At 71.3% G+C, this 57,141-nt stretch carries 47 protein-coding genes and 3 pseudogenes (2 of these 50 only partly in view); 16 read left to right on the top strand and 34 right to left on the bottom strand.

Annotated elements, in window-relative coordinates; translation table 11 throughout:
- From OV079_RS23235 to hflX, 12 genes and pseudogenes are all read right to left on the bottom strand, one after another.
- Positions 1-361, bottom strand: the start of a protein-coding gene (locus OV079_RS23235; protein ID WP_267771050.1) for an NAD-dependent epimerase/dehydratase family protein. The gene continues 551 nt to the left of window position 1, outside the view; 361 of the gene's 912 nt are visible here — the first part of the coding sequence; the start codon lies at positions 359-361; the stop codon falls past the left edge of the window.
- A 340-nt stretch (positions 362-701) separates the two neighbouring features.
- Positions 702-2,171 carry a hypothetical protein gene (locus OV079_RS23230; protein WP_267771049.1) on the bottom strand — a complete coding sequence of 490 codons (1,470 nt, stop codon included), beginning with the start codon at positions 2,169-2,171 and terminating at the stop codon, positions 702-704.
- Between the two features lie 265 nt (positions 2,172-2,436).
- Positions 2,437-2,613 carry a hypothetical protein gene (locus OV079_RS23225; protein ID WP_267771048.1) on the bottom strand — a complete coding sequence of 59 codons (177 nt, stop codon included), beginning with the start codon at positions 2,611-2,613 and terminating at the stop codon, positions 2,437-2,439.
- Between the two features lie 95 nt (positions 2,614-2,708).
- Positions 2,709-3,599: a hypothetical protein gene (locus tag OV079_RS23220; protein WP_267771047.1), complete on the bottom strand. Its 891-nt coding sequence runs from the start codon at positions 3,597-3,599 to the stop codon at positions 2,709-2,711.
- 1,389 nt (positions 3,600-4,988) lie between these two features.
- On the bottom strand, positions 4,989-7,295 hold the full coding sequence (locus OV079_RS23215) for a PAS domain-containing hybrid sensor histidine kinase/response regulator (RefSeq protein ID WP_267771046.1): 2,307 nt from the start codon (positions 7,293-7,295) through the stop codon (positions 4,989-4,991).
- 484 nt (positions 7,296-7,779) lie between these two features.
- Positions 7,780-8,073: a hypothetical protein gene (locus tag OV079_RS23210; protein WP_267771045.1), complete on the bottom strand. Its 294-nt coding sequence runs from the start codon at positions 8,071-8,073 to the stop codon at positions 7,780-7,782.
- Positions 8,070-9,218: a serine hydrolase domain-containing protein gene (locus tag OV079_RS23205; RefSeq protein ID WP_267771044.1), complete on the bottom strand. Its 1,149-nt coding sequence runs from the start codon at positions 9,216-9,218 to the stop codon at positions 8,070-8,072. Before OV079_RS23205 ends, OV079_RS23210 begins: the two co-directional genes overlap by 4 nt.
- On the bottom strand, positions 9,218-9,859 hold the full coding sequence (locus tag OV079_RS23200; RefSeq protein ID WP_267771043.1) for a hypothetical protein: 642 nt from the start codon (positions 9,857-9,859) through the stop codon (positions 9,218-9,220). Before OV079_RS23200 ends, OV079_RS23205 begins: the two co-directional genes overlap by 1 nt.
- Positions 9,860-10,009: 150 nt before the next feature.
- Positions 10,010-10,297, bottom strand: coding sequence for a KTSC domain-containing protein (locus OV079_RS23195; protein WP_267771042.1), 288 nt, complete (start codon positions 10,295-10,297; stop codon positions 10,010-10,012).
- Positions 10,298-10,576: 279 nt separating this feature from the next.
- Entirely contained in the window at positions 10,577-10,831 is a 255-nt protein-coding gene (locus OV079_RS23190; RefSeq protein ID WP_267771041.1) for an RNA polymerase sigma factor, read from the bottom strand.
- Between the two features lie 107 nt (positions 10,832-10,938).
- Positions 10,939-11,202: pseudogene (locus OV079_RS58410) on the bottom strand (sigma factor); the annotation flags it as partial.
- Between the two features lie 449 nt (positions 11,203-11,651).
- Positions 11,652-13,823, bottom strand: coding sequence for a GTPase HflX (hflX, locus tag OV079_RS23185; protein ID WP_267778620.1), 2,172 nt, complete (start codon positions 13,821-13,823; stop codon positions 11,652-11,654).
- Positions 13,824-14,986: 1,163 nt separating this feature from the next.
- On the opposite strand from hflX, the gene OV079_RS23180 reads away from it, so the two are divergent.
- The 4 genes and pseudogenes from OV079_RS23180 to OV079_RS23170 all read left to right on the top strand — a co-directional run bounded on the left by OV079_RS23180 (position 14,987) and on the right by OV079_RS23170 (position 19,135).
- Positions 14,987-16,504, top strand: a complete 1,518-nt coding sequence (locus tag OV079_RS23180) for a hypothetical protein (protein ID WP_267771040.1) — start codon at positions 14,987-14,989, stop codon at positions 16,502-16,504.
- Positions 16,505-16,905: 401 nt separating this feature from the next.
- A complete protein-coding gene (locus tag OV079_RS23175) occupies positions 16,906-17,793 on the top strand; it encodes a CHAT domain-containing protein (RefSeq protein ID WP_267771039.1) in 888 nt (295 codons plus the stop codon).
- A pseudogene (locus tag OV079_RS58405) lies at positions 17,793-18,092 on the top strand (protein kinase domain-containing protein); the annotation flags it as partial. The gene OV079_RS23175 and the pseudogene OV079_RS58405, both read left to right, overlap by 1 nt.
- 821 nt (positions 18,093-18,913) lie before the next feature.
- The gene (locus OV079_RS23170) at positions 18,914-19,135 is read left to right on the top strand and encodes an SPOR domain-containing protein (RefSeq protein ID WP_267771038.1); all 222 of its coding nucleotides are present in this window, start codon (positions 18,914-18,916) and stop codon (positions 19,133-19,135) included.
- Between the two features lie 17 nt (positions 19,136-19,152).
- On the opposite strand, the gene OV079_RS23165 is transcribed toward OV079_RS23170, so the two are convergent.
- The 4 genes from OV079_RS23165 to OV079_RS23150 all read right to left on the bottom strand — a co-directional run bounded on the left by OV079_RS23165 (position 19,153) and on the right by OV079_RS23150 (position 23,707).
- Positions 19,153-19,512: a hypothetical protein gene (locus tag OV079_RS23165; protein WP_267771037.1), complete on the bottom strand. Its 360-nt coding sequence runs from the start codon at positions 19,510-19,512 to the stop codon at positions 19,153-19,155.
- A 281-nt stretch (positions 19,513-19,793) separates the two neighbouring features.
- Positions 19,794-21,386, bottom strand: coding sequence for a tetratricopeptide repeat protein (locus OV079_RS23160; RefSeq protein WP_267771036.1), 1,593 nt, complete (start codon positions 21,384-21,386; stop codon positions 19,794-19,796).
- Positions 21,346-22,080, bottom strand: a complete 735-nt coding sequence (locus tag OV079_RS23155; protein WP_267771035.1) for a hypothetical protein — start codon at positions 22,078-22,080, stop codon at positions 21,346-21,348. The genes OV079_RS23160 and OV079_RS23155 overlap by 41 nt, the downstream gene beginning before the upstream one ends.
- 346 nt (positions 22,081-22,426) lie before the next feature.
- Positions 22,427-23,707 carry a PRA1 family protein gene (locus tag OV079_RS23150; protein WP_267771034.1) on the bottom strand — a complete coding sequence of 427 codons (1,281 nt, stop codon included), beginning with the start codon at positions 23,705-23,707 and terminating at the stop codon, positions 22,427-22,429.
- A gap of 487 nt (positions 23,708-24,194) precedes the next feature.
- Between OV079_RS23150 and OV079_RS58400 the strand changes: the two are divergent.
- Positions 24,195-24,383 (top strand): annotated as a pseudogene (locus tag OV079_RS58400) (helix-turn-helix domain-containing protein); the annotation flags it as partial.
- A gap of 333 nt (positions 24,384-24,716) precedes the next feature.
- Here OV079_RS58400 and OV079_RS23140 read toward each other — a convergent pair.
- On the bottom strand, positions 24,717-25,082 hold the full coding sequence (locus OV079_RS23140; RefSeq protein ID WP_267771032.1) for a hypothetical protein: 366 nt from the start codon (positions 25,080-25,082) through the stop codon (positions 24,717-24,719).
- A gap of 662 nt (positions 25,083-25,744) precedes the next feature.
- On the opposite strand from OV079_RS23140, the gene OV079_RS56165 reads away from it, so the two are divergent.
- The gene (locus tag OV079_RS56165; RefSeq protein ID WP_338088926.1) at positions 25,745-27,046 is read left to right on the top strand and encodes an erythromycin esterase family protein; all 1,302 of its coding nucleotides are present in this window, start codon (positions 25,745-25,747) and stop codon (positions 27,044-27,046) included.
- Positions 27,047-27,053: 7 nt separating this feature from the next.
- Here the strand turns inward: OV079_RS56165 and OV079_RS23130 are convergent, their stop codons facing one another.
- The 6 genes from OV079_RS23130 to OV079_RS23105 form a co-directional block, all read right to left on the bottom strand.
- On the bottom strand, positions 27,054-28,736 hold the full coding sequence (locus tag OV079_RS23130) for an MFS transporter (protein WP_267771030.1): 1,683 nt from the start codon (positions 28,734-28,736) through the stop codon (positions 27,054-27,056).
- A gap of 150 nt (positions 28,737-28,886) precedes the next feature.
- Positions 28,887-31,028: a hypothetical protein gene (locus tag OV079_RS23125; RefSeq protein ID WP_267771029.1), complete on the bottom strand. Its 2,142-nt coding sequence runs from the start codon at positions 31,026-31,028 to the stop codon at positions 28,887-28,889.
- Positions 31,029-31,361: 333 nt separating this feature from the next.
- Positions 31,362-32,288 carry a DUF808 domain-containing protein gene (locus OV079_RS23120; RefSeq protein WP_267771027.1) on the bottom strand — a complete coding sequence of 309 codons (927 nt, stop codon included), beginning with the start codon at positions 32,286-32,288 and terminating at the stop codon, positions 31,362-31,364.
- A gap of 153 nt (positions 32,289-32,441) precedes the next feature.
- Positions 32,442-33,101, bottom strand: coding sequence for a glutathione S-transferase family protein (locus tag OV079_RS23115; protein ID WP_267771026.1), 660 nt, complete (start codon positions 33,099-33,101; stop codon positions 32,442-32,444).
- A 97-nt stretch (positions 33,102-33,198) separates the two neighbouring features.
- A complete protein-coding gene (locus OV079_RS23110) occupies positions 33,199-34,635 on the bottom strand; it encodes a hypothetical protein (RefSeq protein WP_267771025.1) in 1,437 nt (478 codons plus the stop codon).
- Between the two features lie 346 nt (positions 34,636-34,981).
- Positions 34,982-35,215, bottom strand: a complete 234-nt coding sequence (locus OV079_RS23105) for a hypothetical protein (protein ID WP_267771024.1) — start codon at positions 35,213-35,215, stop codon at positions 34,982-34,984.
- Between the two features lie 440 nt (positions 35,216-35,655).
- Between OV079_RS23105 and OV079_RS23100 the strand changes: the two genes are divergently transcribed.
- The 4 genes from OV079_RS23100 to OV079_RS23085 all read left to right on the top strand — a co-directional run bounded on the left by OV079_RS23100 (position 35,656) and on the right by OV079_RS23085 (position 39,261).
- Positions 35,656-36,348 carry an outer membrane protein assembly factor BamB family protein gene (locus tag OV079_RS23100; RefSeq protein ID WP_267771023.1) on the top strand — a complete coding sequence of 231 codons (693 nt, stop codon included), beginning with the start codon at positions 35,656-35,658 and terminating at the stop codon, positions 36,346-36,348.
- A 122-nt stretch (positions 36,349-36,470) separates the two neighbouring features.
- Positions 36,471-36,875 (top strand): VOC family protein, encoded by a 405-nt coding sequence (locus OV079_RS23095; protein ID WP_267771022.1) that lies wholly within the window; start codon positions 36,471-36,473, stop codon positions 36,873-36,875.
- A 719-nt stretch (positions 36,876-37,594) separates the two neighbouring features.
- Complete coding sequence (locus OV079_RS56160; protein WP_267771021.1) at positions 37,595-39,046, top strand: cupredoxin domain-containing protein; 1,452 nt, start codon at positions 37,595-37,597, stop codon at positions 39,044-39,046.
- Entirely contained in the window at positions 38,932-39,261 is a 330-nt protein-coding gene (locus tag OV079_RS23085; protein ID WP_267771020.1) for a multicopper oxidase domain-containing protein, read from the top strand. Before OV079_RS56160 ends, OV079_RS23085 begins: the two co-directional genes overlap by 115 nt.
- Positions 39,262-39,323: 62 nt before the next feature.
- Here OV079_RS23085 and OV079_RS23080 read toward each other — a convergent pair whose 3' ends face one another.
- A complete protein-coding gene (locus OV079_RS23080) occupies positions 39,324-40,292 on the bottom strand; it encodes an STAS domain-containing protein (protein WP_267771019.1) in 969 nt (322 codons plus the stop codon).
- A gap of 196 nt (positions 40,293-40,488) precedes the next feature.
- Here OV079_RS23080 and OV079_RS23075 point away from each other — a divergent pair, with 196 nt between their 5' ends.
- Positions 40,489-41,085, top strand: coding sequence for an MYXO-CTERM sorting domain-containing protein (locus tag OV079_RS23075; RefSeq protein WP_267771018.1), 597 nt, complete (start codon positions 40,489-40,491; stop codon positions 41,083-41,085).
- Between the two features lie 94 nt (positions 41,086-41,179).
- Here OV079_RS23075 and OV079_RS23070 read toward each other — a convergent pair whose 3' ends face one another.
- The 8 genes from OV079_RS23070 to OV079_RS23035 form a co-directional block, all read right to left on the bottom strand.
- Positions 41,180-42,376, bottom strand: a complete 1,197-nt coding sequence (locus OV079_RS23070) for an acyl-CoA dehydrogenase family protein (protein ID WP_267771017.1) — start codon at positions 42,374-42,376, stop codon at positions 41,180-41,182.
- 799 nt (positions 42,377-43,175) lie between these two features.
- Positions 43,176-43,856 carry a hypothetical protein gene (locus OV079_RS23065; RefSeq protein WP_267771016.1) on the bottom strand — a complete coding sequence of 227 codons (681 nt, stop codon included), beginning with the start codon at positions 43,854-43,856 and terminating at the stop codon, positions 43,176-43,178.
- Positions 43,829-44,302, bottom strand: a complete 474-nt coding sequence (locus OV079_RS23060) for a hypothetical protein (protein WP_267771015.1) — start codon at positions 44,300-44,302, stop codon at positions 43,829-43,831. The genes OV079_RS23065 and OV079_RS23060 overlap by 28 nt, the downstream gene beginning before the upstream one ends.
- 106 nt (positions 44,303-44,408) lie before the next feature.
- The gene (locus tag OV079_RS23055) at positions 44,409-46,208 is read right to left on the bottom strand and encodes a collagen-like domain-containing protein (RefSeq protein WP_267771014.1); all 1,800 of its coding nucleotides are present in this window, start codon (positions 46,206-46,208) and stop codon (positions 44,409-44,411) included.
- Positions 46,205-46,759 (bottom strand): hypothetical protein, encoded by a 555-nt coding sequence (locus tag OV079_RS23050; RefSeq protein WP_267771013.1) that lies wholly within the window; start codon positions 46,757-46,759, stop codon positions 46,205-46,207. The genes OV079_RS23055 and OV079_RS23050 overlap by 4 nt, the downstream gene beginning before the upstream one ends.
- Positions 46,760-47,270: 511 nt before the next feature.
- Positions 47,271-48,218 (bottom strand): collagen-like protein, encoded by a 948-nt coding sequence (locus OV079_RS23045; protein ID WP_267771012.1) that lies wholly within the window; start codon positions 48,216-48,218, stop codon positions 47,271-47,273.
- Positions 48,143-48,469 (bottom strand): hypothetical protein, encoded by a 327-nt coding sequence (locus OV079_RS23040; RefSeq protein ID WP_267771011.1) that lies wholly within the window; start codon positions 48,467-48,469, stop codon positions 48,143-48,145. The genes OV079_RS23045 and OV079_RS23040 overlap by 76 nt, the downstream gene beginning before the upstream one ends.
- Before the next feature lie 2 nt (positions 48,470-48,471).
- Complete coding sequence (locus OV079_RS23035; protein ID WP_267771010.1) at positions 48,472-49,011, bottom strand: hypothetical protein; 540 nt, start codon at positions 49,009-49,011, stop codon at positions 48,472-48,474.
- A gap of 452 nt (positions 49,012-49,463) precedes the next feature.
- Here OV079_RS23035 and OV079_RS23030 point away from each other — a divergent pair, with 452 nt between their 5' ends.
- Positions 49,464-50,420: a tetratricopeptide repeat protein gene (locus tag OV079_RS23030; protein WP_267771009.1), complete on the top strand. Its 957-nt coding sequence runs from the start codon at positions 49,464-49,466 to the stop codon at positions 50,418-50,420.
- 683 nt (positions 50,421-51,103) lie between these two features.
- Entirely contained in the window at positions 51,104-53,233 is a 2,130-nt protein-coding gene (locus OV079_RS23025) for a sulfatase (protein WP_267771008.1), read from the top strand.
- 118 nt (positions 53,234-53,351) lie between these two features.
- Here OV079_RS23025 and OV079_RS23020 read toward each other — a convergent pair whose 3' ends face one another.
- Positions 53,352-53,957 carry a DUF7677 family protein gene (locus tag OV079_RS23020; protein ID WP_267771007.1) on the bottom strand — a complete coding sequence of 202 codons (606 nt, stop codon included), beginning with the start codon at positions 53,955-53,957 and terminating at the stop codon, positions 53,352-53,354.
- An 855-nt stretch (positions 53,958-54,812) separates the two neighbouring features.
- Between OV079_RS23020 and OV079_RS23015 the strand changes: the two genes are divergently transcribed.
- Positions 54,813-55,202, top strand: coding sequence for a hypothetical protein (locus tag OV079_RS23015; RefSeq protein WP_267771006.1), 390 nt, complete (start codon positions 54,813-54,815; stop codon positions 55,200-55,202).
- Positions 55,203-55,300: 98 nt separating this feature from the next.
- Here OV079_RS23015 and OV079_RS23010 read toward each other — a convergent pair whose 3' ends face one another.
- Positions 55,301-55,921, bottom strand: a complete 621-nt coding sequence (locus OV079_RS23010; RefSeq protein WP_267771005.1) for a glutathione S-transferase N-terminal domain-containing protein — start codon at positions 55,919-55,921, stop codon at positions 55,301-55,303.
- Positions 55,922-55,988: 67 nt separating this feature from the next.
- On the opposite strand from OV079_RS23010, the gene OV079_RS23005 reads away from it, so the two are divergent.
- Both OV079_RS23005 and OV079_RS23000 read left to right on the top strand, forming a co-directional pair.
- Positions 55,989-56,924, top strand: coding sequence for a LysR family transcriptional regulator (locus OV079_RS23005; protein WP_267771004.1), 936 nt, complete (start codon positions 55,989-55,991; stop codon positions 56,922-56,924).
- A 115-nt stretch (positions 56,925-57,039) separates the two neighbouring features.
- On the top strand, positions 57,040-57,141 hold the start of the coding sequence (locus tag OV079_RS23000; protein WP_267771003.1) for a DNA methyltransferase family protein. It continues 1,431 nt past the right edge of the window; only the first 102 of its 1,533 coding nucleotides appear in the window; its start codon is at positions 57,040-57,042; the stop codon falls past the right edge of the window.

Genomic DNA, 57,141 nt, shown 5'->3' with positions numbered 1-57,141 from the left:
CGGGCAAGCTCGCGGGCTGGCCGTAGACCTCGCGGCTGCTGGCGAAGATCAGCCACGGGCGCGCGGGCGCAGCGAGGGCGGCCTCGAGGAGACGACGCGTGCCGCCGAGGTTGGTCGCGCGGCAGAGCTCCGGATCTCGCTCGCCCCAGACGACGCGCGAGACGGCGGCGAGGTGTACGATTCCGCTGCAACCCGAGACGGCGCGGCGCACGGCCTCGAGGTCGCGGACGTCGCCGCGGCCTGCCGGACGAGGGTCGCGTAGGTCGAAGGTGCGGACGCCGAAATCGCGGCTGCGAAGCCGAGCCGCCAGCGCGGTGCCGACGAGGCCCGCGGAGCCGGTGATCAAGATGGTGGATTCCAATGGGCCCATTTCGAAAGTGAAGGAGGCGAGCAGCCCCGGACGAATCGATCACGACAGGCGATGCCGCTCGAAGGTCGATCGATTCAACGCGGCGAAAGCGGGTGGCGAGCAATGCGAGGTCTTGCGCCGCGATGCGGTCGCGATCGTGCATTCAGGGAATGGGTGGTGTCGGGACGCCGGCGGCTCGTCGGTAGTGTCACCGCCGGCCGGATCCGGTCACTGAAAGTGACGCACAAAATCGCGCACGGCGCAAGGCAGCGCCGTACGCTGTTCCGACCGGTTCTGCGGGCTTACGGGCCAGACGCAGGGCCGCCCCGGGGGCGACTGCACCCCCGCTTCATCAGCGCGGCGGCGGGGGCGGCTCGAATGCTTCCTGGCAGACCCCGATCTCGAGGATCAGATACAGGAGCACCAGCTCCTGCGGCGTCAGACCGATGTACGAATCCGACGCCTCGGCCATGTGGTAGGTCGTGAACATGATCTTTCCGCAGCCGTAGTGGCCGGTGATCGTCAGCGGGTTGGGGGTGCTGGGCGCGTTGTAGCCGTCGCCGGGGCCCTCGATCCACGTCTTGTGGCCGACGTCGATCTGTCCGCCCATGCCGTCGTCGACGAGCACCGGCGGGGTCGCGGCCACGCCGGACCAATTGTCCACGGTCTCGATCTGCGGGAGCGCGGAGATCACGGGGTGGCCGAAGCCGCCGTTCAGCGGGTTGATGTCCTTCAGGGCCGGCGGCAGCGCCTCCAGCCAGGCCAGCAGGTCGGGGTCGAGGACGGTGCCGAGCGAGTCGTACGGCGAGTACAGGTCGGGCCCGCCGAAGTCCATGTCTTGATAGAAGGTCTGGTACTGGTCGAAGGCGGCCGACAGGTATTCGTTGGACCAATCGGAGACGTAGAACTTGCCGCCCGCGGCGACCCACTTGCGCAGGTTGTCCTTGCCGAGGTCCGACGAGAACTCGGACAGGTACGGATCGGAGGAGCAGGGCATGAACAGGACGTGGTACTTCGACAGCTTGTCGTAGTCGAGCACGAGCTCGCCGACCGAGCCGACCGTGGTGTACAGCCCGTCGCCGCCGTTGTCCCACATGTCGAATTGCTGGGTCCCCTCGACGAGGGTCTCGGAGTAGGAGCCCGGGTCGACGAGGGTGTCGGCGAGGCCGAGCTTGCCGAGCGCGTCCTCCAGGCGATCGTAGGAGCCGAGCCCGAGCGCGATGTTGGGGATGTAGAGCCCGTTCGCCGCGTCGCGGTGATCGGGCAGCGAGGTCACCTCGACGGGCAGCGGGTTGACGCCGGCGGCGAGCTGGACCTCCGTCACGCGCATGAACTGGCCCTTCTGCACCACGACGTACTTCGACCCCGCGGGCACGGCCAGGTCGAAGCTGCCGTCCGGCTTCGTCAGGGCGAACTGCGTCTCGCACGCGAGCTGCACGCACTCGGTGCAGTACACCGCGTCGGGGATGCCCTCGGGCTGGGTGTCGGTCGCGTACACCAGCGCGCCGCTCACGGGGATGACCTGGTTGGGCGCGTAGACGGTGCCCGTGATGCTGGCGTCGTTCGGAGCGACAGGGCAGCCGCCCTCGGTCTCGCCCTGGGTCTCGCCGGCGCCGAGGTCGAATTGGTGGCCTCGGTGTCCGCGGTGGTAGGACCGACGCCCGTGCTCTCGCTGGTGGTCGTGGTCGTGCTCGTGCTCGTCGTCGGGGCCGTGTCCCCGGGACCCGTGGTCGTGGTCGTGCTCGTGCCGGTCGAGGGATCGCCGGTCGACGGATCGAGCGAAGCTTGGCCGGTGGTGGCGCCCGGATCGACGCCGCCGCATCCGCTCGCCAGCACCAGAGGGCCAAGGAAGGTCGAGAATAATCTGAACACGCGCATTTTCGCCCGGAGCATACCGAGGGGCCATAAGTCGTGCAAGCGGCTTTGCCCCGCCCCGGGCATTGAGCAGGGACCGGTGCGCGACCGAAGTCACGCGTATCGAACGATGATTGGGGCCATCCTCGCGGGCGAGACCCAAGTGAGTTTGCTGGGGTCGCCCAGGCAGCGCAGCGCTCGGCGTGCGCGAGCCGGGTCGCGTGCGGCTCGAATCATGGGCACAGCTTCATCAGCAACGTGTCGTGATCCGCGATTGCGGTGAGCATGGGTCCGTCGATCGTCGTCGCGTCGAGGAAGAGAAGCGCTCGAAGGTCGGAAGCCTGGGCGGCGTCCGGCGACCGTCGTCGTGCGAGCGGCCGGCGCACGACGACGGCGACGAACACCGCCATGTCGAGCGTGAGCCGGAATGTCGACTCGGGGTCTACAGGCGCCATGCAGCGAGCCGCGATGCGCCGAGGCGGCTGTTTGCGCCGGCGCGCGAGCCTCAGCGGCGACGACGTCGCCGCAGGTGCAGGCCCACGAGCCCGAGGGAGAGGAGCATCGCGCCGACCCCTCGACCCGCATCGGGGACGATCGCGCAGCTCAGCAGGCCCTCGCCTTCAGCCTGCGCCTCGCACTCGTTGTCCTTGCACTCGACGTCGGCCTCGACGTGGATGTCGATCTCGATGCCGAGCTCGGCCAGCAGCTCGTCGGCGCAGGCCTGGAGATCGCTGGAGGCCAGGAACTGACCGTCGCAGAAGATCGCGCCGCCGGTCTGCGTGCAGCTCTCGGAGCAGACGTCGACGACCTCGGTCTTGCACTCGGAGAACCGCGTCGACTGGCAGGAGATCTGGCATTCGCTGCGCGCCGACGCCTCGCACGAGCCCTCGCACACCGCCGAGCACTTGGTGTCGCAGGCGACCTGGTCGTCGAGATCGCCGCAGCGCGGCTCGCAGCTCTCGCCGCACGTGTGCGCGCAGGCCGAACGGCACTCGCCCTGGTGCTCGGCGCCGGCGCACTTGTCGTTGCAGTCCTGCTGGCAGGTCGACATGCACACGCCCATCGCGTTCGGCGGGTCGTCGGTCCCGGCGTCGGCCTCGCACTCGCTGCTGCAGCTCGTCTCGCAGCCGCCGACGCACTCGACCTCGAACGACGCCGTGCACTCGCCCTCGCATTCGGTGTACAGCCGCGACGCGCACGCGGTCTCCATCGCCACCGGCTCGCAGCTCGTCATGCACTCCTCGGTCGGGACGAACTTGCATTGCGCCTCCGCGAACAGGAAGATCCCCCCGCACGCCTCGAGGTCGGCGCGGGCCGTCCTGGGCAGCGCGACCAGGGTGAGCAGCGCCATCGAGGCGCCGATGAGTCGGGCGGACTGAATCGTGGACTTGTTCATGGTAATGCCTCCCAGGTGCGCCGCGTCGCGGTCGTCGATGCACCCACGGATCGCACCCGCGAATCACCGCGCCGGCCGCTGAATCATCGCAGGATGATTCACGCTCGCACTGTCCACCGAATCATGACCGGTTCGACCGCCCAGGCAAATCACCTCGCGGGATTCCCGGAGTGCGATTATGTAGACATCGCAGCGTGCGACGTTCTTGCGACGCCGTGCGCGGCGGAGAGCACGCAAATGGTAACAGCTTCGGCGGCCCTCCTTTGCCAAATGGAGGATGCGACACCGACAATTCCCCAGGGGGCTTACAGAGGGCCGACCGGCCTCGAGCGAGCCGCCGAGCAGGACCGCTGCCACGAGTCCTCGGCCCCCGCTGTATCACGCAACGTCAGGACCTTTCGGCAGCTCGACCGCCTCTCTCGCGGTGGCTTCATTCGGTCCCGCGTCCGGGACGGGTGGCGCCGTTCGGCAGTTCGCGCGCCCGGGCGAACTCCCGCAAATGCCAATGGCGGCTGGGTCGGCGGCCCGGGCAAGCTCGGCCGAACTCTTTGCATCATGTACGGGAACCCCAGCTTTGCCAGATTTCCCAGTTGACGAGGTGTGAGATTGCTGTGTAAGTTGCGTCACTGGGCGTTTCCGCGGTGGTGCTCATGTCGGCTCAGGGCCAGCTCTCCGACCTCCTCCAAGCTCTGTTCGTCAGGGCGGAGCTGGAGCGCGTCCTGGAGGGCATCGAGCATGGCCTCGCGACCCGCTTGCCGGGAGAGATGGCCAGCGCGAAGCACGTGGCCCAGGAGGCCGCCGGTCTTCTCATGAGGACGGGCCACGTGTTCCAGGCGTGCTTCTGGGAGGCGCTGCGACAGGCTCGTCCGCTGCAGCGGAGACGGATCGATGCAGTGGCGTGCCTGTTCCCGCCGGAGCCGCCGGAGCCGCCACGGCGGGGACCGGAGGCGGGCGAGCGGTTCTCGTTGACGGTGCGGATCGGCAGCGTCGAGCTGTCGCTGCGATTGTCGCGGAGGTGTTTCATAGAAGGGTCGACGCACGACAGCGCAGCGCCGCAGGAGCTCCAGCGTGTCGCGCCACGGCCCCAGCCGAGCGATGGCCAACGGCCTCACTCTATTCCTCATCACCCGCCTCGTCCGTGTCCGGAGACACGCAACCGTTCACCGCCGTGGCGCGCGGAGGGTCCTATCCATATAAGGGACTCGATCCGGCATCTGCGCCCGAATATCCACAGATAGGGGCAGAGAGCGGATCGACGCGGAGGGCACGAGGCGACGACCTGCGTGCCCTCCGGCATTGGTGCGACCGAGGTTCCAGGGCAGGTTCCCCGGACCGGCCGGCGGCACATGCGAATCCGCAGGGCTCACCGGCGGTCGCAGGCGCCGCGCTTCACGTCGAGGTCTTGCGGGTGCGCCACGACAGCGAGGCGATGACCGCCAGCAGTTCGATCGGTTCGACCGGCTTCGCCACGTGATTGTTAAAACCTGCCAGGAGGGCGCGAGTGCGGTCTTCCGAGCGCGCGTAGGCCGTCAAGGCCACCGCGGGGAGGGTGCCGCCGGCTTCGCGGGGCAGCTTGCGGAGCTTCTCGAGCAGCGAGTAACCGTCTTCGCCCGGCATGCCGATGTCGGAGACGAGCACGTCGGGTCGCTCCGCCTCGATCGAGCGCAGGGCCTCGGCCGCCGAGGCCGCCAGGGTCACCTCCACCCCGCAGCGCCGGAGCAGCATTCCCAGCATCTCTCGGGTGTCGCGCTCGTCGTCGACGACCAGGACCCGGAGCCCCGCGAGCTCGGGCGGACAGTGCAGGTCCTGCTTCGCGGCTTCTCTGCGCAGGGTCTCCGGCGTCTCGACCTCGCGCCGGAGCGTGACCGCCAGGGGGATCCGCACCGTGAAGCTGGCGCCGCGATCTTCGCCCTCGCTGAAGACGCTGACGGTCCCGCCGTGCATCTCGACGAGCTGGCGGACGATCGACAGGCCGAGCCCGAGCCCGCCGTGGCGCCGCGTCGTCGCCCCGTCGGCCTGGCGGAAGCGCTCGAACACGTGCGGCTGAAACTCGGGAGCGATGCCCTTGCCGGTGTCGGCCACCACGATCTCCACCGACGAGTCGCGCCGCTCCACCAGCACCTGCACCCGACCCGCGCGCGGCGTGAACTTCACGGCGTTGCTGAGCAAGTTCCACACCACCTGCTGCAGCCGCTGTGGGTCGCCCATCACCGTCGCGCCGGAGGCGAGCGTGGCCTGCAAGCGGACCCCGCGGGCCTCCGCGGCCGGGCGCACGGTCTCGAGCGCGGCCTCGACGATCTCGCGGATGTTGACGGTCTGGACCTCGAGGCGCAGCTTGCCGGCGAGGATGCTGCTGACGTCGAGCAGGTCCTCGATGAGCTGGGCCTGGGCCCGCGCGTTGCGCTCGATGGTGTCGATCGCGTGGCGCCGCTGATCGGCCGACAATCCGTCGAGTTGCAGCATCTGCGCCCAGCCGAGGATCGAGGTCAGCGGGGTGCGCAATTCGTGGCTCACCGTGGCCAGGAACTCGTCGCGCAGCCGGGTCGCCGTCTCGGCCTCGCGCCGCGCCGCGCTCTCGCGCGCGAACAGCTCGGCGCGGTTGGCCTCGTTGCGCTTGCGCTCGCTCACGTCCTTGAACACGAGCGCCACCTGCCGCAGCTCCGCGGGGCCGGCCCGGGTGGCGTAGACCTCGAACCATCGATCCATGGCCGGCGCGTAGTTTTCGAACCGGGCCGTCTCGCCGGTCTCGGCGACGCGGCCGTACAGGCGGAACCACGAGTCGTCGAGGTCGGGCACCAGCTCGCGCGCGGTCTTGCCGACCGCCCCGGCCAGGCCGGTGTGCGTCTCGAAGGCCGAGTTGGCCTCGAGGAACCGATAATCGACGGTCTCGCCATTGTCGTCGACGATCATCTGCAGCAGGCAGTAACCGTCGTCGATCGAGGCGAACAGCCGGCGATAGCGCTCCTCGGAGGCGCGCAGGGCGGCCTCGGCCTGCTCGCCGCGCTGGCCCAGGAGCCGCACCTGCGTCACCTCTTGCCCCTGCACGAGGATCCCGGTCACCTGACCGTGCGGGTCGCGGATCGGCTGATAGATGAAGTCGAGGTACGCCTCGGACGACTCCGCTTCCGGGCTCGGCTGCAGGACCACCTTGCGCTGGGTGCCGATGTACGGCTCGCCGCTGTTGTAGACGTGCTCGAGCAGCTCGAAGTAGCCCTGACCCTCGAGCTCGGGCAGCGCCTCGCGGACCGTCTTGCCGACGACCTGGCGGTGGCCGACGAGCTGGTGGTAGGCGGCGTTGGCCACCTCGAACACCATCTCGGGCCCGCGGAGGAACGCGACGAACCCCGGCGCTTGCTCGAACAGCTCGAGCGGCCGGCGAGCATCGGCCTCGAACCGCTGGGCGACCGCGCCGGCGCTGCACGCCGCGCTCCACCGGGCGAGGACCGCCAGGTCCCGGACGTCCGGCGCCGCCACGTCCGGCAGCTCCATCACCGCGTCGACGAGGGCGCCGATCTCGTGCACCTCGTCGGGCACGCGCGACTCCTGCGAATCCTCCAAGCCCTTCAAAGCCTGGCACAGCGTGTCCAGGTGCTGCGGGGCGTGCCCTGCGCGGATGCCGCGCGCGGCGAGGCGCCGCTCGCAGGCGGTCAGTACGCGGTCCTTCTGTCTCTCGATGAGCTCTGCCAGAGCACTCATGATTCCCACTCCCTGTCGGTGCCTGGGGTTTCGGCTAGGGGGTCGTTCGCTGGTATCAAGAAATGGCGCAGAAGCCATCCTCTGTAATCTTTCGGGTGACGGGGGCGCAGATTCCGCGCTCCGTCCTGACGCGCCCTGCACAATGGCCCTGGATGCATCGCAGGGCGGGCTCGACGATGGCGCACGAGGGGATCCACCTCCTCTTCTCCCCAATCACGGGAGGACGTCGTGCTCGGCAGTCCGACAGCCCACGGAGCGACGGGCACGATCCTCAGGAAAGGCCCCATCATTCGCGGCGGGCAGAGCGCCAGCGATCGCCCGATGCGCCGGTCCTGGCGCGGGAGAGCTGGCTCTTCGGACAGCGACTGCGCTCACCGGTCGTGCTCGCAGAGGCCGTCCACCCCGCTCGCGAAATCATGACACCTGTCCGAGGCGGCGGACCTCCGTCACCATCGAGCGGCGAGTCGGCGCATTCGCGCCGCGATCAATCGTGGACGCAGCCGTGGCGGCCGTCGAAGCGGGCGTCGGCGGCCCAGAAGCCGAGCGCGACCGCGTGGACGCGCTGGTTCTCGCGGTCGATCGTGGCCTTGGCGACGTTCGGGGACACGCGGGTCCAGGCGGCGCACTCCTGCTCGGTCAGCTCCATCACGAACAGGCAGGAGCACATCTCCTTGGCCTTCTGGCGCACGGCGAGCTCGGCGTCGTTGTTGTCGTAGGCCTCGCCGTTGCACCCGGCGAGGGCGAGGGCGACGAGGAGAGGCAGGACGCGGCGGGTCACGGCGAGTCCTCCGCGGCGAGGGTGAGGGCGAGCTCGAGGTAGCGGTTCTGGTCGAAGCCCGATTCGCGGTCGTCGGCGGTGCGCACGAGGACGAGGTCGGCCGAGGGGACGACGAAGATCGTCTGCCCCCAATGGCCGAGCCCGGCGAAGGTGTCGGGCGGCGCGGCGGGCCAGCGGCGCTCGTGCGCGAGCTCGGGGATCGGCAGGTTGAGCCACCAGTGGCGGCCGGGCACCGCATCGCCGTCGCGCAGGAAATGTTCGTAGGACTTGCCCATCTGAAACGACGGGTTGGGCTGGGTGCTGGCGGCGACCCAGCCCTCGGGGACGATCCGCTGGCCGTCCCAGCAGCCGTCGCGCAAGAACAGGTAGCCGAAGCGGGCCAGGTCGCGCGGGGTCGCGTAGACGTAGGACGAGCCGACGTAGGTGCCGACCTGGTCGCGCTCGAACATCGCGCTCTTCATGCCGATCGGGTCGAAGATGAACTCCCACGGGTAATCGTCGGCGAGGTCGGGGCCGAGGGCGCCGGCGAGCACCGCGGACAGCAGCACGGTGTCGCCGGAGCTGTAGCGATAGATGGTGCCGGGGGTCTCGGCGAGGCCCTGCGCGGCGACGAACGCGGCCATGTCGCCGGAGCCGATGCCGTACAGCATGGCGATCACGGACGACAGATAATAGGGCTCGTCCTCGTAGCCCTCGTTCCAGTCGAGGCCCGAGCCCCAGTCGAGGAGGTCGCCGACGGTGATGTCGCACAGCTCGCCGTCGGCGTCGTAATGATCGCAGATCGAGTCGTCGACGGTGAGGGCGCCGCGGCCGACGCCGACGCCGACCATGGCGTTGAGGAAGCTCTTGGACACCGACCAGGCGAGGTGACGGTTGTGCCGGGCGTAGCCGCGGGCGTAGCGCTCGTAGATGACGCGGCCGCGGTGGACGATGACGACGCCGTCGGTGCGGATGCCCTCGCGGTCCTCGTCGCGGCCGGTGAGGGTGAACAGGTACTCGTCGGCCGCCGCGACGGTCGGGCCGCTGGCGAGCGCCTCGGGCCAGTCGGCCGCGGGCCAGGTGACGCCCACCGGACAGGCCGCGGCGGCCTCGCGGGCGGCGAGGAGGGAGGCGACCACGCAACAGGACAGGACCAGCCGCTGCATCAGAACTTGAACTCCAGGACCGGTACGATCACCGTGGTCGCAGTGGCCGCCGTGGCAGCGCGCGGCCGACGAGTCAGCTCGGCGGTCATCGTCGCCAGGCCGCTGTTGAGGAACGCCTCGCCGAGCACGATCGCGGTGGCGTGGCCGAGGTTGCGAAAGTCGGCGCCGCCCACCACTGCGCCGATGAAGATGCCGAGGTGCGAGACCTGATTGACGAGGAAGCCCGGCCAGAAGCGATCGCGGCCGGGGGCGATCGAGCGCCCGACCGCCCATTGCACGGTGTAGTTGAGGATCGGCGGCAGGAAGGCGCCGAGCACGAGGGCGCCGACCGCAGGACCGAGGCCGTGGCCGGTCTCGCCGACGCGCGTGGCGACCCAGTAGGTCGCAGGCTGGATGAGGATCGTGCTGAACACGCCGGCGCTGAAGTGCGAGAAGACGAAGTTGCCGTCGGTCGGGCCGCGCTCGCGGCGACGACGCTCGCGGGCGCTGGGCGCGGGGGCAGGGGCGGGCTCGCAGGCGGCCGGGGCGGGTGCGGCGACGGCGGTCGGCGGCGGGGCGGGGGTCGCCGGCTCGCGCAGCTCGCCGGCGCACGCGACGAGGGCGAGGCTGGCGGCGAGGAGAGTGGGACGGTGCCCCTGCATGCGGCCCAGGGTACCGCAGGCGGCCGCGCGCGAAAAGGACCAGCGCGCCGGATCCGGAGGCGCCGAACGAAAGGACCCGCGGCGCGGTCTCGCTCGTCGGCGACGATCGCCGTCATCGCCGGCCGCTCCGACGCGGGAATGCGCCGCGGATCATCGGCCGCCGTAGCGGTCGCGGATGTGGTCGTTGAAATATCTGCCCTTCGAGGTGGCCGCGCAGAGCCCTTCGTAATGATGACGAGGCACTCCGTAATAATCGTACGGGCCATCGCTCGAAGTGAACCAGATCCGGAGCGTCGACGTGGCGTCGTCGTACTCCGCGTAGTAGATCGCCGAGGAGGAGAAGTAGGGCTTGGTGCTTCGGGCTCGTGAGACCTGGCGGGCGCGCGAAGCTTGCGTGTCACCGGCGCCTTGGGGCTCCGGTCGCGCTGTCCCCGTCATGTCTCGTCGACGTGGATGTGCCCGCAGATGGCGTGCCCGATCACCAGCCCGATATGCGACGCGCTTTGCGTGCATGGCGTGGCGAGATGTCGCGCACCCGTGGCTCCGGGACCACGATGACGCTTCCGACAAAGCCGGAGCGAGACATCCGATCAGAAGTCGTTGAAGTGGTGGAACTCGATCGTGTCGGCGAGCAGGCGCGGGACGAGGATGCGGGAGTGGGCCGCGTCGTAGTCGATGTCGGCGGGCGAGCCGATGCCCTCGATGCGATCTGGACCGTCAGTTCCCGATCCCGTCGCGGATCTTCCGCGCCCAGGTCTCGATGCCGTCGATGGTGCTCTTGCTCAGGGACGGCGCGGAGGCGGTCTCCTGGATGATCTGCTCGAGGCGCAGGCGGGCGCGCCGGATCTTGGTGCGAACGGTCGGCTCGGGCATCTCGAGCGCCTCGCCGATCTCGTGCGCCGGCATGCCTTCCCAGTAGTACATCTCGAGGATGAGCTGCGATTCGATCGGGATCCTCCGCAGCGCTCGCATGAGCAGCTCGACCTCGCGGAGCTGGTCGAGCGCCGACGAGGGGTCGGCCCCAGATCTTCGGCCGTCGTGGTGGAGAAGTCGAGGTGCTCGCGGTCGCGGCGGGCCAGGCGGTAGTGGTCGAACAGCACGTTGCGGGCCACCCCGAACAGGAACGCGCGGAACGTCGCGCCTTCGCGGATCCGCGCCCGCGCCTCGAGGCAGCCGAGGAAGGTCCGCTGGACCAGGTCGTGCGCCTGCGGCCCGGCCTTGTTGTGAAAGAACCGCAGCATGGGCTTGTAGTGGCGGCGAAACAGCCGTTCGCCAGCCCGGTCGTCGCCGCCCTGCCAGGCGCGGAGGAGTGCGTAGTCGTCGGCCTCATCCACGCTCGCCATGGTAGCCGGGGCGATGGTCGCGAGCGACGCGCTCCCGCGAAAAATCGGCGCCTCGTGAATTCGCAGGCCGAGGACCATGACTCTCGCATCCTTCCGTCGCTCATGGCGGCAAGCCTGCAACAGGTCGCGCCGATCCGGGGATCCGCGAGGGCGAGCCGTGACGGATCCGGGAAAAGGTTTGTCCTCGGGCGCGCATGGCGCTCGGCACGATGTGCGAGGGTTTTCCCGCCACGCGGGAGGGCTGCGGCTCGGCATGTCCGCCGGCGCTTGCTCGCGGGCCGACTGCGCCATTCATTCCACTGGCGGCAGCCTCCTCGCGGAGAGAGTTGCTGGAGGACGACGCCGAGCGAGCGCAGGTGGTCCGGGCCGCTTTGTCGCGAACTCGGCCGCCGACCTGACCTGTCTCGATGGCCAGGTCGGCGACCGCGTCTGCACGGCCCTCGTCGGGCTCACGCGGCGGTCTCGGCCGTGATCGCCGCGAGCTGTCCGCGCGCGTGCTCGAGCACCGCCGCGTTGTCGGTGCGGAGCGCCCACTCGGCGATGAGCACCGGGAAGGCCGCCCAGCGCTCCGCCGCGTGATCGACCAGGCGCGGCCACGTCGTCCCGCCCGCTCGCGCGAAGCGCTCGACCAGCCGCGTGAGGGCATCCCGCCCGAAGCACCCGCAGAACAGCGCCAGGTCGATGGAGGGGTCGGTCACCCGCGCCTCCGTCCAGTCGAGGATCCCGACCAGTCGCCCGTCGGTCCCGAGGAGCATGTGGCCCGGGTGCAGGTCTCCGTGGACCAGCGCCACGTGCTGCGGCCACGTCGCGTCGTCGGTCAGCCAGCGTTGCCAGCGCAGCCACACCGCCTCCGAGGGTTGCAGCGCCTCGCGGGTCGCGTCCATCGACCGCGACAGCGCCGCGCGTACCTCGGCGATCGTCGACGTCGGTACCCCCGCGCGGCTCGCCTCCTCCGGCGCGATCGCTTGCAAGGCCGCGAGCGCGCGCGCGAACGACTCGATGAACGCCTCGGAGGGCGCCGCGGGATCGAGGATGTTCCACTGCGGGCCCTCCGGCGTCATCGTCACCGCCGGGGTGCCGGAGATCCGCGGGTACGCGATCACGTCGGGCGCGTGCACCCGCCAGTCGGGAGCGGCCACCGGCAGGCGCGGACGCACCAGCCGGAGCACGCGCGCCTCCACGTAGGCCGCCGCAGTCACCTCGGGGCGACGCGGCGTCCGCACGATCCACGGCGTCCCCGCCTCGTCGCGCGCATGCACGACCAGGAAGTCGAGCCCCGTGCGATCGAAGTCGGCGTCCTCGGCCTGCAGCTCGAGCCCGTGCCGGCGGACGGCCGCGAGCAGCTCCTCCGGGCTCGTGATCGGCTGCACCGTCGACAGCAGGCCCCGCCAGCGCTCGAGCGCCGCCGGCAGCGCGCGCACGCGGAGCTGCGCCCCGGCCTCGGTGTACGTCTCCGCGAGCACACGGGCGTGCGCGCGGATCTCCCCCAGCAGGTGCCCCTCCGTGAACGGCACCACGAGCACGTCGTCGACCTGCGAGGCGTCGAACGCCTCGATCAGCGCCGCGCGCAGGCGTGCGACGTCCTCCGGCGCGTGCGCGCAGATCTGCAGCGCGGCCGGCAGCTCCTCGGCCAGCGCCGCGCGCGTCGCGGCGTCGACCCGGTCGATCTTGTTGAGGAGCACCCGAGAGGACACCGCGCCCGCGCCGATGGTCGCCAGCGCCTCGCGGGTCACCGCGAGCTGCGTGCGCCACTGCAGATCCGACGCGTCGACGACGACGAGCAGGAGCCCGGCGTCGCGCGCCTCGGCGAGGGTCGCGTGGAACGACGCGACGAGCTCGTGCGGCAATTCGCGGATGAAGCCGACGGTGTCCGACACCAGGATCCGCGGCGCAGTCTCCGGCGACAGCGCCCGCACCGTGGTGTCGAGGGTGGCGAACAGCCGGTCCTCGACCAGCACCTCGCTCCCGGTCAGCGCGCGCATCAGCGACGACTTGCCCGCGTTGGTGTAGCCGACCAGGGCCGCGCGCGGCAGGTCCTGGCGACGCGCTCGCTGGGTCTCCTCGGCGGCGCGCAGGCCTGCGAGCTCGCGGCGCAGGCCGGCGATCCTCTCGCGGTGCTCCTGCTTCTTCAGGGTGACGTTGCTGTGGCCGCGCTCGCCACGACCGCCGCCGCCGCCCTCGCGCCCGCCGAGCGACCTGTCCTCGCGGACACGCGGGAGCGCGTGCGTGAGCGCGGCGATCTCGACCTCGAGCCGCGCCACCCGGGTCCGCGCGTGCTTCTCGAAGACCCGGAGGATCACGCTCGCGCGGTCGATCACCTCGACGCCCGCGAGCGCTTCCTCGAGGGCGCGGAGCTGGACGGGACTCAGCGCGTCGTCGACGACGAGGAGCAGCTCCTCGTCCTCCGGGGCGTCGCCGCGGACCTCGGCGACGCGCGCCGCGAGCTCGGCGAGCTTGCCCTCGCCGAGCGTCGGATCGGCGCTGCGGTAGCGCTGGACGAGGGTGGCGGCGACGCGGATCTCGAGCTGGGCGAGCAGGTTCTCGAGCTCCGCGAGGGCAGTGTGCACGGCTGCGTCGCTGTCGCCGGGGAACTGCCGGCCGAGCACGAGGGCCCGCGGCATGGAACGCACGGTGGAAGGATGCCTGGAATGTCTGGTCATACGATGGACTCCTCCGCTCGCGGCCCGTAGGCCCGAGCGAGCTGGGAAGCCCGTGCGCGCGGCTCATGTGCCCGGCGCGGCGAGACGAGGTCTCGACGCGGCATCGTTCTTCGGCGGCATGAGACGCCGCGCCCGGGCATTCCGTGGGACTGAAGGGACGGAAATGCGGGCACGGCACCGCAGCACTCGCACTCGCGACCTGCGCGCCGGATCTACCGGAGCACGCGATCCGCGGGCGGTACTGCGAAGCTCAGCGCAGGCGAATGAACGCGAACATGTCGGAGGGCAGAATGACATCACCAGGCCCGCTCGCGCAAGCCCGAATTTCGCGCGAGGCGCGGCGACCTCGAGCATACGGCCTTCGACCGCCGCTCGCGGCCCGCTCGCCGGCGATTTGCGTCAACGCATGCGGCGGCGCGACGTCGACCTCTCTTCAGCGGCCTCGACCTCGGCTCGCCGGGACGGACCGACCTGCTGTCGCCCGTGATGCGCGGTCACCTGAACCAAGGCCAGGCGTCTCGTCGTATGCGTCGGATCGCCGCGCGGTCGCTGCCGACAGCTCGCCGCGCTTTCGGCGGAAGTCGGCATCACGACTCCTCGCCCCGCTCTTCGCGAGGCGCATGACGCAGGGCCTTTTCGATGAGGTCGCCCAGGACCCCGCTGCGGGCGGAGAACGACCGACTTTCGCGGCGCAGCGGGACGAGCACCGCGAGGGCCTCTGCGTGACGGCCCAGCTCCACGAGCCGCGAGCCGAGCTCGAGTCGCAACGCCTCGGTCGTTCGGCGAGCGCCGCGGTCGGCGTTCCACACGGCCCAATATCAGGCCCTCGGCGTCGGCGGCGTGTGCATATTGCACGCGAGGCGAGCGGCTCCCTCGACTGTCGCCTTTCTCCCACCTTCATCCAGATGTCTGCCGCCGGACACAACCAGTTCGCCGGATCCTCGCCGTCGCCATTGCCTTGATGCGGGCCGGTTCCCGGCGCCGCGGCGCCGCCCGGATCGGCCGGCCGCAGCGGCTTGACGTCACCACCCCTGCGTGTTACGAGCCCCGGCGCGAGCGAACTAGAGATTCATGCTGACCAATTTTCGTTGGAGGTCGCCAAGGTAGATTCCGACAGGTCGTCGGTGACGTTCAAGATCAGGAGCACGGACAGCGTCCGGCGAATGGCCGTCTCACGATTCTTCGTCCTGAGGACGCTGGCGTGGAGCCGCCGCGGCGACTACGCCATATGTCGGGCCTTGAAGCCGCTGCTGGCGCCGCTGTCCCTGCACCAGCAGGGGGAGTATCTCACGGATCTGCAGAACGTCGACAAGTTCATCGCCAAGACGCGTATCACCGCGATCGAGAATTACATCGACTGGGAGAACATCGATCACGAAGCCGCCCTCGTGAAGATGATCGTGGCGATGAAGCTCCCGACCTCGTACCACCTGGAGGTCTTCTTCAGCGATCCCGCACACCTCGCCCGCATCAAGGTCGGTGACCAGTTGAAGTCGGAGCAGGCCGACGGGTGGCTCAAGGCCGACCCCGGCAATATCTACACCTTCAAACACGACGACGAGCACTGGTACGTCCACAAGCTGTTGGCCACGTACAACGAGAGCGGCGAGGATGTGATCGCCTGGACGAACGCCCACGACACCGTCCTCGGTCGGACGGGCGGCCTCCTCCCGTGGCGACAGCGCGACCGCTGGGGCGCCGTCGATGGCGACGGCGCCGCGTGCGTCCGCTTCATCTACGATGACGTCGACTACCAGGACGGCGGCCTCGTCTTCAAGCAGGACGACCGCTGGATCCCGGTCGCAGCGCTGCAGCGCGACGGTCGCCCCGATCCTGCGGCCTCGTCGGCTTTCTCCGACCCTGAGCGGCCGGTCGAGGCGCGCGCCGACCTCGATGTCGGCTTGGTCCGCCAGAAGACCGGCGATCCGGTGACCGTGACGCGCGAGAGCGAGGGGCTCCGCGCCGCGCAGATCGACACCTACGGCCTGACTCTCGGGCAGCTGCTCCGTTGCTGGATCCGCGTGTTCTCCACCCGACCGGACATTCACGTCCTGCACGACTCCGTCGGTGCTCCCGTCTCCGCGCCCGCTCTCGCCGCGCTCGCGGGCCGGCTCCCCGCGCACGCGCACGCGCACGCCGCCGAGACCGGCCCGCTGCAGTTCTGCTGGGTCTTCAAGGACATGCTGGCCGAGGTCGGCAGCAGCGGCGCGGGCAACAGCGGGGGCCGGCTCTACCTGGTCGGCTTCGAGGCGTTCCGCTGGCATGCATCCGGCGCCGACGAGTTCACGGCGATGTTCGACGACCTGCAGGCGGAGGGCAGCACGTTCCTCATCCAGGAGCCCGGCACGTCGTCGGACAGGGCCGAGGTGGTATTCGTCAACCTCGGCGAGCGGCGCTCGTACGGCACGGTCGCGCACTACATCACGCGGGGAGCGGAATCCGCGTTCGTGTGGTACTGGCCCAAGCGCGGCTACTGGGAGTCGGAGGCGCTCGTCGCTCGCCTCGTCGCCGCCTCGCTCCCGCGCTCGACGCCCGCCGACGAAGTCGTGGCGGGCCTGCGCGCCCGCGGTCTCAGCCCGCTCGAGGCGCAGGCGGTCCAGCGATGGCTCGGCGCCGACGCCGTGCTCCTGCTGCCGGCCTGACGGATCCTCGCGCGCAGCGAGCAGTCCGGCCTCTGCGCCAGGCTTCGTCTGTGTTCGGCGATGTCCTGACGATCCTCTTGACATGGGGCGCGGCTTCGGGCTCGGCCTCAGCGGCCGTGGTCTCGCCGGCTTCTCGAGCTCCGGGCGGCGGCGCAGATCCATGTAGGAGCAAGTACGGCGCCGCCAACCATTGCCGGTCGCCGGGCACGAGCCCAAGGATTCAGGAATCCGACATGTCCCCGGTTCGGTCGCATTCCCCAATGGGCCATGGGCGAATCGCGCTGGCCCGCGGCGTGCGTCGAATCTTTTACAGCACTGCCGTTCACCCGCGCATGTCTTGCGGACCGGGTTCCGCGACGGGTGTTCGCGTCACGCGGACGAATTGGTATCCTGCGGGCGACATGGGTCACTCTCCCTCGCTGCGCATCCTGTTCCTCTCGGCGAACCGGATCATGGCGCCACGCATGGCGATCGACGAGGAGTTGACGGCGATAGAGCACGCCCTGCGCGGCCGGCCCGGCGAGTGCGGGCTCGTCTCCCAGGTCGACCTCACTCCCGATCAATTCATCGCCGCCATTCAGTCGCACCCGGCAGATATCCTGCATATCAGCGCTCACGCCGAGAATGGTCGGATCCATCTGCAGGGCAAGGGTAAGCAGTCGATCGGGTTCGGAGAACTCGTGGAGCTGCTCGGCGTCACCGCGAAGAAGTTCGGCCCCCCGCGCCTCGTCATCCTCAACGCCTGCGACACCGAGGCCGGGCTCGAGCTCCTCTGCAAGCACGTCGATTGTGCGATCGGGATGAGCACGCGGATCTCGGAGCACGTTGCGTACCTGTTCACCTCCACGTTCTACGCCTGCCTGGGTCGCGGTCTGTCGGTCGACCAGGCCTTCTCCGTCACACTCTTACGCCTGCAAATGTCCGATCAGGTGAGCAACGAGGCCCCGCGGCTGGCGCGACGCGAAGGTGTCGATACGTCCGAGCTCGTATTGCTGCCTGTCCGTCAGCCGCGCGGCGGACGAGGTGCGCGGGTGATCGGGAACCGCTACGAGGTCCCGCCCGACAACCTGGGTCGCGGCTCGAAGGCGACGGTCTACAAGGCGCTCGACTTGTGGAGCGATTCAACCGAGCATGTGGCGCTTCGGCTCCTGCATGTAAATCCTGCGCACAACGGCCCGATCGTTGCGCGGTTCTTTCATGGCGCCGAGCAGGCCCACAAGCTCAGTCACCCCAACATCGTTCGTGTACTGGATATCGGCCCGCGCCAGGAGCCGATCTCTATTACGTGATGGAGCTGCTCGAAGCGCCTGAGACATTGATGGACTATGCAGCGAGGCGTCGGCTCGACGCGGCCGCGGTGTTCCGTCTCGGCATGGAGCTGGTCGACGCCCTCGACTATGCCCATCAGCGCGGACTCTATCACCGGGATGTTCGCCCGGACAACATCCTCATCGATCGGGAGGGCCGGCCTCGCCTCGTCCATTTCGACCTCGTGCGCGAAGCGGTCGCCGGGAGCGGCACCTTCGGACCGCTCGGTATCCCGGCGTACACGGCCCCGGAGGTGCTGGGTGACGCTCGAGTCGCCCGTCCGGAGTCCGACCAGTACAGTTTGGCGATGACGTTGGCGGCGGCGATCGTCGGGCGTGAGGCCGAACCGAAGCTGAACGTCGACGCCTTCCTCGCACCGATTCCCGAGCCCTTCGCCGCGGTCCTGAGAAGAGCGGCGAGCGATCGTCCCGAGCAGCGCTATGGTCGATTGCGTGCATTTTACGCGGACCTCGAAATGGCTGCCGCGGGTTCGGCCCCGCTGCCCCGGGTGCCGACTTCAGTTGCGGCGCCGGGACCGGCACCCGCGTTGACGGCAGGTTCCGCGCCCGGGACTGCGAGGCAGGGCGTTCCGCCGCCGGCGCCGGATACGGCGAGGCAGGTCGCTCCGGCGCCCGCGCCGGAGACTTCGAGACAGGCCGCTCCCGCGCCCGCGCCAGAGACTTCGAGACAGGTCGCTCCGACGCCCGTACCCAAGATTGCGAGGCAGGTCGCTCCGACGCCCGTGCCGGAGACTTCGAGACAGGTCGCTCCGGCGCCCGCGCCGAAGACTGCGATGATAAGCGCTCCGGCGCCTGCCGCCCCCGCGACCTCGAGGCGGTCCATCGTGACCTGGACCGCGACCTCCGCGGCGCTGGTGATATTCGCTGTCATGATGGCGGCTGCCTGGAGCGGACCCCAAGAGAGTACGTCGCCGCCGGTCGCGGCGCCCTCCGGCGGGACGCCGCCCGCCATTGCGCTGGGCCGGAGCGTGAGCGACGCCGAGCTCGACGAGGTCCTGCGGGTCGACCACTCGAAGACGGCGTTCGCCATTCGAGATCACCGCCGACAACACGCTCGAGGAGGCCAGAGGACGCGCGCGCCGTGCTGCGAACCAGTCGGTTCCAGCCGTGGATCGTCCGTCAGCGCCAAGGCAAGGGCCTCTACATCGTGTACGTGGGCGGCTACTCCAACCGCGAAAAGGCACTGGCCGATTTCGAGGCCGCCAAGGCGGTCCGCAGAGAAGGCGGATACGTCAAGTTCATGCCGGAAGACTGTCCGCGGCTCGAGTGGACCCAGGCCGGATACCATGATTGCGCGCGCTGAACCGAGCAGGGACGGGTTCAGTGCGGGTTCGTGGCCCGCAGAAGGCACGCTCCCTGGCTGATCCACGACCCCGCCTTTTGCGACGGACGCCATTGGTCTCGCGAACCGAGCACCTCGCCGGGGTGAGAGGGTTGGACGGCCTCGCAACCGGTCGAGGCAGAACCGGCGAGGATCTCGGCCGTGCCCCGTTCGACCAGTTGCCGCAGCTCCTCGCACGCGCCCGGCGTCTCGCGGCAGGCGGTCATGCGTTGAAGGTCGTTGCGTTGGTAGCAGAGACACCACCACGGCCGCTCTCGCGGAGGAGCGGCCGCGAGCTCGCCCACCGTGGCTTCGGACTCGTTGGCACAGCCCAGCGGCATGGGCCCGAGCGAGGTCATGAGCAGGACGGCGCGAATGAAGCCTGGGACGCTACGCGGCACAGCTCCTCGAACATAGACGAAAGCTCGTGAGAATGGAACCCCTGGTCTCCCCGCTGTCCGGGACTCGCCGCCACGTCAAGGCTTCCAGTGCGGTCTGTGGTGCACTCGTACGTCCAACAGCACCCAGGTCTCGGACCTCCGGTCTGGCGCCGAGCGGTCCGAGGCTGCGCGCTCGAGACGTTCCAGTCGTTCGAGGATGAACCGTTCACGCGGTGAGAGCTGGTCGGTCGGGCGGCGCCTCAATGGCTGCAGTGCGGCGATCTGCGCCCGGGCCGCGGACGTGTCGCCGAGCGCGAGCAGGGTCTCGGCGAGTTTGAAGCGGGCTTGGTGGATCGACACGCAATCAGGTGCAGGAGCCGTTCGCGGCTGGCGACGACCTCCTCGAGCAGGGCCCGGGCGCGGGGCAGATCGCGGCGGAGGAGGCAGATCCAGGCGAGATCCTCTTGCGTGATCCGCCGGTGCGGGTGCTCTGGTCCGAGCACCCGCGATTGCGCGGCGAGGGTCCGCTCCATCCGCGCCAGCGCTCCGTCGAGGTCGCCTTGCTCGATCTGGGCGACTGCCAGGTCGTGCTCGGTCTCCAGGGTCAGCGGGTGTTCGGGGCCGAATACTCGCAGCTGGACCGCGAGGGTCTGGGCGCCGAGATCCGCGGCGGCGGCGAACTCGCCCTGCTGCAACATCGTCCTGACCAACTGCTGAGCGCACAGCAGGGTCGAGGGATGCTCGGGACCCAGAGTCTGCCGGCGCGCCGCCAGAAGCCGCTCCTCGAGCGCGCGAGCGTCCGCAAGATGACCCTGCTGCTTCAGCGTCACAGCGAGGAAGCTCTGAAGATCGAGGGTGATCGGGTGATCGGGGCCGAGAGTCGCTTCGCAGACCGGCAGGGCCGGCTCAAGAAGGATTCGCGAGCCGGCATAGTCGCCGAGGTCCGACAAGATCCCGCCGAGATGCATCAGGGTGCGGAGCGTGTCGGGATCGGTCGGTCCGAGCGTCCGGCGCTGGAGGTCGTGCAGGTCGGCGGACACGCGACGGGCCGCCGCGAAGTCGCCACTCCCCTCGAAGGTCGTTGCGAGGCCGTGCAGCGCCAGCATGGTGCGCCGATGTTCGCGGCCGAAGAGGCGCTCGTAGTCGACCAGCGCCTCGCCGAACCAGCGCTCGGCGTTCGCCGAATCGCCGAGCAACTTCAGGGCGACCGCGAGGTTGTGCTTCGCCACAGCCGAGTGAGGATTGACCGGGACGAGCCGCCCCTCGTAGTAGCGGAGCGCGCGCTCGGCGTGGCGGCGGGCTGCGTGGTAGTCGCCTCGGAGCTCGGCGAAGTGACCGACGTTGCCGCCCACCGCGACCGCCTCGAACGAGTCCCCCTGGCTGGCGTGCTCGGCGTGCGGGAGCAGGGCGAGCAGCGCGTCGTGGCGGCGTAGGTCGTCGGCGGCCTCGAAGCGCGTGCACAAAGCGTCGCAGCAGGCAGCGTCGATGGCGGCGTTGTCAGGCCCGGTAGCCGGCCAGCGGCGGGCAACCCAGCGTACCATCGCGTGTACGTGGATGCCGCCGACCTCGGCCACCCGGGTGACGAGGGCGTGGGCGGCGAGCTCGTTGACGGCTTGTCCGAGGTCGTTCGGCGCTGCTCGCAGGGGCGCGCCGACCTCGACCAGCAGGTCGCCGGGGATCGGTGCGTCGGCGAGACCCGCGGCGATGCGCAGCACCAGTGGCGAATGTGCAGAGTTCAGCCGCGTCAAACTCGACGCCAGGACACGGGTGATTGCCCGTTCTTTCCCGGTCGGCAGCTCGTCGAGCAGCGCGTCACCGAGGCGATCGAGTTCGTTGCCGGGTGCGGCGAGCACAGCGCCAGCGGGCGTAGGGCGTGAGCGACAGTTCGTCGCGGACGAGCGCGCCGAGGACGTCGAGCGCGAGCGGGTGGCAGCCGACGTCGACGGCGAGGGCATGCGCCTCGGAGCGCTCGTGCGGGTCCGTGGGCGGACGCCGGCAGGTCAGGAGGGCCAGAGCGGCCTCGATCTCGAGCACGCCGAGGTCGAGCCGGTTCGGCAGCGCGTCGAGGGCCATCCACCGGCTGGTGACCAGCAGCGCGCCGGCCGGACTCGCAGGCAGGAGGCACTCGAGTGTCGCCTGGTCGACGCCGGCCGGGAGGTCGTCGACGATCCACAGGTATCGTTCGCCGGCGGTGGCCGCCTCGAGGGCTCGCTCGACGGCCCGGGCGGTCGCCGCGAGGTTACCCGGGACCGCGGCGACGCCGAGGCTCGTAGCGAAGCCTGCGAGCACGGCGTGACGCCGGGCGAGGCGCTCGTCGGCTGTCTGCGAGCGGGTCGCCCACGCCGGGTCCGCCTCGCTCCAGAAGATGCCGCCTGGCCACGAGTCGCCGAACCGGCGCGCGTACTCGATTGCCAGCAGCGACTTGCCGATGCCGCCGAGCCCCCGGATCTGCGCGGTAATCCCGACCAGCCGCCCGTCCGTCAGCATCGCGTGGAGTCGGTCGAGCTCGTGCTCGCGGCCGACGAAGCGGTCCGAGCCGGTGCGCACGTAGGGGTACCAGCGGGGGCCCGAGCGCGACGCACGTCGGGGACACGCGCTCCGAGCCGCTGCGCTTCGAGCTCGTCGACCTCGGCCGCGCGCCGGGGGCGATCGGCGCGGAGCAGGTCGAAGAACCGAGGTCCGACGCCGTGGCGCTGCAGGAGTCCGAGCGCGGAATGCATGACATCGGCGAAGCTCGCGGGTCCGCTGGGGAGCTCGGCGGACAGCGCTCGATCGTAGCGGTCGAACAGCCGCCGCAACTCCTCGGGCGAGTACGAGGTAGCGAGATACTCACGCAGGCGTTCGAGCGGGTGCATGAGCATCACTTGCACGCAATGCGGTAGAGTGGATCGTCCTACAGCCGGATCGGCCGCTCGAGGCCGACGCCGCGCAGCGCGGCCGCTCCCCCGTTGGCCTCGTCCGCGGGCTCGAGATCGAAGTACCACGATTCGAAGTAGCCGTCCGAGAACGTCACGCGTTTGAACCCGATCTTTTGCAGCTCCTGCAACATCTCGCCGTCCTTGGTGAGCTGATGGACGGTCGCGCGGCCCAGCAGGACCCAGCGGATCTTGACCATGTCCTTGTACTTGCCGAGGAGGCTGACGCGCACGTCGAGGCCGGAGTCGAGTAGCTGCGTCTCGTAGCGCTGCGCCCATTCGGTCCGTTGCGTGATCATGAGGTCGCGCAGCGCCTTGCCCAGCGTGCGTTCGGCGCTCTTGCGACACTTCTCCAGCTTCGCTGCCGCCTTTTTCGCGTCTTTGAAGCCAGAGTCCGCGGGTCCGACCTGCCGGAGGTGCTTCCATGCCTCGCCGATCGCCAGCGGAGTGTCACATTGCTCTGCGGCCGCGCGGTTGGCCTCGGCGATCCACGCCCCGACGTCGAGTTTTCGCAGCTCGGCGTCCACTTCGGCGCACGTGGCCTTGATCTGGGGGTGCTCCGGATCGATCGCCCGCGCCTCTTCGCACAGGCCACGCGCCTCGCTCCACGCGCCGCTCTGCGCCTTGTCGGCGATGGCCACGTGCCGGGCCGGAAGGGTCGCTTGGGCCTGGCGATGGACGGTCTCGTCGACCCGTTGCTGCAGTTCGGCGGCCCTGGGATCGGTGGAGGCGCCCAGCGTCTTCGCCTGCTCCGTGGCCTGCTGGGCCTGCGCGAGCTGGCCGGCGCCGAGCAAGGCCTCGGCCTCGTTCAGCTTGGCTTCGGCCTGAGACGCCCGCGCCGCGGCCTCCTGCTGCGCCTTCGCCTCGCTCGCGCGCCGCTCCGCGGCGGCTCGCGCTTGCTTCTCCGCCTCGGCCTTCTCCGGGCCGCCGGAGGCGACCCAGGCGCCGAACATGAACAGGGCGAAGAACGACCACGCGCCGCCGACGATCGCCACGAGGAGCTTGTCCGTCTGTCGCCTGGCCTGCAGCCCGAAGACGCCGTCGATATGGCGACGCACGTCGGCCTTGGCCACATAAAGCGCGGCCAACGCAGTGAATCCTGCCCCGAGGACGATCGCGGCGACGGGTGCGTGCGTGGCGAGGACGGCGCTGCCCACCATGACGCCCAGGACGATCAACAGGAAGCGGACGAACGGATGCAGCGGGGCCTTCGGCGCAGCCCCGCGGGCTTGCGGCCGGGCCTGTGGGGCCAGGGCCATCGGCGCTACGGTCGTCACGGTTCCACATTTGGGGCAGGTGAAGAGCCCGCCGAGCTGAGCGGCCTGGTCCGGGACGATGAGGGGGCGCGGCAGCGCTGGCAGGGGAAGTTCATGACGTCGATCGAAGCGCGCAGCGATGGCCGTGAGGCTTCGTTCGCCGGTAGTAACGAGAGCGACTCGATCCGTTGCGAGAAAGCGTCGCGCGAGATCGCTCGTTCGCCTTTCACGTTGTCTTCACCCGAGGGTCGGGGGCGGCGACGGCTTGCGAGCGGGAGCTCGAGGAGGGTCGATCCGTCTCGCTCGCGTGACGAGCTGGACGGTGTTGCGTGCCGCCGGAATGCGTGAGCGGCGATCGTCCGCGCCGGCCGTGATTCGTCGGTGGGCGAAACATCGGAGTCGCCGTGAGCTTCGGGCCGAGGCGGATCTGCGCCTGTCTCATGGGGCATCTTATCCGGTGCAGCAGAGCGGTGTGTTAGGATGGGCGGCGATGAGCGAGCTGCGGCTGTCGGCGTTCGACCTCAACCTGCTGCTGGCGCTCGACGCCCTGCTGCAGGAGGGCAACGTCACCCGCGCGGCGCGGCGGCTGCACATCACCCAGTCGGCGATGAGCCACCACCTCGCGCAGCTGCGCGAGCTGCTCATTCGCGGCAAGGCGGGCCGCGCCGACCCGCAGGCGCGCGAGCAGGCGCGGCATGAGGTGGACGGCCAGGAAGTCGCCCATGGTGAGGACGAAGGTGCGAGTGGCGGTCTCCGGCGCGAACACGGGCCCGTCGCCGAGGGCGCGCTGCAATTGCTCGATCCCCCGCCGCAGCGCGGCCGCCAGCCCCACGGCGCGCGGTGTCAAGGTCATGCGCCCGGACTATCCGCTGCAGCTGTTGACGCCGCCGGTCGCGCTGGCGCCGTTCGTCATCGACATGGTCTGGCATGAGCGGTTCGAGCGCGACCCGGCGCACACATGGCTCCGCGGACAGGTCGAATCCGTCCTGCGCGAGCCCGGCTGACGCGCGCGTCACTCGATCGGCAGCGACAGGATCACCGGGAGCGCGGTCGCCGGGTCCATGGTCGTCGCCTCGAACGCCGCGTTGGCGATCAGCACCGCGTCACCGGCCGGCGCCCAGGCCAGCGTCGCGGGCGATTGCAGGATGCCGCCCTCCGCCAGCGGCGTGATCTGCTTGTCCGCGCCGACCCGAATGATGCGCTGTTGATAATTGATCGGCACCAGCAAATCGCCGGAATTGGGCTCGATGACCAGGCCGTCAACGCCGGACAGCGCGGCGCAGTCCGTGGCGAGGAACTCGGTCAGCGCGCCGGCGCTGCCGTCGCCCTCGACCGCGATCTCGAGGATCGAGGCCTGGTCCAGATTGGTGACGTACACGCGGTCGCCGGCGTGGGCGATGCCGTTGGCGCCGAGGTGGAACTGCGTCGGCAGGCCGCACGCGTCGGGGTTCGGCGCCAGCAGCGGGTCGCTCTTCCACGAAGTGACCGCGCCGTCGGCCAGGGCGACGTGGAAGATCGCGCCGGAGAACGAGTCGGTGGCCAGCAGGTCGCCGTCGGGGTCGAACGCGAAGCCGGTGGGGAACAGCAGGGCGGGGTCGGAGGCGAACAGCTCGGCCTGGCCGCCGCCGGCGGGGATCCGAGGTCATGCGTCACGTGCATGGCCTCGCGCGGCCCCGGCGGCGCGGCGGTGGCGACATGATACGCACCCCGGGGCGCTTGCCGAATGCTTCCTGGCCATACCACCATGAGCGCCGCTCATGCGCGCGGGCGCGCGCGGTCGGTCGGAGCACTATGATCATAGTGCGATTCGATTGCCACGATGCCCGGGCGCGGCGGGTCGAGGTGCCGCGGCGGAAGTCCTGATCGCGCGGACGAGGGCTCGATCGCCGGTCGCAGCTCGATCGGACTTGCGGCGCCGGCTATCATGGCCTGGCATGAGCGGCCCGACGACCCGGCTTTCGTGGCGCGTTCGGACCGCCGCGGTCGTCGGGGCTCTGTGGCTCGCCGCCGGCTGCGCCCCTGGCGGGCGGACGCCCGCGCGTGGGCCTCCGCGCAGCCCGCGATCACCCGCGAGCTCGGCGCCCGCGCTCGACCGCTCGTCGGCCTCGATGCCGCCGTCCCGACCGCGGCACCCGTGTGGTCGATGGTCCGCGACGCGCGCGTGATCGGCGTCGGCGAGGGCACCCACGGTACTCGCGAATTCCGCCGCCTGCTCCACGGCCTCGTCGTCCACGCCGCGCACGAGCAGCAGCCGGTGGTGCTCGCGGTCGAGTTGCCGTTCAACATGGCGCTCGCGCTCGACGCCTGGGCCGGCCACGGCTGGTTCCCGGACCCGCAGATCCGCGACCGCGACCTCGCCGACCCGAAGCTTCTCGCCAGCGGGTGGCTCGGCGCGACGCGAGAGTCCTTCGAGCTCTTCACCTGGATCCGCGACTTCAACCGCGACGTCCCGCCGGAGCGGCAGATCCGGATCGTCGGCGTCGACGTGTGCATGAGCGTCCATTGCGGCGCCGAGATCGTGGACTACCTCGGCGACGTCGATCCCGACATCGAGCCGCAGGCGCGGGACCTGGTCGTCCCGCTGCGGGGCTTCGATCTCGAGCGGACCCGCTCGCCCGAGCTCGCCGCGCGCGCGCGGAGAACCTCGCCGAGCTCCGCGCCATGCTCGCGGCGCGACGCGATCGCATCGTCGCGCGGCGAGGCGACGACACCTATGAGGTCGCGCAGCGGCTCGTGTGGCTCGCCGAACGTCGCGTCGACATCGCCCTCGTGGGCGGCGACAACCCCGTGTCCCACGAACGCGAGGTGGCGATGGCCGAGACGGTGGCGTGGATCCGCGACCGTCTCGGTGACGACGGACGGGTGCTCCTCCACGCGCACAACGGACACGTCGGTCGCTCCCGCTCGCGCATGCCCAATGGTCGCCTGTCGCACAGCCCGCAGATGGGCGAATACCTCGTGGCCCGCCTCGGCAGCGACTACGCCGTCGTCTACAGCACCTTCGATGCCGGCGAGTTCCTCGCTTTTTACACCCGCGGTTGGGTCGGCGCCGAGCAGTTCAAGACTCGCTTGCTTCGGGCCTTCTCCGTCCGGCCGGCGCCGCGCGGCACCCTCGAGGCGACCCTGCGGGCGCCCGCTGCTTACGCCCTCGATGTCGGCGAAGCCACGGCCGCCGCTGGCCCGCTCGCCGATTACCTGCGCGCCGAGCACTGGTCGCGCACGTTCACGTACGCGTGGCGGCCCTCGTTCGCCGTCTTCCCGGTCGGGTGGACGGGCATCGCGCCCGCCGCGGACTTCGACGTCCTGGTCTACGTCCCGCTGGCCGCGGCGACACGCCCATGACACTCGGTCAGCACGATCGCCGCTCGCGCGTCCGACGATCCGTCGTGGCGGGCGCGGCGTCACGGTCGGCGTCGATGTCGGCGCCGCGCGTCTCGGGGAGCAGCAAGGCGCCGACGACGACCGTGAGCACCGCGAAGAAGAGCGGGTACCAGAGGCCGGCGTAGGGGTCGCCGGTGGCCGCCACCAGGGCGAAGGCCATCGCCGGCAGCAGGCCGCCGATCCAGCCGTTGCCGGCGTGGTAGGGGATCGACATCGCGGTGTAGCGGATGCGCGCCGGGAACAGCTCGACCAATGTCGCTGCCACCGGGGCGTAGGTCATGGCCGAGAGGATGCTCAATACCAACAGCAGCAGGACCAGGACCGGTCTGTTTTGCGTCTCGGGGTCGGCTTCGGAGGGGTAGCCCGCGTCACGCAAGCCCGCGACGATCTGCGCGTCGAAGCGGGCGATCGCGGCCTCGCGCGCCGCCTCGCCCATGCCGTCGCCCTCGAAGGCCGGGAGCTCGCGGCCGCCGATGCGCACCGCGGCCACGCTCCCGGGCGCCGCCGGTACGTTCGTGTAGCTCGCTGCGTTGCGGGCCAGCACGCTCTTGGCGATGTCGCACGAGCTGACGAAGTCGGCCTCGCCGATCGGGTTGAACTGGAAGGCGCAGCGCGCCGGGTCGGCGACCACTGCCACCGGCGCCGAATGACGCGCCGCCTCCAGCGCCGGGTTGGCGTAATGGGTGATCGCCTTGAACAGCGGCAGGTACAGCAGCGCCGCGAGCAGACAGCCGCCGACGATCAGCGGCTTGCGGCCGACGCGGTCGGACACGCGGCCGAACAGCACGTAGAACGGCGCGGACACGGCCACCGCCGCGCCCACCAGCAGGTTCGCGGTGAGGCCGTCGACCTTGAGCGTCTGGGTGAGGAAATACAGGGTGTAGAACTGGCCCGTGTACCAGAGAGTCGCCTGTCCGGCGATGATCCCGAACAGCGCGGCGAGGCCGAGCTTGAGGTAGCGCCATTGTCCGTAGGCCTCGCGCAAGGGCGCCTTGGACAGCCGACCCTCGGCTTGCATGCGCCGGAACACCGGCGATTCGTCCAGCGACAGCCGGACCCAGATCGACACCGCGAGGAGGAGCGCCGACAGCAGGAACGGGACGCGCCAGCCCCACTCGGCGAAGGCGTCCTCGCCCACGGAGGCGCGAGTGGCGACGATCATGCCGAGCGACAGCAACAGGCCGCCGGCCGCCATGGTCTGGATCCACCCGGTGTGTTCGCCGCGGCGGTCCGCCGGGGCGTGCTCGGCGACGTAGATCGCCGCGCCGCCGTACTCGCCGCCCAGCGCCAGGCCCTGCAGCAGGCGCAGGACGATCAGCAGCACGGGGGCGGCCAGCCCGATCTGCGCGTACGAGGGCAGGCAGCCGACCAACACGGTGGCCAGGCCCATGGTGACGATGGTGATCAGGAAGGTGCGCTTGCGCCCTGAACGATCGCCCAGGCGGCCGAACACCAGCGCCCCGAACGGACGCACGATGAAGCCGGCCGAGAAGGCGAGGAGGGCGAAGATCAGCGCGGCGGTGTCGTTGACCGCCGAGAAGAAGTGCTTGCTGGTGACCGCCGCCAGCGCGCCGTACAGGAAGAAATCGTACCACTCGAACAGCGTGCCGAGCGAGGAGGCGATGACGACTTTGCGTTCGGCCGGGGTCATGGGTGCGCGGGACGACGGTCGGTGCGGTCGCCATGGTACTCGATGCCGACGTCGAGACGTCGCTGGACGCCCGGCGGGGGCCAGGGCGGCCCCGAAGTGCCTCGTCGGCCCGCGCGCCCGGGCCCGGTCCCGCACCGCCTGGTCGCCGGATCAGGGGAGCTGCGGCAGGTTGGCGGCCAGGAGATCGAGCACCGCCCGCACTTCGGCCTGGGCGGCGCAGTCGACGATCCAGTCGTTGCCGTCAGGGCCGCTGCCGCAGCCGTCGCAGTGACTGCGCAGCTGCGCCAGCTTGGCGAGCGCGTTGGCGATCTTGCCCTTGGCGACGTCCTTCTCGACGTTCTTCAGCTGCGAGGAGAAGGCGTTCTCGTTGCCGCCCGACTGGAAGGAGCCGGGCGGGAGCGCGTCGAGCACGGACTCGATGAACTCGATGTCGGCGCCGTCGACGATCCCGTCGCCGTCGCTGTCGGGGTTCAGCGGGTCGGTGCCGTGGGCGACCTCGAAGCCGTCGTCGAGCAGGTCGTCGTCGGTGTCGGGGTCCAGCGGGTCGGTGCCGTGGACGTTGACCTCCGCGCCGTCGCCGAGCTCGTCGTCGTCGGTGTCGTCGTCGTTCGGGTCGGTGGCGTGAATGAAGACCTCGGCGCCGTCGCCGAGGCCGTCGTCGTCGCTGTCGTCGTCCTTCGGATCGGTGCCGTAGGTGAGCAGCTCCTCGCCGTCGCCGAGATCGTCGTCGTCGGTGTCCTCGTCGGTCGGATCGAGGTCGTGGTCCACCTCGAAGCCGTCCTCCAGGCCGTCGTTGTCGGTGTCGGGCTCGAACGGGTCGGTGCCCCAGACGAACACCTCGTCGTAATCGACGAGGCCGTCGTCGTCGGTGTCGGGATCGTTCGGGTCGAGCCCGAGGCTGACCTCCTCGGCGTCGCCCAGGCCGTCGCCGTCGCTGTCCGGGTTGTTGGGGTCGGTGTCGAACACGACCTCCTCACAGTTGGAGAGGCCGTCGCCGTCGTCGTCGGTCCGCGTGATGGTGACCTGGAACTGCACGTCGATGTGCGTGGAGCTGTCCGTGTAGACGCCCTCGGCGTCGGCGGCGGGGCCGAGGTCGAAGGTCACGCCGGCGAACGCCTCGTCGTCGTCGTTGCCGTGGTCGTCGATCTCGCCGGGGATGCCGTCGTCGCCGGGATCGCCGATGTCGTCGTCGTCCCAGCCCTGCATGGTGAGGGCGAGGTTGTCGGTGGCGTCGACGCAGAGCTTGACGTCCGGCGGCGGGGTGACGGAGACAGGCTCGTCGATGACCTGGCGCGGCGACTGCGAACGGGCCGAGCGCCGGAGGTCGCGGGTGAAGAGGATGGTGCGCAGGTTGATCTCGCCGTCGCCGAAGTCGTCGGTGTCCTCGAGCACGGTGGCGTCCAGGGCATGGACGGTGATCTCGAGCGCGCCGCCGGGCCTCACCGCGCACGGCGTCCCCGCCGGGTGCGGCGAGCCCGTCTTCGACAACCACAGGCCCATGGCCGTGGCCGGGCCGGCGGCGCCGTACTCGTCGTCGAGGAGGTGAAGGAGGCGACACCACTCGTGCCGGGTCTGGTCGACGGCCAGGCTGCGCGCGGCCTCGTGGCCGGGCCGGCCCGCCTCGTCCTTGCTCATCTCGTCGTGCTCGAAGTGGACGCTGTCGATACATTCGTCGCCGGTGGTCCCGTCGACGACGCCGCTGTAGAGCCCGAACAGGGGCCCGATGTTCGGGTCGGTGACGATCGGGACGAAGCCGGTCCCCTCGGACGCGGTGAAGCCGTCCGGCAAGGTCTCGCCCTCCATGACGATGACGTCGCTGCGGACCATCGACCACGGATCGAGCGGCGACCACTCGCCGGTGCCGCCGTCGAGGATGTCGGTCCGCCCGATCTCGACCCAGTTCGAATGGGAGTAGAAGTCCTGCAGGGTGTGGAGGAGCTGGCCGAACTCGTCGGCGGCGTCGAACGGCGAGGGATCCTCCGGATCGAACTCGGCGATCACGCCGCCCGCGCCGGCGAACATGTCGTCGAAGTAGTGATCGTTGATCACGCCGATCGCGTTGGAGAAATTACAGGCGTCGAAGTGGATCTTGTACGAGAGGAGGGTCGTGGTATCGAGGAAGAACTGCTCGTCCTTCATCTCGCTGCGAGCGCCGGGGTTGAGGAAGCCGAGGCCGTCGTCGATGATGTTGCCGTGAATGTCGTAATGGAAGGCGCTGGCGTCGCCAGGGGTCGCGGTACAGACGATGACGCCGACGACCAGGGCGATCGCGCGAGGGGAAGAGGTGAGCAAATGGATTACGGGCGCCGCTGGTCGAGGCGCGCGGAGCGAGAGAGTGCGGGTGGGTAAATGCATGATCGTGCAGGGCCTACCTACGGCTGTGGCCGAGGCGCACCGATCAATTGGGCTCGATCCCCGATTTTCTCGCCCGCCGCGATCGGAACCGGATGCCTCCGCGTCTGCGTGGCCGACTTCGCTCGCAGCGAGTCACTGTCAGTGGGCCGGCGCTGCTTCTTCGCCGCGGGCTTCGCCGGTCTCTTGGCCGCGCGCTGCTTCGTCGACGCCGCGTCGTCGGGCTGCGCTACATGTGTCCTGAAGGACAGGTATTCGCTCGGGCCCGGCGGCTCACGGGCGGGCGCCGGTGGCCTCGCGCGGGCCGCGGACGAGCCGCTGGACGCACTTGACGACCGCGAGCAGGAGCGCACCGGCGAGCAGACCGACGAGGCCGCTCCACAGGCTGGGGATGATGAACCCCGCGCCCGGGACGGTGGCGGCGAGCCGCTCGCCGAGCGCCTCGGCGCCGGGGATCCCGTGCACCAGGATGCCGCCGCCGACGAGGAACATGGCCACGGTGCCGGCGATCGACAGGCCCTTCATCAGGTAGGGCGCGCCGCGCAAGATCAGCTCGCCGAAGCGGCGCGTCAGGCCGGTCCGCTTGCTGAGATGCAGGCCGGCGTCGTCGAGCTTGACGATGCCCGCGACCAGGCCGTAGACGCCGATGGTCATGAGCAGGGCGACCGCCACCAGCGTCAGCACGCGGGTGGCGAACGGCGCCGAGGCGACCGCGCCGAGCGAGATCACGATGACCTCGGCCGACAGGATGAAGTCGGTGCGCACGGCCCCGCGGATCTTGTCCCGCTCGAACGCGACCATGTCGACGGCGGGGTCGGCGATCGCCCGCACCAGCGCAGCCTCGCGGCGCGCGTCCTCGGCCGGCGCGAGGTAGCGGTGGGCGAGCTTCTCGCAGCCCTCGTAGCACAGGAAGGCGCCGCCCAGCATCAGCAGCGGCGTGATGGCCCAGCCCGCGACCGCGCTGATCAGCAGGGCGAGCGGCACCAGGATCACCTTGTTGACGAGGGAGCCCTTGGCCACCGCCCACACGACCGGCAGCTCCCGCTCGGGGATGACGCCGGCCACCTGCTCGGCGTTGAGGGCCAGGTCGTCGCCGAGCACCCCGGCGGTCTTCTTGGTCGCCACCTTCGTCAGGACGGCGACGTCGTCGAGCAGCGCGGCCAGGTCGTCGAGGAGGGTGAAGAGCGTGGTGCCTGCCATGCGTGTCGGCCCGGGCGAGTCGGACCACCGTACTATGCGCGCCGGGCCCTGTCGTGAGCGCGGGTTGTTGCGCGTCGACAATCATGAATTCTGGAGCACGTACTGAAGTGCTTGCTTCGGGAATGTCGAGCGCGACGCGGGCCGCGCCGGGCGCTAGCGGATGTCGTCGACGCTCACGCCGACGCGCTCGGCGTAGAGGGCGAGGGTGCGCTGCCACGCCGGACGGGCGAAGGCCCGCGCGTAGTAGGCCTTGATCCGCGGGTACGGCTCCATCAGGTCGGTCTTACGGACGCCGCGCAGGACGCAGGCCATCAGGATGTCGGCCGCCGTGAATGCGTCGCAGGCGATCCACTCGCGGCCCTCGAGGCGGCGCTCGAGGTCACCGAGCCAGCGGCCGGCGATCTTGCGCGCCCCCGCCTCGACGGCGTGGGCGACCTTGTCGCGGTCGAAGACTTCGATGAAGTCGAGGCACACCAGAGTCGGCTCGACGGTGCTGACCGCGGCGAAGCACCACTGGACCACGCGGGTGCGACCCTGGACGTCGCCCGGGATCAGCTTGCCGGCTTTCTCGGCCAGGTAGAGCACCACCGCCGCCGACTCGGCGACGATGAAGCCGTCGTCGTCGATCACCGGCGCCTGGTGGAAGGGGCTGATCCGGCTGAAGGCGTCGCCGTCGAGCTCGCCGCCGGTGTGGTCGAGCGCGTGGACTCGATACGGCAGCCCGGTCTCCTCGAGCGCCCACTGCGCCCGGAGGTCTTTCGTCTCGCCGCGCCCCTCGGGAAAGATGCGTCCGAAGCCATAGAGCGTGATCATGTCATCCTCCGTTCGGCGGCCGGATCCGCCGGCCGATGGTCGGCAGATTGCCACACCGCCGACGGTCGGCGCGCCACGATCGTCGGCTCGCGCGCCGTCAGTGCGACAGGAGGTTGGTGTTGCCGGTCGCGGGCTCGTAGAGCACGAGGGACTCGCCCTCCTCGACGGCGACGTAGATCCCCGGCAGGTCCGGGTGCGGCGCGAGCCACGTCAGCTGCGGCGAGGACGTCGCGGGTCCGCGGTAAGCCCAGCGGAGCTTGCGATCGCCGGAGGCGGGGTCGATCTCGGTCAGCGCGCGGGTCGCGTCCGCGAACGAGTCGACGCTGTCGCCCGAGGCGAGGAGCGTGCCGGTGCTCGAGACTGCGAGGTACTGATAATCGGCGGGCGGCCCGTCGCCGACGTTCCTCGTCTCGCTCGTGACGAGGCGGCGAGCGCCGGTAGCGAGGTCGATCTCGTGGAGATCCCCCGGCATGCCGAGCGCGAGCAACTTGTCGCCCTGCAGCACCAGTCCGCGGTAATCGCCGCCGACCGACGGGCCCTCGCCGACCACGCGCTCGGCCTCCGACGAGCTCATCGTCAGGATGCGGCACGAGCCGTCGGGCTTGATGGCGAACACGCCGTCGTCCGGGGGTGGATCGACGTTCTCGTCCTCGTTGGACGGGATGTACATCGTCCCGTCGGGGCCGACCGCGACCGCGCTGCCGTCGATGCCGTTGGGGGCGAAGATGATGCCGACATGCACGCACGGCGTGCTCGCGGCCGACCAGAGCAGCGTCCGATCGCCGGTGTCCGGATCGACCCGGAACAGACCCGCGTCGGCGTAGGCGATCCAGGCGCCGTCGGGCGCGAGGTCGATGTCGAACACCCGCGTGCCGAAGGCCGGGCCGGCGCCGCGCTCGAGGTAGCCGACGATCGCGTCCTCGGTGGCGCCCGAGGCGAGCGCCCGGTCGCCGGTGGTGAGGTCGGCCGTCCAGATCGATCCGAGCTCTTCGCCCGGGCGATTGGTCATCGCGCCGAGGATGACCCGGTTGCCGGCGACGTCGAGGTGACCGCCGTAGAGCCCGCCGAAGCCGCCCGGGAAGGCCGGGCCCTCACCGAGCTCGGCGGCGTTGTCGTCGTCGGGGATCACACAGCGCGGGTCTTCCTCGTGCATCGACGAGCGACAGTCGATCGGCAGCGTGCTCTCGACGAGCCGGACGCCGTCGATGTCCTTGCAGGCGGTGCCGCCCTCGGCGAAGCCCCACTCGCACCAGGCGTCGTCGTTGATCGAGACGCCGTCGGGACGGCTCCTGCACGTCCCCGCACACCAGGCGCACCCGAGGTTGGCGTCGCCGCACTCCACGCAGTCGGTGAACGCGGTGCAGGGATCGTCGGGGTCGTCGGGCCCGGTGCCGGCGGTGGTGTCGCCGTCGCCGGCGAACCCGCCGCAGGCCGCCCCGAGCAGGAACGCCGCGACGAACGCGAGCGGGCGTCCGCCGCCCGTGCGCGCGGTCGAAGTGGATGTCGTGATCCTCTCATGCAGTCGTCGAGTCATGTTCAGCTGCCTCGCGAGGCGGCAGCGCGCCTCGTCGCCCGGAGGACCGGGGTCGCAGCCGGATGTCGCAGACAAAATGCACGCGAGATTCTCGCGCGGAGCCGCGCCCCCTGGAGAGCCTGTCGGCGCCGAGCTGGGTGGCGTCGACGAACCCCGGCCGCGCCAGCGACGATCGACGCGCACCCGACGATCGACGGGAAGCAGGCGCGGCAGCTCGCACGCGATCGCTTGCGAGAGAGCCCGACGGAGCCGCGCACGCGGTCGTGCGGTCCGAGCTCGACACACGGTCCGCGAGGGCGCCGGGACGGTGTCGCGGTCGCAGGTCCGATCGCCGTCACTGGTCGAGTCACGCCGACGCCGTGCACGCTGCCCTCATGAAGAGCAGAGCTTTGTGGATGTTCGCGGGGGCGCTCGCGCTGACGGGCGCGTGCGGCCCCAAGAGCGGCGAGAGCGCCAGCGCGAGCGAGTCCGGCGGCGAATCCAGCACCGCGGGCACCAGCGAGGGCGGGACCAGCGAGGGGCCTGGACCGACCACCGGGGAGCCGACCCCCGGGGAGCCGACCACCGGGGGGACGACCACCGGGTTGCCAGCCGACTGTCCCGAGGGACAGGAGCGCCTCGCGCCGCTGTGGAGCGCCGAGTTCGAGCCGCCGCCGATGTCGTTCGGGTTCTACAGCGGCACGGCGCCGATGGGGCACATGGCGGACGGTCGGATCGTCGTGGCCATGAACTACCAGCCCGACTCGGAGCAGAGCGGCCTGGCGCTCCTGCTGTTCGCGCCGGACGGCGCGGTGCTCGGCCCGCAGACGGCCGCGCTGGGCACCTCGCCGGTGGAGGTCCACTCCCTGCGCATCGGCGCGGACGACCAACCGCTGGTGCTCGCCGAGCACTTCGACGGCGACGACGGAACGGTCCACAAGCTGACGCGCTTCAGCGCCGACATGCAACTGCTGTCGCAGATCGAGCTGGCCTTCCCGGCGCCCGAGTTTCTCTTCCGACCGGTGATGGCCGTGGCCGGCGATGCGCTGGCGGTCGCCGGCCACGACGCGCATGGGCACGCGGCAGGTCGCCATGCTCGCGCCCGACACCGGCGCGCCGCTGTGGAAGCGGGAGCTCGCGGGGCCCGGCGATTTGGTCCCGCGCCAGATCGCCATCGGGCCGCAGGGCGACGTCGCGGTCGCGGCCCACGCCGACTTCAACGCCGACGAGGTGGACACGCTGCGGCTGTGGCGCTTCGACGCCGACGGCGCGCTGCTCTGGGACCGCGTGCTCACCGTCCCGGTCTACGAGGACATCACCGGGCTGCACTTCGCCCCGGGCGACCAGCTCGTCGTGCTGCGCGGGACCGTCGAATTCTCGACGCGCGCCGAGCTGCTGTCCGTCGAGGTCGCCACCGGCGAGACGCGCTGGGAGCTGACGGTGGCGGCGCCCGAGGGCGACATGACGGCGTGGGCCCAGGACATGCTGGTCGACGGCGACGGCTTCACGATCCCGGTGTCGCGCAGCAAGTGGCACCACGACATCATGACGAACACGCACACGCTCGAGCTGCGGACCGTGTCGCTCGCCGGCGAGCTGCTGAAGGTCGCCCCGTTGCCCGGCGTGCTGGCGCCCGACTCGACCTCGTGGGTGCGCAGCCTCCGGGGCCGCTGCGGCGAGCTGATCCTGCTCGAGAGCTTCTCGCACGAGCGGATGTTCGCGTTCGCCCCGTGAGCTGCGCTCGCGCCTCGTTTGGAGGGGGTAATCCCGTCCGGCGAGGCCGACGGCGCGGGCCGGTCGAGGCGGCGCCGGACCGGAGGGCGGCGCCGTCGGACATCCGGCATACTCCGCGCGGCATGTCCTTCCTCGAGCTCGTGGCCCTGATCGTCGACGACTACGACCCCGCGATCGAATTCTTCGTCGGCGCGCTCGGCTTCACGCTGGTCGAGGACTCGCTGGCGCACACCAACGACGGGCGCGCGAAGCGTTGGGTGGTCGTGCGGCCGCCCGGCGCGCAGACGGCGATCTTGCTGGCGCGCGCCGACGGGCCGCGCCAGGCTGCGGCCGTCGGGGACCAATTCGCCGGCCGCGTCGGCCTGTTCCTGCGCGTCGACGACTTCGACGCCGCGCACGCGCGCATGGTCGCGGCCGGGGTCGAGTTCGTGGCTCCCCCGCGCACCGAGCCGTACGGGCGCGTCGCCGTGTTCCGCGACATCGCGGGCAACCGCTGGGACCTGCTCGGCCCGGACCCACGCCGCTGACTTGCCGCTTCGTGGATGGCATTGCGGCGAGCGCACCGCGCCTCGTCGTCCGCTTCGTCGCGAGCATCCTGCTCGTGCCGGGGGGTCGTGGCATCATCCGCCTCATGGCACCTGTGCGATCTGGTTCTCGGTCAGATCGCAAACCCGCGCATCGATTCTCGGACGGCGATGCGTGGGATTCGGCTCGCGCGATTCGCCACGCTGTCGGGTGCTGTATGCTATGGTGATCTCGAGCGCTGGTTGACACTGTGAATGGCGGTAATTTCCGCGAGGCGCTTTGGAGCCGCGGGGCAGCGTCCGCGGCGCCGCGCATCTGGTGGCGGCGGTTTTACGATGATACACAGACGCTCTTTCATCAAATACGTGGGGGGAACCGGCTTCATGTGCTATTTCGCCGGCCCGGGCGGGGTGCGCAGCGCCCTCGCGCAGCCGGTCCCGGGCGGGACCCTGGAGCCCGCGACGATACCCAAGTACCAAGTCCCCCTGCTCATACCCCCGGTGATGCCGAGCGCGGGCAGGGTCGCGGCCAAGGGTGGTAAGAACGTCGATTATTACGAGATCGCGGTCCGGCCGTCGTCGCAGCAGATCTTGCCCCCCGGGTTCCCGACCACGACGGTGTGGAGCTACGGCCCCAGGGCGGTCCGGGGTCGGGAGCCTGCGCTCTTTCATTCGCCGGCCCTGACGATCGAGGCCGAATGGGGCCGGCCGGTGCGTGTAAAATGGATCAACGAACTGGTGAGCGCCGACGGGAATTTCTCCCGCATCTGCTGCCGGTCGATCCGACGCTGCACTGGGCCAACCCGCCCGGCGGTGTCTCCGCCCGCGACACGAGGCCGGGCTTCTCGTCGACCCCGGGTCAGTACACCGGCCCGATCCCGATCGTCACGCACCTCCACGGGTCCGTCGGGGTCGGTGACGAGAGCGACGGCTACGCCGAGGCGTGGTTCCTCCCCGTCGCTGACGACATTCCCGCGGGCTACGCCACCGAAGGCACGTGGTACGATTTCTTCGCGGCGAAGGCGGAGGCCAAGTTCGGCGCCGCGTGGAGCCCGGGCTCTGCGACCTTCCAGTACCCCAACGAAGAACGCGCGTCGACGAAGTGGTATCACGACCATACGCTAGGGTTGACCCGGCTCAACGTCTACGCCGGCCTCGCGGGCTTCTATCTCCTCCGCGGCGGCCCCGGCGACGACGTGAGGGACAACCGTACCGGCAAGAAGGCCGTGCTCCCGGGGCCGGCCCCTTCGCGGCACGACCCGCCCGACGCCACGTATTACGAGATCCCGATCGCCATCCAGGATCGATCTTTCAACAGCGACGGCAGCCTGTTCTACCCCGACACCCGCGCTTTCTTCGACGGCATCACCGGGCCCTACATCCCCGACAGCGATGTCTCGCCGATCTGGAACCCGGAGTTCTTCGGCAACACCATGATGGTGAATGGGAGCACCTGGCCGTTTCAGGTCGTCGAGCAGCGCCGCTACCGGCTGCGCCTGCTCAACGGCTGCCAGTCCCGCTTCCTGATCCTGGACTTCGGCAACATCCCGGGCGTCAAGGTGTGGCAGATCGGCAACGAGGGCGGGTTCCTCGTCGCGCCCGTAAATATCACCGACGATCACGGCGACCGCGTCCTCCTCGGGCCGGCCGAGCGAGCGGACTGCATCGTCGACTTCACCGACGTGCCGGCCGGGGAGCACCTGCTCCACAACATCGGGCCGGACGAACCCTTCGCCGGCGGGATCCCGGGTGTGGACTTTCCGCCGGCCGACGCGGGCACCACGGGGCAAGTGCTGCAATCCGGGTCGTCCCGGCTTCGCGGCGCGATCCGACGACCCCGCCGGAGTTCCTCGATTTGCCCGCTCTCCCCGTCTTACCGCCGGCGACGTCGACGCGCAGGCTCGCGCTGCTCGAGGAGATGTCGATGTTCTTTCCCGGCGCCCCGAGCGAGGCGCTGCTGGGCACGGTGGCCGGCGATCCCTCGATGGCGCCGGCGGAGTGGACCTCGCAGCACTGGGACGACGCGGTCACCGAGAACCCCGCCGTCGGGGCCACGGAGGTGTGGGAGTTCTACAACGCCACCGGCGACGCCCACCCGATGCACATCCACGAGGTCGTGTTCGAGGTCGTCGACCGCCAGGCCATCCTCGTCGACGAAGACGCCCGGACGGTGATGGTCGAGCCTGGCTCGTCGCCGACGCCGGCAGAGCCATGGGAGAGCGGCTTCAAGGACATGGTCATCGCATATCCCGGCCAGGTGACGCGGGTGAAGATGAACTTCGCGCAGCCCGGGCAATTCGTGTGGCACTGCCACATCGTCGAGCACGAGGACAACGAGATGATGCGGCCGTACCGGATCGGTCCGCCGCAGCCCGGTGAGCCGAGCTGAGGCCGGCACGGTTGCCGGTCTCCGGCGAGACGAGCGGAACCGCGGGCTCGGGCGGGCTGCGCTCAGGCGCGGCGGGTCTGCGGCGCCGCCTGCATCGCGTGGGCGATCCCGTGCTCGAGGCTCGGCAACGTGCGCGCGCCGCCGAAGTCGGCCCCGAGGTCGACGAGCGTGCGTGCGACCTCGGGGCCGATGCCGGTGAGCACCAGCTCCGCGCCGAGCAGCTTGACCGCGCGGGCGACGTCGGCGAGGGCCCGCGCCGCGACGGTGTCGACCCGCGGCACGCCGGTGACGTCGAGCAGCACGAACGCGGCCCGTCGGGCCTGCACGCCGTCCAGGATCGCCTCGAGCAAGCGGCCGGCACGGTCGGCGTCGACGTCGCCGATCAGCGGGACGGCGACGACGTGACGGGCGATCGGCACCAGCGGGGTCGACAGCGCCTGCAGCGTCGCGCGCTGGGCCTCGATGACTTGTTGCTGCAGCGCGGCGCTCTCGGCCGCGGCGAGCTCGAGCGCGACGGTCCGCTCATGCACCCGGGCTTCGAGCTCGCGGTTGAGCCGCAGCACCGTCTCGCGGGCGCGGCGCTGCTCGCTGATGTTGCGGACGACGATGATCATCTCGTCCGCGCTGGTCCGGATCAGCCGCGCCTCGAACCACTCGACCGCGCCGCCGATCTCGAGCGAGTACTCCATCCGGGCCTTGCCGGCCGGGCCCGTCGCCTCCGCGAGCGCCTCCACGGTGAGTGCGCCGACGTCGGGCGGCACCACGTCCTGCATGCGCTTGCCGAGGAACACCTCGGGCGGGACGTAGAGCGGGCTGGTCGGGCTGGCGAGGTAGTTCGTGATGGTGCCGTCGACGCGGATCTGGAAGAAGATGTCCGGCACCGCGCGGTAGATGTTCTCGAGCGCCGTAGCGAGCTTGAGCCGGTCCTCGACGGCTCGCTGCGCCTCGGTGGCGTCGCGCTCGAGGCGGGCGATTTCCGTGCGGAGTCGCTGGTTTTCGGCGCGCAGGTCGGCGAGCGTCGGTTCTTCCATGGTGGGAGGGCGACGATACCCGAGCCCTGTCGTCGCGAGTAGATCGACGGGCGCGGGCCGGCGCGCCGAGGGTGCGTTCCGAGGCGACGAAATCGTGGGCGTGCGGTGACGACGTCCACCGTCTGGCTCTTCGAACAGGTGAGGCTCGTCCGCGCGCGCTTGTTGGCGTCGGTCGTGCGGCTTACCATCGCCGCGTATGTCGTCGCCTACATTCATCCCGCGCATCGCCCTGGTCGCAAGCCTCGGCTGGTGCACGCTCGCCAGCGCCGCCGTCGAACCCGTGATCACCTCGCCGAAGGCGGGCGCCGTCGTCACCCCGCCGTTCACCGTCGAGGTGATGTACGGCGACATCGAGCAGTGCGACACGGGAGGGTGCACCGACGTCCCCGCCAGCACCGTCGAGCTGCACGCCGACCCGGACGGCGACATCGTCTCCCTCGGCTCCTGCGACGCGATGACCGAGTGCCCGAACGGCAAGGCGACCTTCGAGGTGACGCTCGCGCCCGGCGAGCACGAGCTGCGCGCCACGGTCGACAACGGCAACTTCTCCGTGGCCTTCTCGGAGCACGTGAAGATCACCGTCGAGGCCGCGGCGACCACCGACGACCCCACCTCGAGCGGCGGCTCCGACACGACGGGTGTCGACGCCAGCACGGGCGCAGGCACCGACACCAGCAACGACAGCGGCGGCGGCTCGAAGGACGACGGCTGCGGTTGCAACGCGACGAGCACCGCCGAGGGCGCGCTCGCGTGGCTCGCCGTCGCGGTGCTGTTGCTCCGCCGGCGCCGGTGAGCCCGCCGGTTCGCCGGCAGGGCGCGGCAGGCCGCATCGCCCTCCGACAGCACGCCTCACCCCGTGGGGTGAGGCTGTTCGTCGCAGGGCCGCTTCACAGCAGCGGCAGGCCGCACGCGTGCTTCCCGATGAAGTCGTAGAGCAGGTCGGTCGTCGGCGACATCACGGTCGCCGCGTGGGCGTCGCGGAAGTGGCGTTCGACGCCGACTTCCTTGCGGAAGGCCGCGCCGCCGCAGATCCGCATGGCCAGCTCGGTGACCTCGGTGGCGACCTCGGCGGCGGCTGCCTTGACCTCGAGCACGCGCAGCAGGGCGTCGGGGCGGCTGCTCTCGAGGGCGGCGAGGGTGTCGGCCAGGAGGGCGCGGGCCATGTCGCGCTTGACGATGCAACGAGCGACGAAGGCGCGGATGGTCGGCAGGTCGGCGAGGGTCTGATCGATGTGGGCGAAGCGGGCCCGGCTGGCGTGGGCGATCGCGCCGGTCACCGCGGCGTCGACGAGCCCGACGTAGCAGGCGGCCGAGAGCACCTGGAAGTGCGGCAGGACGGTGGTCATCATGATGTCGAGGCCGCCGCCGTCGAGGCCGAGCATGGCCGAGGCGTCGACGAGGACGTTGTCGGCCCGGATCGGCGCCGACGAATTGCCGCGCAGGCCGAGGCCGTCGAACGGGCGCGGGACGCTGAGACCCGGGGCGCTCGCGGGCACCAGCCACAAGGTGCTGAGCTCCTGGGCGGCGACCGGCTGGCTCGACCACACGTAGCTGTCGGCCTGGCCGGCGGAGGTCGACCAGCTCTTCTCGGCGTCGAGGCGGATCTTGGCGCCGGCGACCGCCCGCGCGGTGCTGACGGGGGCCCAGAAGTGGCTGCGCGAGCCGGCCTCGGAGAAGGCGAGGGTGGTGATGTGCTCGCCGGCGGCGATGGCCGCCCGGACGGCGCGCGGGCCGTGGCGCTCGATCACCGCGGCCCCGCAATAATGCATACACAAGACCATGCCGGTCGAACCACACGCGCCGCCGACGAACTCGACGACCTCGGCCGCGGCCCGCAAGCCGAGGCCGGCGCCACCCACGTCCTCGGCGCTCGTGAGGCCGAGCAGGCCGGCGGCCCCCAGGCTGCGCATTGCGGTCCGCGGATACTGGCCGCGATCGACGTCGCAGGCGTGCGGAGCGATGATCTCTTCGACGATTCGCCGCGCGCGCGCTAGATACCCGGGGTCGCTGTTCATGGCCGTCATCGTCTTGTGCCTGGGTGGATAGGGCAAGCACGCGTGACCGAGGTTGCTCGAGGTGAGCATGCCCCGAACTGTGTTAGGAATCGCCGTTAGGTGTCGCGCGGCGGCCACAAGGGGCGAAACGGCGCGCAAGAGCTGCGCGCGTCGGCGCGTTCGCAGATCGGCAGATCGGGCGGGGCGCAGTGAATCGCGTTCAGCTGCCTGTCCGCGAGGCCATGCCGGTCGAGGTCGTCGGCGAGTCGAAGGGGCGTGCTTTCACAGGACCGCGGTCGCTCCCGCGCGAATGGTGGCAGCGACCGGCGGCACGGGCAGGCGCTCGCCGGGACGCGGGCGGCCGCCGGCGCTCCACGGAATGGTGGCAAAGACTGCGGCACCCGGGCGGCGGCCGGCGTTTCACGGAGTGATGGCAGCGACCGGCGGCACGGGCAGGCGCTCGCCGGGACGCGGGCGGCCGCCGGCGCTCCACGGAATGGTGGCAAAGACTGGCGGCACCCGGCGTTTCACGGAGTGATGGCAGCGACCGGCGGCACGGGCAGGCGCTCGCCGGGACGCGGGCGGCCGCCGGCGCTCCACGGAATGGTGGCAAAGACTGGCGGCACCCGGGCGGCCGCCGGCGTTCCACGGAATGGTGGCAGCGACGGGCGGGCGGGCAGCTCGCCGGCACCGGGCGGCCGCCGGCGGTTCACGGAATGGTGGCAGCGACTGACGGAGCGGGCAGGGTCGCCGGCACGCGAGTGGCCGCCGGCGGCAGTGCCCGGAATGATGGCTGGCGAACGGCGGGCGGCTCGGGCTGGCGCGCGCGTGCGGTGGTTATGCAAATGTCTCTCGGGACATGTCGCGCGATAGCGCAGCGGCGCTCGCCTCAGCCGCGCGCCTCGGGGTCCGGGCGCTCGCGCGGGGGCGGGGCTTGCGAGCCGTCGAAGGCGATGGGCACGGCCACCGAGACGTCGACGCCGGGGGGCTGGGGCAGCGCGGGCGGGGTCTGGGCGATCTGTCCCATCAGGCAGGTGCCGACGCCGGGCATGCCGGGCACGTCGGGGACGCCGAGCGCCACCATCTGGCCCTCGGCGGTGTAGGTGGCCTCGACCGTGAACGTGGCGGCGTAGTCCGAGCCCGCGGGCCAGCAGCGCTTGCGCAGGCTGTCGCGGCGGGCCTGGAAGTCGGCGCGCAGGGCCGCCTCGACGGCGGGCCGGGCCGCCTCGCTCGCCTCGCTGGCGGCGTTCAGGCCGGGGCTGCCCGTCAGGGGCGGGGACGGGGCGACCGGCTCGGCCGCGGGCCGCTCCCGGGTGGCGACCGCGGACGAGGCGGGCGTCCCCGGTTCGACGGTGCCGACCGGCATGGCGTGGCGCTCGGTGGCGCGGGCCGGGTCGTAGTCGGCGGCGCCGACGCCGAGTCGGCGGCCGTCGTCGTCGGCGGCCGCGCTCGCGGCCGAGGCCTCGGCCGAGGGCCCTGGTGCGGGCGCGTCGCCGACGAGCTGCCACGCGAGCAGACCGATGCCGGCGAGCAGCGCCGCGCTCACGAGGTAGAAGCTGCGCGAGGCCATGATGATGCTCCTTCGGACATGTCTTTCAGGACATTATGGAAAGGACAGGGGGAGGTCGGCCGTGACGACCTGACCAGGGCGGGGATCCGCAGCGCCGGCAGCTGGGCGAGCACGCACTGGGTGATCGCCTGCCGGGCCTCGCCGCGGGTCTCGACCACGCCGCGGGCGATCTGCGCGCCCTCGGGGTCGAAGGTGAAGTTGAAGGTGAACGAGATGGTCGGCGGCGACGCCTCGCCGGCGACCGCGGGCAGATAGCAGCTCTGACGCAGCGCGCCGCGGTGATAGGCGAGGGCGTTGGCGGCGTGCTGGCGCGCGACGGCGAGGTCGACCGGCGGGGGCGACGGCGGGGCCGATGCGAGCGCGGGGGGCTCGGGCGGAGCCGCGGGCGGAACGGCGGAGGCCGGGTTCAGGCCGCGGAGACCGAAGAAGAGGGCCAGCGCGAGCATGGCGCCAGCCAGGAGGATTGCCGTCGGGGTCGACACGGAGAGGCGGTAAGGGTGCCTGAACGCGCGCCCTGCTGCCAGCAGCAGCAGGGCGCGCCGGGCTGGCGGTTCAGTTGGTGATCTGGACCCAGCCGTTGACGGCGTCGTTGACGTCGAGCGTCACGTTGCTCCACTGGTGGCGCACACAGAAGCCGACCTCCCAGACGCCGGCCCCCGGGACGACCGTCCCCGAGGCCGTGTGCGTGAACGGCAGCCACTCGGTGTACGTGCTCTGGTAGTTGACGCCGCCGGCGAAGTTGGTCAGCGCATTGGCGCCGCTGCGATAACAGAGGTCGATGTCGACCGCCATGTAGAAGTCGGCGGTGCCGTGGCCGAGGCCCGCGGCGACCACTCCGGTGAGCCGCTGGTTGCCCACGGTCGTGAGCGAGACGGTCGGTCCGACGAACTGCCACGGCTGATTCGGGTTGTTGGCGCCGAAGATCTGCAGCGGCGCGAGGCCGCTGATCTTCGCCGTGGCGACGATGCCCGTGGCACCCTGCGGGCCCTGGGGGCCGGTGGGGCCGGCGGGGCCGGTGGGGCCGGCGGGGCCGGTGGGGCCGGCGGGGCCGGCGGGGCCGGCGGGACCGGCGGGACCGGCGGGACCGGTGGCTCCGGCGGGGCCGGCGGGGCCCATGGGGCCGATGGGGCCGGTGGGGCCGGCGGGGCCGGTGGGGCCGATCGGGCCGGCGGGACCGGTGGGACCGGCGGGGCCGGCGGGTCCGGGCGGGCCTTCGGCGCCCGCGGGGCCGGCGGGGCCGGGCTCGCCTTGCGCGCCCTGGACGCCCTGCGGGCCGGGCTCGCCCTGGGGGCCCTGGGCGCCGGCGGGGCCGGGCTCGCCTTGCGCGCCCTGGGGCCCCTGGGGGCCGGTCTCGCCCTGGGGACCCTGCGGGCCGGCGGGGCCGGGCTCGCCTTGCGCGCCCTGGGGCCCCTGGGGGCCGGTCTCGCCCTGGGGACCCTGCGGGCCGGCGGGGCCGGGCTCGCCTTGCGCGCCCTGGACGCCCTGGGGGCCGGTCTCGCCCTGGGGCCCCTGGGGACCCTGCGCGCCCTGGGGACCCTGCTGGCCCTGGGGACCCTGCGGGCCTTCGGGGCCGGCGGGACCGGCGGGACCGGCGGGACCGGCGGGACCGGCGGGGCCGGGCTGGCCGACGTCGCCGGCGGGCCCCTGCGGACCTTCGGGACCGGCGGGACCGGCCGGGCCGGCGGGGCCGGCGGGACCCTCGGGACCGGCCGGGCCGGCAGCGCCCTCGGGGCCGACGGGACCGGCAGGGCCGGCAGGACCGGCGGGGCCTTCGGGGCCGGCGGGGCCCTCGGGGCCGGCGGGACCGGCGGCCCCGGCAGGTCCGGGCGGGCCGGCGGGTCCGATCAATCCCGAAGGATCGCCGACCCATTGACCATTCTGATCGATGACCGGACCGAAGCCCTCGATATTGACATTGGTCGGGTTGATCTCGCCGCGGACGTCGCCGGCGAACATGGCGTAGGGGACGCTGACGATGGCGGCGCGAGGGGTCATCTCCGGGTCGGCGCCGACGGTGATGCCGAGCCAGCGGGTGGAGCCGTCGAAGACGTTCTCGTCGAGGACCAATTGCTCGCCGAGGCGGACGGAGAAGAAGCCCTCGTCGAAGTCGACGGTGATGGTCTCGGACCAGATCTCGTTGCCGGCGACCTCGGCGTCGTAGATGGTGAAGGTGAGGTCCTGGGTGCCGTCGACGGGCGAGCCGGTGCCGTCGAACAGGCGACCCTGATGGGTCACGAGCTCGGGGACCGCGAGCGCGCTGGCCTCGATCGGCGCCGCCCACGCGGCCGCGAGGACCGCCCCGAGCCACCATTTTTTCATCGTCAAGACAGGAGCGAAGCGTTGCGTCGTCATGGAGGGTTCCCGTTGGCGCCGATCAGGCCGCCTTGCAGGCGAAAGTTGTCCGAGGTGTAGACGCCCTGGTTCTGGGTCGGCTGACCCATTGTGAAGACCATGCGGAAGTTGGGGCTCTGGGCCACGGTCCCGCTGTTGACGGTCTGGGTGATCGACTTGCCGACGACCTCGTTGCCGGTGGTGCCGTCGGTGTCGGTATCCGTGGTGTCCGTGGTCGAGGTCGTGGTCGTCGAGGTCGTCGTCGTGGTGGTGTCGGTGGTGTCGGTGGTTTCGGTGGTGGTCGGGTTCGTCGGGTCGACCGCGGTGGTCGAGTCGGTGCCGGTCTCCGAGGTGGTCGGCGGCGTCTCCGTGGTGGTCCCGGGGACCGTGGTGGTCGGCGGCGATTCCGTGTCGGAGTCGTCCGTCGTCTGCGTGGTCGTGCCCTGCGCGGTGTCGGTGACCGTGGTCGTGTCGTCGGCGCACGCGCTCGCCAGCAGCGCGACGACGCCGAGCGCCGCCCACGGGCGCGGCGGCCCATGGGCCGTACTTCCAATCCATGCCATCAAGTGCATCCTCGCTCCCTATGCAATCTGCCGGCGGGCCCACACAGGTCCGCCGGTGGCCGCGAGACTATCCACGAAGACCGAGCACGCTGAAGGTCTCCGAGTGTGGTCGCGCGGAGACATTCGCGCCCGGCGCCGGCGCGGAAACTTCGCCGACGCGCGCGCGGGCGGTCTCGCGCGAATCGCGGGTGGGGCGGGCCGCTCGCGTCGAATCGCCGTTCGGACCGGCGCTCCGCGGCCACCACGGAGTCCCGGGGCCGATGCTCGAGTGTGAACATTACGCGCTCGACAGCGCCCGGGAGCGCGCCGCCGCTGGGGGCTGGCCGGGACGATCGCCGCCGCGCCCTCGCCCCGGACGGTGGCTGCCGTCTCGGCGCGGATTCGCCGCGGGCGCGGCGGGATTGCGGCGAGGGCAATGTTGCCAGTCGCGAGCGAACGGCGCGGTCGATGCAATGCGCGACCGCGCCTCACTGGCTGTCCTATGAGACATGTCGAGGCGCGGGGCGCCTCGTCGCACCGATCAATTCGTCAGCAGAACCCAGCCGTTGACGCGGTTGTTCTCGTCGAGCACCTCGCCGCCGTAATTGTTGCGGATGCACATGCCGACGGTCCAGGTGCCGGCGCCGGGCAGCACCGTGCCGGCCGCGGTGAACGAATTGGCGAATTGCTCGATCCGCGGCGACACGAAGTTGACCCCGCTGAAGTTCTTCAGCGGCTGCGCGCCCTCGCGGTAGCAGAGGTCGAGGTCGACCCGGCGCCAGGTGAGGGTCGTGCCGTGGGCGAGGCCCGCGGTGGCGGTGCCGGTCAGCCGCTGGCCGGCCTCGGCGACGATGACGACGGTCGGGCCGATGAACACCCAGGCGGGGTCGAGCGGGACGTCGTCGATGGCGCCGGCGAAGCTCGCGGTCGCGACGATGCCGGTGGGCCCCTGCGGGCCTTGCGGGCCGGCGGGGCCTTGCGGGCCTTGCGGGCCTTGCGGGCCGCTGGGGCCCTGCACGCCGGCGGGGCCGGCCGGACCGGCGGGGCCGGTGGCGCCTGCGGGACCGGCGGGACCGGCGGGGCCCATCGGACCGGCAGGCCCGGTGGCACCGGCGGGACCGGCAGGACCCGCGGGGCCGGGGGCGCCTTCGGGGCCGGCGGGGCCGGCAGGACCGGCGGGGCCTTCGGGGCCGGCGGGGCCGGCGGGGCCCTCGGGGCCGGCGGGACCGGCGGCCCCGGCGGGTCCGGGCGGGCCGGCGGGTCCGATCAATCCCGAGGGATCGCCGACCCATTGACCGTTCTGATCGATGACCGGACCGAAGCCCTGGATATTGACATGGGTGGGGTTGATCTCGCCGCGGACGTCGCCGGCGAACATGGCGTAGGGGACGCTGACGATGGCGGCGCGGGGGGTCATCTCCGGGTCGGCGCCGACGGTGATGCCGAGCCAGCGGGTGGAGCCGTCGAAGACGTTCTCGTCGAGGACCATTGCTCGCCGAGGCGGACGGAGAAGTAGCCCTCGTCGAAGTCGACGGTGATGGTCTCGGACCACAGCTCGTTGCCGGCGAGCTCGGCGTCGTAGATGGTGAAGGTGAGGTCCTGGGTGCCGCTCACGGGCGAGCCGGTGGTGTCGAACAGGCGGCCCTGGTGGGTCACGAGCTCGGGCACCGCGAGGGCGCGCGCCTCTGTCGGGGTCAGGGTGGCGACGGCGAGGGCCGCGGCGAGTCCGAATCGTTGCATCGTCATGGAGGGCTCCCGTTGGCGCCGATCAGGCCGCCGCGCAGGCTGAAGTTGTCCGAGGTGTAGAGGCCCTGATTTTGGGTCGGCTGGCCCAGGGTGAAGACCATGCGGAAGTTGGGGCTCGTGGCCACGGTCCCGCTGTTGACGGTCTGGGTGATCGACGTGCCGGCGACCGCGTCGCCGGTGGTGGTGTCGGTGTCCGTCGAGCCGGTGTCGGTGGTGCCGGTCGTGGTCGTCGTGGTCGTCGTCGTCGAATCGGTGGTGGTCGGCGCGATCGTGGTGGTCGGCTCGCCGGTGGTGGTCGAGTCGGTGCTGGTGCTCGTCGGCGCGACGGTGGTGGTCGGCGCGACGGTGGTGGGCGGCTCGTCCGTGGTGACGGTCGATTCGTCGGTGGTCTGCGTGGTGGTGCCCTGCGCCGTGTCGGTCACCGTGGTGGTGTCGTCGGCACAGCCGACGAGCAGCGCGGCGGCGGCGAAGCTCGCCCACCAGCCGGGCCGCGGCGGGCCGTGGGCCCCCGTCGCTGTCGATCCCATGAGCTGCATCGTTGCTCCTCTAGCCAATCCGCCGGCGCCGCTCAGGGCCGCCGGCGAGGGCAGAGTAGCCGCGACGCCGCGCGCCGCGAAGGGCTTTCGGGCGGCCTCGCCAGGTCGTCGCGATCCGCGATGCGCGAAATCACGCGCGGCCGACAGTCGGCGCCGCGGGCCGCGGTGTGGCCATTTCACCGCGGCCGGCCGGGCCGGTGCGTCGGGCCGGGACGGGGCGCCGCCCGGTCTCGCGGCGAACGGCGATCGGGCCGCAGCGGCATGTCTCGAAGGACATGTCCCGGGCTGGCCCCGCCTGTCCGAAGGGGCAGCTCCTCGATCGAGCCGGCGGCCGCGTGGCTCGGGCGGACGCCGATGCGAGATGTGGGCGGCGAGATCGTGGCGAAGCAGAGGCGGACTTCCTCACACGCCGTCGCCGCGAAATCCCGAGCAGGTCGCGGTAGCGTCGCGCGATGGACGAACGCGAGAAGGACACGCGCGAGAAGATCGAGGCGCTGAAGGCCGCGCTGGCCCGCACGGGCGCCGCCGAGGAGCTTTACGAACAACACCGGATCGCCGAGGTCGCCCTCGATTTTCGTCAGTCCGACGAGATCGCCGGGCTGCCGCCGGTCGACGAGGCGCTGGTCGACGAGCTGCGCGCGCTGTCGCTGGAGGCGCTCAAGCGGGCCGCCACGGGCGGCCACACGGACGCGGCGATCGGGCTGGCGCGGCGGGTCCTGCAGCACGAGGACTCGGAGCTCGCGGGCGCGGCGTGGCCGGCGTTGACGCGCCAGGCCGCGGCGGACGAGAGCGGCGCGCTCGACGTGCTGATCAGCTACATGTGGACGCGCGGGCTGGGCGGGCCGGACGGCAGCGACGGCGACGAGGACGAGGCCCGCGCCGCGGCGGTGCGCGCCGCCGAGAAGGGCAACGCCGACGGCCTGTTCGAGGCCGCGGTGCTGGTCGGGCGCAGCGACCCGGACGCCGGCCGCGCCTACAACGCCAAGGCCGCCGCGCTCGGGCAGCCGCGGGCGATGTTCAACGAGGGCTATTACGCGGAGACCGGCGACCGCGTGCCCCAGGACGACGCGGTCGCGTTCCAGTGGTACCGCAAGGCCGCCGACCTCGGGCACGTCAAGGCGGGCGCGCTGGTCGGCATCAAGTGCTACCAGGGCCGCGGCCACGCCCGTGACCCGGAGATCATCACGCAATACCTCGGGATCGCCCAGTCCGGCGGCTTCCCGTGGGCCAGCCTCGCCGAGGTGCTGGCCGTCAGCGACGAGGAGATCGCCGAGATGCGCGCGATCGCCGGCATCGAGGAGGACGACTACGACCCGTACGGCGACGCCGACGAGGACGACGAGGACGAGGACGACGAAGACGCTGAGGGCGAGGACATGGACGACGAGGACGTGGACGAGAAGAACTGAGATGGCTTTCGGGACATGTTTTGAAAGCCATGTCCCAAGGGCTCGCCACGCCTGTTGAGCAAGGCGCCCCGTCGATGGATGGGAACGAACTGCGAGCGACGGGGCCGGCGCTCCCCGCGGCGGTGCTCGCCGCGTGTGGGAGTTCGTGTCGCTGAAGGACATGCGGAGCGGCGGCTGGCGCCGGCCGCGGGGTTTCCCGGGGCGAGCTCGTATGGCTGAAAGGACATGCGGAGCGGCTGCGGCTGGCGCCCGCCGCGGGCCTGCGGGCGAGCTCGTATGGCCGAAAGGACATGCGGAGCGGGCGGAGGTTGGCGCTCGCTGCGGGACCTCGGTGGGGCGCTCCTACGGCTGAGAGACATGCGGCGCGACCGGGTCGGGTCTGGCTAGCATGGCTGAAGGGACATGCCCTTGGGAGCATGTCTTTTGGAACATCCGTGGAGCCGCGGGCCATCGCGCGCGGCGCGTCGCGCGTCGCGCGCGATGGCGCGTCCTCGGCGGGGTGATCGCGGCCTTCGTGCGCTTCGGCATGCACCCGGGCCCCGGATCGCGATCGGGGCCGGAAGGCCGCCTGGGCGGCCTCTGCCGGGCCGGCGGCCGCACCGACCTCTGCAAATGTGAGCGCCGGCAAACATCGTCACGCTTCCGTCACGCCGCGACGTCGGGCACAATGCGGCGCTGCCGCGATGTCCGTCGAAGATCCGCCCAGAACGGCGTTCCTGGCCCATATTCCGTTTGCCGCCGGGGTCGCCGGCCTGGCTTCCCTGATCGATTTCCTCGGCGGGGGGCAGGGTGTGGGCGTGTCGGCGGCGCTGGCCGCCCTCGGGGTCGGCGTCGGCGCCGGCGCGGTGCTCGGAGGCGTGTTCGCCGGGGTGCTGCGCGGGCTCCGGCGGCTGCCGCCGTGGGGGCGGGCGCTCGCGTGGCTGGCGATCGGCGCCGGCCTCACCGCCTGGCTCATGGACCAGCTCGGGGTGTTCGCCCGCTTCGGCGGCAAGGACCACGCCGACGCCGTGGCCGCGGCGGTCGCCGGCGTGGGCGCGGGTCTCGGGCTGGCGGTCCTCGGGTTCCTCGCCCAGCCGTCGGCCGACAAGCCGGCCTGGCTGTCGCGCACGCGGAAGCGGCCGCTGTGGACCGGCCCGCTGCTCACCCTGGCGGCGATCGGCTTCATCGTCGCCGACCGCCAGGTGGGCGTCGACAACTACCCCGCGGCGCACACGGCCCTGCGGGTGATGGCGGTGCTGATGCTGACCATCACCGGCGTCATCTGCATGCGCTACTGGCCCCGGCGCCTGCGCCTGCCCGCGTGGGGGCGGCGCGTCGGCGCCGGCCTGCTCGCGCTGCCGTTCGTGTGGGCGCTCGTGGTCGTCGACGGCGACCGCGACCTGCTCGCGGGCCTGCTCGCGCGGCCGTTCTCGAGCCTGTCGCTGCGGACGCTGCGGACCCTCGGCGACGTCGACCGCGACGGCTACTCGCCGATCCTCGGCGGTGGCGACTGCGCCCCGTTCAACGCCGCGGTCCACCCGTTCGCGCGCGAGCTGCCCGGCAACGGCGTCGACGACAACTGCATCCTCGGCGACCTGGCCGTCGAGGCGCCGCCGGCCGATCCGCCGGTGCCCGACAAGCCGCCGCCGACCAGCGTCATCCTCATCACCATCGACACCCTGCGCGCCGACCACGTCAGCTGGGGCGGCAAGCGCAACACCACCCCCGAGATGAAGAAGTGGTCCGAGAGCGGGACCCGCTTCGTCCGCGCCTACACCGGCGGCTCGTGGACCAGCCTCGCCCTGTCCTCGCTGTTCCGCGGGGTGTACCCGCGGCGGCTGGTGTGGAACCCCTTCTACGAGACCAACAAGTTCCGCCTGCTGCGCAGCACCGAGATGGATCAGCTGGACGACGGCGAGCTGGTCAAGCTGAAGTTCGGCCTGCCGGCGCCCGACAAGTACGTGCCGCTGCAGACCTTCTTGAAGCGGCGCGGCATGTACACCGCGGCGGTCATCGACGACGGCTCGACCGGCTTCCTCGACGCCTCGACCGGCGCCTACCCCGACTTCGACGAGTACCAGGAGGTCTCGGGCAAGTCGCTCGACGTCGCCGTCACCGACGCGGCGATCAAGATCCTCGACGCGCAGCCGAAGGACCGCCCGTTCTTCCTGTGGGCCCATTACTTCGGCCCGCACGGCGGCCACTCGTGGCACCGCGGCGTGCCGCGCTGGGGCAACAGCGTGGTCGGCAAGTACGACCACGAGGTCGCCTGGACCGACAAGCAGGTCGGCCGCCTGCTCGAGCGCATCGACGAGCTCGCCAAGGAGCGCGAGATCGCCGTCATCATCACCGCCGACCACGGCGAGAGCCTGGGCGCCAAGCGGCGCACCCACGGCGTCGGCGTCGGCGAGGACGACATCCGCGTGCCGCTGGTCGTCCGCGGCCCCGGCTTCGCCCCCGGCACCACCTCGAAGCAGCTCGTCGGCACCGTCGACGTGATGCCGACGATCCTCAAGTGGACCGAGACCCCGGCGCCCGACGGCCTCGACGGCCGCGACCTCGCCGGCATCCTGTCCAACCCCGCGTCCAACAAGAACCGCGTGCTGGTCGCCGAGACCTGGCGCTTCGTCGCCAACGGCGACGCGACCCACAACATGGTCACGGTGTTCGACGGCACCTTCAAGCTGGTGTGCAACCTGCTCGACGAGGCGCTGTCGGCCCGCAAGCAGCAGGGCGACAAGCCGCTGCCGTACGGCGAGCCGAAGATCGAGCGGCTGCAGGACGCGCTCGACCAGTACCTCGAGCGCACCGGGCCGCCGAACTTCGTCGACTGAGAGGATGTCCGGACGGGCATGCTCTCCGAGACATGCCCGCGAAGACATGGCCTGAAGGACATGCCCGACGGCTCGCCGGTCCGCCGCAGGCGCGGGCCCCTGGCCGCGTCGCCCCGGCTCACAGCCGCAGGACCGTCTCGTCTTCGGTGAGCTCGGGCTCGACCTCGTAGTCGTCGTCGACCAGGCTGCGGACGTGCTGGGCGGTGCGACGGACGGCGGCCGCCTCGTCGCCGGTGAGCGCCAGGACGTTGGTGAAGATCGCCATGATGAGCTCGAACGTGCTGCCCGCCCCCGTGCCGCCGCAGGTCACGAGCGACACGTACTCGCGGCCCGCGAGCAGCTCGGGCGCGAGCCGGCCCTCGCCGAGCGCGGCCGCGAAGCGGGCCACCGCGTCGAGCCAGGGCACGCCGCAGCCGGGCGCGAGCTCGGCCGCGCTCACGGGGGGCTCGATGGTCTGCGCCGGCCGGAACGTGCTGCGGAACCATCGCGCGGCGCGAAGGTCCGCGCCGCCGGAACCAAGCGGGGCGCCGCTCAGCTCGGCCGCGCGGGCGTGGGCGTAGACGCTGAACAGCTGGCCGAGCGCCGGGCCGGGCCGGGCCAGCGCGTCGAGGTAGTCGACCCGGTCGTAGCCCCGCTCGAGCGGCAAGAAGAGCGTGCCGTTGCCGACATAGAACGCGAAAAAGCGGAGGCGGCCGCAGTCCTCTTGGGATGGTCCGGCGATCATCGTCGGCGCCAGCGTATCAGGTGAGGCGCGGCGACACCGGCCGGCGGAGGAGCAAACATCTAGAGGCGCCCTCTCGCCGCTCGCGGCGGTTGGCGCGAAAACGACCGTGGGCTATTCGTCGCGCCATGAGCCAGAAGCAGCACCGCAGCGCGCAGCGCCGCGCCGAGAAGCGACACCGCCGGGAGGTCGAGCGCCGGCGAGCCCGGGCCGTCGCGCGCACGGAGGACCCCGTGGTGCCCGCCCTGCTGGGTCGCCGCGCCGGGGATGACGTGCCGAGCGTGGACGAGGAGACGGTGGTGCATCCGTACCTGAGCCACCGCTTTCGCGAGCGCGAGTTCCTCGTCGGCGGTTCACGGTGGCTGTGGCGGCGGGAGATGCCTGGCTTCTGGACGCACGCCGAGGTCGCCGCCCTCGCCGACGACGCCCTGTTCGCCGCCCTCGCCGAGCGCGGCCTCGTCGTGTCGCGGGCCGACGTCCTCGGCCACATCGCCCGCATGCCGGCCGGAGGCTCCGCCTGGCGCATGTCCCGGATTTACTGGTTGCCCGCAGTTCGCTCGCGCTCGCTGTCGGCGCCGGACCGCGACTTCCTCGGGCTCGCCGCGGTCGAGCTGTGGCGCCGTCTTCGCCCCGAAGATCCGCCGCTCGAGTCGTTGCTGGCGATCCTCGCGGACGCCGACGATCTGCCGGACGACGACGTGACCGGGCAATTCGGCGGTCGGATCCGCTTCCTCGCGGCAGTGCGCGCGGGGCGGACCGGACAGCGCCGGCGAGATCGGCGGCGTCCGGCTCCTGCTCGGCGAGGAGTGCACGCGCCTGGCCATCCAGGCACTAAGTCTCACCGACGACCACCCGGAGTTGGCCGCCGAGGTGATCGCCGAAGTGGAGCATTGGCTCGGCCGGTTCGACCTCGACGAAGACACATTCTTGCAGCGCCTGCTCGGCATGATCTGCGACAGGATCGGCCGTCTCGCCGAGGCCGAGGCGCACCTCCGCGTCGCGCTGGCGCAGCGGCCCGACCAAGCTGCGACCCGCAGGGTGCTGGCACTGCATCTCCACGAGCATGCCGGAGGCGATCGGGCGCGCCTCGTCGAGGCCCTCGAGCTGTGGGATTCGGCGCGACGAATCGACGCGGTCGACGAGGAGGACGAGGACTTCGACGAAGAAGACGCGCTGTTTCGGGAGATCCGCGAGGACCTCGTCGAGAGCCTCCGCCTGCACGACGCGGCTGCGGAAGCCGCAGAGTGAGGGCCACGCGTCACGACGCGGGCCGGCGGGGTCCGTCCTGCAGGCCCTCGCGCGTCACGACGTTCGCGGCTCGAACCTGTGCATCAGGTGTTTGTCCCTCACGCCTTCAGCCCCTCGGCGGCGAAGGTCGCGACGACCGCGGGCCGCTCGGCGACGCGGGCCAGGAACGCGGCCAGGTGCGGCGGCAGCTCGCCGGCGAACAGCTTGTGGTAGGTGCGGAGCGCGAAGAAGGCGTAGGCGTCGACCACGGTGAACCGCTCGCCGTGGAAGAACGGCCGCTCGCCGAGGTCCTGGGCCAGCAGCTCGACGCGCGCGGCCAGGCGCTGGCCCGCCCAGCGTTTGGCCTCCTCGCCGGCGTTCGGCATGATCGTGAACGGCGCGAAGCCCTTGTGCAGCTCGGTGGAGATGAAGATCAGCCGCTCGTCGAAGCGGATCCGCTCGAGCCCGCCGTGGCGCGGCGCCAGCCCGGCCTCCGGCCAGGTGTCGGCGACGTACTGCAGCAGGACGGCGGTCTCGGTCAGCACGCCGCCGTCCGGCAGCCGCAGGGCCGGCACGTAGCCCTTGGGATTGATGCGCGCGAAGTCGTCGCCGGTTTCGGTCTTGAGGGGGCGCAGGTCGACGCGCACCGCCTCGAAGCTGGCGCCCGCCTCGCGCAGGGCGATGTGCGGGGCCAGCGAGCAGACGCCGGGATAGTAGTACAGTTGCAGCGGCTCGGTCATGCGTCCGGGTCTACGCGACCGGCGGCGCTTGAACAATCCCGGGCGATTGATCAATCTGTTCAGCGCCATGAACAGCCGCCCCGACTTCGCCGCGATCGAGGCGTTCGTCCGCGTCGCCGAGACCGGCAGCTTCCGCGCCGCCGCCCTCGCCCTGGCGGCGCCGGTGTCGACCGTCAGCGTCCAGGTCAGCCGGCTCGAGGAGCGGCTCGGCACCCGCCTGTTCGAGCGCACGACCCGGCGGGTGCGCCTCACCGACGAGGGCCAGCGGTACTTCGAGCAGGTCCGCACCGGGCTCGACGTCGTCACCGAGGCCGAGCGCACGATCGCCGAGGCGCGCGGGGAGGCGCGCGGGCGCCTGCGGATCGCCGCGCCGAGCGGCTTCGGCGAGGGCGTGCTCGGGCGGGTGCTCGGCCGCTTCACGCAGGAGCACCCGCACGTCGACGTCGAGATCGAGCTCGCCGCGGGCCAGCTCGATCCGCTGCGCGACGGCTTCGACGTCGTCATCCAGGCCGAGCCGCCCGCGAGCGCGTCGCTGGTGGCGCGCAAGCTCGGCGCGCCGGCCAAGTACCGCATGGTGGCGAGCGCCGAGTACCTGGCGCGCCGCGGCACGCCGGCGCACCCGCGCGAGCTGGCCAAGCACGTGTGCCTGGTGATGGGCACGCGCCGCGAGGCGACCACCTGGCGCTTCTCCAAGGGCTCGGCCCGCGCGGCCATCGTGCATCGCCACGCCACCGCCAACAGCTGGCCGCTGATCCGCGACCTCGCGGTGTCGGGCTGCGGGATCGCCAGGCTGCCCGAATACCTGGCGGCGCCCGCCATCTCGGAGGGCCGGGTGGTCTCGGTGCTCGACGACTACTGCCCGGCGGTGGAGCAGATGTACGCGGTCTACGCCCGCAGCCGCCACGTGCCGGCGCGGCTCAGCAGCTTCGTCGGGGCGCTGCAGAAGTTCCTGTCGGTGTGGCCGGGGTGCTTGCCGAAGCCGCCGGGGCGGGCGCAGTCGTGAGCGGAGCGCGGACGATGAGCACGCATCCGTCGATGTTCAGCGCGCTGCAGCGGCGGCGACAGGGCGGCCGCGCGGGCGAGGTCGCCGGCATCGCACGGGTCCGCTAGGAGGGCGAGTGGGCAAGTTGCGCAGCGCCGCCGGCAAGGTCGAGTTCGGGGACTTTCAGACCCCGATGGACCTCGCCGACGAAGTCTGCGAGCGGCTCGCGTCTCGAGGC

This window comes from Nannocystis pusilla, from assembly GCF_026626665.1.
In the GTDB taxonomy this organism is placed as follows: Bacteria; Myxococcota_A; Polyangia; order Nannocystales; family Nannocystaceae; genus Nannocystis; species Nannocystis pusilla.
The sequence above is the reverse complement of the archived record's forward strand: the minus strand, read 5'-3'. Positions and strand labels throughout refer to the sequence as shown.

Excerpts from the sequence above, each read along its gene's own strand:
- OV079_RS23110 (WP_267771025.1), bottom strand. The coding sequence starts at position 34,635 with ATGACTCGACGACTGCATGAGAGGATCACGACATCCACTTCGACCGCG.
- OV079_RS23215 (WP_267771046.1), bottom strand. The coding sequence starts at position 7,295 with ATGAGTGCTCTGGCAGAGCTCATCGAGAGACAGAAGGACCGCGTACTG.
- OV079_RS23100 (WP_267771023.1), top strand. The coding sequence starts at position 35,656 with ATGCGCTGGCGGTCGCCGGCCACGACGCGCATGGGCACGCGGCAGGTC.
- OV079_RS23230 (WP_267771049.1), bottom strand. The coding sequence starts at position 2,171 with ATGCGGCGGCGTCGATCCGGGCGCCACCACCGGCCAAGCTTCGCTCGA.
- OV079_RS23220 (WP_267771047.1), bottom strand. The coding sequence starts at position 3,599 with ATGAACAAGTCCACGATTCAGTCCGCCCGACTCATCGGCGCCTCGATG.
- OV079_RS23150 (WP_267771034.1), bottom strand. The coding sequence starts at position 23,707 with ATGGCCCTGGCCCCACAGGCCCGGCCGCAAGCCCGCGGGGCTGCGCCG.
- OV079_RS23200 (WP_267771043.1), bottom strand. The coding sequence starts at position 9,859 with ATGCAGGGGCACCGTCCCACTCTCCTCGCCGCCAGCCTCGCCCTCGTC.
- OV079_RS23130 (WP_267771030.1), bottom strand. The coding sequence starts at position 28,736 with ATGACCCCGGCCGAACGCAAAGTCGTCATCGCCTCCTCGCTCGGCACG.
- OV079_RS23075 (WP_267771018.1), top strand. The coding sequence starts at position 40,489 with ATGTCGTCGCCTACATTCATCCCGCGCATCGCCCTGGTCGCAAGCCTC.
- OV079_RS23205 (WP_267771044.1), bottom strand. The coding sequence starts at position 9,218 with ATGCAGCGGCTGGTCCTGTCCTGTTGCGTGGTCGCCTCCCTCCTCGCC.
- OV079_RS23115 (WP_267771026.1), bottom strand. The coding sequence starts at position 33,101 with ATGATCACGCTCTATGGCTTCGGACGCATCTTTCCCGAGGGGCGCGGC.
- OV079_RS23060 (WP_267771015.1), bottom strand. The coding sequence starts at position 44,302 with ATGCTCGCGCTGGCCCTCTTCTTCGGTCTCCGCGGCCTGAACCCGGCC.
- OV079_RS23005 (WP_267771004.1), top strand. The coding sequence starts at position 55,989 with ATGAACAGCCGCCCCGACTTCGCCGCGATCGAGGCGTTCGTCCGCGTC.
- hflX (WP_267778620.1), bottom strand. The coding sequence starts at position 13,823 with ATGCCGCGGGCCCTCGTGCTCGGCCGGCAGTTCCCCGGCGACAGCGAC.
- OV079_RS23225 (WP_267771048.1), bottom strand. The coding sequence starts at position 2,613 with ATGGCGGTGTTCGTCGCCGTCGTCGTGCGCCGGCCGCTCGCACGACGA.
- OV079_RS23080 (WP_267771019.1), bottom strand. The coding sequence starts at position 40,292 with ATGGAAGAACCGACGCTCGCCGACCTGCGCGCCGAAAACCAGCGACTC.
- OV079_RS23165 (WP_267771037.1), bottom strand. The coding sequence starts at position 19,512 with ATGACCTCGCTCGGGCCCATGCCGCTGGGCTGTGCCAACGAGTCCGAA.
- OV079_RS23065 (WP_267771016.1), bottom strand. The coding sequence starts at position 43,856 with ATGGCCTCGCGCAGCTTCTACCTCGTGAGCGCGGCGCTGCTCGCCGGC.
- OV079_RS23095 (WP_267771022.1), top strand. The coding sequence starts at position 36,471 with ATGTCCTTCCTCGAGCTCGTGGCCCTGATCGTCGACGACTACGACCCC.
- OV079_RS23190 (WP_267771041.1), bottom strand. The coding sequence starts at position 10,831 with ATGCGAGCGCTGCGGAGGATCCCGATCGAATCGCAGCTCATCCTCGAG.
- OV079_RS56160 (WP_267771021.1), top strand. The coding sequence starts at position 37,595 with ATGGATCAACGAACTGGTGAGCGCCGACGGGAATTTCTCCCGCATCTG.
- OV079_RS23035 (WP_267771010.1), bottom strand. The coding sequence starts at position 49,011 with ATGCAGCTCATGGGATCGACAGCGACGGGGGCCCACGGCCCGCCGCGG.
- OV079_RS23040 (WP_267771011.1), bottom strand. The coding sequence starts at position 48,469 with ATGCAACGATTCGGACTCGCCGCGGCCCTCGCCGTCGCCACCCTGACC.
- OV079_RS23030 (WP_267771009.1), top strand. The coding sequence starts at position 49,464 with ATGGACGAACGCGAGAAGGACACGCGCGAGAAGATCGAGGCGCTGAAG.
- OV079_RS23025 (WP_267771008.1), top strand. The coding sequence starts at position 51,104 with ATGTCCGTCGAAGATCCGCCCAGAACGGCGTTCCTGGCCCATATTCCG.
- OV079_RS23120 (WP_267771027.1), bottom strand. The coding sequence starts at position 32,288 with ATGGCAGGCACCACGCTCTTCACCCTCCTCGACGACCTGGCCGCGCTG.
- OV079_RS23195 (WP_267771042.1), bottom strand. The coding sequence starts at position 10,297 with ATGACGGGGACAGCGCGACCGGAGCCCCAAGGCGCCGGTGACACGCAA.
- OV079_RS23020 (WP_267771007.1), bottom strand. The coding sequence starts at position 53,957 with ATGATCGCCGGACCATCCCAAGAGGACTGCGGCCGCCTCCGCTTTTTC.
- OV079_RS23045 (WP_267771012.1), bottom strand. The coding sequence starts at position 48,218 with ATGGTCCTCGACGAGAACGTCTTCGACGGCTCCACCCGCTGGCTCGGC.
- OV079_RS23070 (WP_267771017.1), bottom strand. The coding sequence starts at position 42,376 with ATGCTCACCTCGAGCAACCTCGGTCACGCGTGCTTGCCCTATCCACCC.
- OV079_RS23175 (WP_267771039.1), top strand. The coding sequence starts at position 16,906 with ATGGGTCACTCTCCCTCGCTGCGCATCCTGTTCCTCTCGGCGAACCGG.
- OV079_RS23010 (WP_267771005.1), bottom strand. The coding sequence starts at position 55,921 with ATGACCGAGCCGCTGCAACTGTACTACTATCCCGGCGTCTGCTCGCTG.
- OV079_RS23055 (WP_267771014.1), bottom strand. The coding sequence starts at position 46,208 with ATGACGACGCAACGCTTCGCTCCTGTCTTGACGATGAAAAAATGGTGG.
- OV079_RS23050 (WP_267771013.1), bottom strand. The coding sequence starts at position 46,759 with ATGCACTTGATGGCATGGATTGGAAGTACGGCCCATGGGCCGCCGCGC.